Below are 57671 nucleotides of genomic sequence, written 5' to 3'. Positions count from 1 at the left end.
CAGCCAGTTCCTATCACCGAAAGTGATGCGTGATTTCCGCTTCTTCACTGTGCTGGATGACGATCGCCATAATTATCTGGAAATTTCTGCCATTCATAATGAGGAAGGTTATCGGGAGATCCGTAACCGATTATCGTCGCAATATAACTTAAGTAATCTGGAGCCGAATATTCAGATCTGGAACGTGGATTTACGCGGCGACCGTTCACTGACGCTGCGCTACATTCCGCATAACCGCGCTCCGCTGGACCGGGGGCGTAAAGAGGTGCTGAAGCATGTGCATCGCCTGTGGGGATTTGATGTGATGCTCGAACAGCAAAACGAAGACGGCAGCGTCGAGTTGCTGGAACGTTGCCCGCCAAGAATGGGTAATCTGTAAAAACAACAAAAAACCCCTCGTTTGAGGGGTTTGCTTTTTAAACGGAAGGGATTATCGCCCCTGAATGGCTAAATCACCTGGCAGATTTTTCTGCATCCGGTGCCATATCTCGCCACTCTCATGCCCATAGCGGCGCACTGTTTCGTAAACCTGATCATGCGCGCCTTCAGTGCACAATGCCGATAACTTGTGATAGAAGCCCAGTGCCAGACTGCGCGCCTCCGGATTAGCGAAATAGTGACGACCAATTCGCGTATACAGCCCTTTCATCCCGTTAAGGATCAGACCGTAAATTGGGTTACCGGAAGCAAACGCCAGACCGCGGAAAATGTTGTAATCCAGATCAGCAAAGGCGTCGGCGTGATCGGCCACTTCATTGGCGGTTGCCAACACTTCTTGCGCTTTATCAGGATGCTGACGAAACGCGGTGCGAATAAAAATGGTTGAAATATTGGTACGCACCGACAGCAAATTATCAATAAGCTGCGGCACACTTTCGTGATCCAGTCGCGCCAGCGTCTCAAGAATATTCAACCCGGAGGTTTCCCAGAAATTATTCACCTTCGTCGGTTTGCCGTGTTGAATAGTCAGCCAGCCGTCTCGCGCCAGGCGCTGCAACACTTCGCGTAACGTAGTACGCGTTACGCCAATTAATTCTGAAAGTTCACGTTCTGCGGGCAAAATAGTCCCGGGAGGGAAGCGGTTATTCCAGATACTTTCAATAATGTACTCTTCCGCGAAACCCGCCGGGCTTTGCGCCTTAATGACCATAGTGAGATTTCCATAACACAGCAAAACAAAGTTGCACTCATCATACCAGAGGGCTAATCACGCTGATAGCAGACAAAAAGAAGAAAAAAGGGATCAAGGCTTCATTTTCTGCATCTCTTTCTCCTTGATCATCAATACTTGCCTCACTCCTGCCCGACCGTTAAGCTTTGCGCTTAAACATAAAAACATCATTGATTATTACTAAGGTAAGGGAAACCATCATGGAAATCTCCTGGGGCCGCGCGTTATGGCGCAATTTTTTAGGCCAGTCACCCGACTGGTACAAACTTGCCCTCATCATTTTTTTAATTATTAACCCGCTCATTTTTCTCGTCAGTCCTTTTGTTGCTGGCTGGCTGCTGGTAGCGGAATTTATTTTCACGCTGGCAATGGCCCTGAAGTGCTATCCGCTACTGCCAGGTGGTCTGTTGGCTATCGAAGCCGTATTTATTGGCATGACCAGCGCAGGACATGTTCGGGAAGAGGTGGCTGCAAACCTTGAGGTTTTGCTGCTACTGATGTTTATGGTTGCGGGGATCTATTTTATGAAACAGCTATTGCTGTTCATTTTTACCCGCTTGCTGTTAAGCATTCGCTCCAAAATGCTGTTGTCGCTCTCTTTTTGCATTGCGGCAGCATTTCTCTCCGCGTTCCTTGATGCCTTAACCGTCGTGGCGGTGGTGATCAGCGTCGCTGTCGGTTTTTATGGTATTTATCACCGCGTAGCCTCTTCCCGCACGGAAGATACCGACCTGCAAGACGACAGCCATATCGACAAACATTACAAGGTGGTGCTGGAGCAGTTCCGTGCTTTTCTACGTAGCCTGATGATGCACGCGGGCGTCGGTACCGCATTAGGCGGCGTGATGACTATGGTAGGCGAACCGCAAAACCTGATTATCGCCAAAGCCGCTGGCTGGCATTTTGGCGATTTCTTTCTGCGCATGTCGCCGGTAACCGTTCCGGTCCTGATCGGTGGCATGTTAACCTGCCTGCTGGTGGAAAAAATGCGTTGGTTTGGCTACGGTGAAACACTGCCGGAGAAAGTCCGCGAAGTGCTGCAGCAGTTTGACGATCAAAGCCGTCAACAGCGTACCCGCCAGGATAAAGTTCGCCTGATTGTCCAGGCAGCCATCGGCGTCTGGCTGGTTATCGCGCTGGCACTACATCTGGCAGAAGTTGGCTTAATTGGTTTGTCTGTGATCATTCTGGCGACATCACTGACCGGTGTGACTGATGAACACGCTATCGGCAAAGCCTTCACCGAATCACTTCCGTTTACCGCATTGTTGACGGTCTTTTTCTCGGTAGTTGCGGTGATTATCGACCAGCAATTGTTCTCGCCAATTATTCATTTTGTCCTACAGGCATCGGAACACGCCCAGTTGTCACTGTTCTATATTTTCAACGGCCTGCTGTCATCCATTTCGGATAACGTCTTCGTGGGGACGATTTATATCAACGAAGCGAAGGCAGCTATGGAGAGTGGCGTTATCACCCTGAAGCAATACGAGCTGCTGGCGGTCGCTATTAACACCGGGACCAACCTGCCCTCCGTCGCCACGCCGAACGGCCAGGCAGCATTCTTGTTCCTGCTGACCTCCGCACTCGCGCCATTGATTCGTCTCTCTTATGGTCGCATGGTGTGGATGGCCCTGCCTTATACCCTCGTACTGACTCTCGTCGGACTGCTCTGCGTCGAGTTTACTCTTGCCCCTGTAACCGAATGGTTTATGCAAATGGGGTGGATAGCAACGCTTTGATAACAACTTACCGGGCATATTTATGCCCGGTTTGCCTTTTCGCCCGATAATTGTTCAATTACATCCTATTTTTACTCCCTCCTGGTGGCGCAACGAATGAATTGGTTTAAACTGCGCATTCGATGCATATTGCAGGGAAATTATTATGTTGCGATTTTTGAACCAATGTTCACAAGGCCGGGGGGCGTGGTTGTTAATGGCGTTAACCGCTCTGGCACTGGAACTGACGGCGCTGTGGTTCCAGCATGTGATGTTACTAAAACCTTGCGTGCTCTGTATTTATGAACGTTGTGCGTTATTTGGCGTTCTGGGCGCTGCACTCATTGGCGCCATCGCCCCGAAAACTCCGCTACGTTATGTAGCAATGATTATCTGGTTATACAGTGCGTTCCGCGGTGTACAGTTAACTTACGAACACACTATGCTTCAACTCTATCCCTCACCGTTTGCGACCTGTGATTTCATGGTTCGCTTCCCGGACTGGCTGCCGCTGGATAAATGGGTGCCACAAGTGTTTGTCGCCTCTGGCGATTGTGCCGAGCGTCAGTGGGAATTTTTAGGTCTGGAAATGCCACAGTGGTTGCTCGGTATTTTTATCGCTTACCTGATTGTCGCGGTGCTGGTGGTGATTTCCCAGCCGTTTAAAGCGAAAAAACGTGATCTGTTTGGTCGCTAATCAATTCGGCGCTCCTGCGGGAGCGTCTTTTTCCTGCCGCTATGTTTATTTGACCCGCAGTAAATCAGAACTTCGCGTTGTATAACGAGGTGAAAGCATGGCACGCTTCATCTGCCATTGTTGCTGGAGCCCCTGTCCGGCAAAATAGAGTGTTCCCCTGCCATCCTTAGCATTCAGCATATCCATTACCGCCATCAATTGTTCACTACCGGGACGCGGTGCGTTGTCATCGAACAAATTTAGCTGCGCCACTCCCTGACTGAAAAAATCGCCCAACATCACGCCCGCTTTTTGGTAGCGATGGCCCGCTTGCCAGATGGCGTCCAGAGATCGCGTAGCCGCGTTAATAATGTCTCTGCTGTCCTGGGTAGGCGTCAGCAGTTTTACCGACGCACTATTACCGTAATAGGATTCATTGAGCGCAAATGGCGACGTTTTAATAAACGTGGAGATAAACCGACAATATTGATGTTCACTGCGGAGTTTTTCTGCCGCCCGGGCGGCGTAACTACAAATGGCCTGCCGCATCGATTCATAATCCGTGATACGTTCGCCAAACGAGCGGGAACAGATAATTTCCTGCTTCGTCGGTGCAAACTCTTCCAGCTGCAAACAGGGTTCGCCGCGCAGTTCACGCACCGTTCTTTCGAGCACGACATTAAAATGTTTACGGATAAACCGGATATCAGTATCCGCCAAATCCAGAACGGTTTTGATACCCATCGCGTTCAATTTTTTGCTGATGCGCCGTCCAATTCCCCAGACTTCATCTACGGGTAAAGCGGCCATTAATTTACGCTGGCGTTCCAGATTGGATAAATCCACCACCCCACCGGTCTGCCGCTGCCATTTTTTTGCCGCATGATTGGCAAGTTTTGCCAGCGTTTTGGTCTGAGCGATACCCACCCCCACGGTGAGATGCGTTCGTTGCAGTACCGTTGCGCGAATTTCTCTGCCAAAGTCAGTGAGATCGCGGCAGTTACGTACCCCCGTCAAATCGCAGAACGCTTCATCAATACTGTAAATCTCCACGCGAGGAGATAGCTCTTCCAGCGTCGACATCACCCGATTGCTCATGTCTGCGTAAAGCTCATAATTGCTGCTAAAGCAGACAACGCCACAGCGACGAAACAGCTCTTTTTGTTTGAACCAGGGATCGCCCATTTTAACGCCCAGCGCCTTTGCCTCAGCGTTTCGGGCAATAACGCAACCGTCATTATTCGATAGCACAACCACCGGTTTACCCCATAAGTCAGGGCGAAACACCGCTTCACAACTGGCATAAAACGAGTTCACATCGCAAAGGGCAAACATCAGCGCATCGCCTTTATTACATGGACAACTACGCCAAAGACATCCAGCGTATCCTCGCTGCCGAGGATAATCGGCGAGTACGCGCTATTCATGGGAATAAGCTGTACCGTCGGGCGCAACTGCAATTTTTTCACCGTAAACTCGCCATCGACAGCAGCGATGACGAAATCACCGTGGCTGGCGGTAATAGCGCTATCGACAATCAATAAATCACCGTCACTAATCCCACCGTCAATCATGGAGTCTCCGCTCGCTTTGACGAAGTAAGTCGCGCTGGGATGCTGAATAAGCAATTGATTCAGATCGATACGCTGTTCAACGTAATCCGCTGCCGGTGAAGGAAAGCCACACTGAACAAGATCGCTAAATAGCGGAAAAGTCACAATTTCGCGGAGATCCGCAGGCTTGATAAACAACATAATAATCTGCCTGAAGCTATACTGTTTTTATATACAGTAGTCTGTTCTTGCCAGCAGATCAATACTGATTCAGGCTATCAATATCTGTCGCTGCGTAGGCTGATCCTTAAGGATTGCCGCCCCGCTGTTAACCGTCTGAACGCGGTATGGATATGTCGGTAAGCATTACCTAAAAATACGGTTAATTTTATAGTTTAAACCTTTTTTAGTTATTAGTAAGATACCTGTGCTTCCAAAAAAGCTGGGAAATTCAACGACTCTTGGAAATTTTTGGACCTTGTCCCGCGGCTACAATCCGACAGCCGCGTTTCTTTTTACTATCTAACCCACCGTAAACCTACGGACCTTGCTCTACGGCTCATCCTGTACCCGTGTGATCCTGGCCACGTAATGAATGGATAGCAGTGAGTTATCCGGTTACGACATCAACCAGTTCTTTGGTTTCATCACTTTGGACTCTGCCCACCACAATAAATCTGAGAAGATGGACAACGAGAGCAATAACATAGATCATAAATAAGCCTCAAAAAAAATAATAAAAGAAGCCATTTGTTTTATTAACAACGAGGATTTAATGATCAATAGAATTACAGATGTTTTAGTTAATGGGATATCTTCGATATTAAAATGATATAAAGAGTAGTTATTATTTTCCTGACACATTGTTCCCGGTGGCGGCCTTCAAGATGGTCATTGATAATGATCAAGTCAATAATATCTTCCGATATTTATATTTTTATCGTGAAGCGTTTTTACTATAGCCCTAAAGTTTATCGATCAGCTAAAGATACGTTACCATGGATTAACAGTATGAATAGAGTTTTTTCAGCACGGCGTGATATTAATCACGCCTGAGTTGGATAATGAAAAGCAATATGACAGACAAAAAGTTAATGCAGGACTTTTCCATGAGTGGAGGGCGTTGCGTAACGTTGGATATTTACGCTCAGGAAGATGGGTATATTTATTATGTTGAAAATCATGGGGTAGTTCAGGATCTTGCTGTGGCCTATCCTGCTCAGGCAGTAGCATTCTACGGCGAATCCATCGCCTGATGGCGCTTCTTTGTCCACTGTCATTTGCATTATTGTAGAGTAAACATAGACTGGAATTGAACAATCTCACGTAATCAGAATCACCCATTCTCAATTTCAACCGCCAGTGCATAGCGCTAAATAAAGCTAACAATATAAAATGACTTTATGAATTTTTCACATATTCTACAAGCATATTCACGAGTATTTTATATCAACCACCTGTAGCTCGGATATATAACGACGTCGTTTGATGTCCGAATTTACCGTCTTTCATTTTATACCCACCAGAACACCTGAGTAGAATAAGCATGCATGTTCAGGCAGTCTAATTAATGTGTCCATTGGTTACGACATTTAAATTATTGTCATACCGTAGATTATCTTTTTTCGCGTGCTGCAATTTACTTAGAAACAGCGATGACGCTCTCACTTTTTAGCTCGAAAATTTTTTGCAGGATTCAGGATTAATACGTCAGCCCACCAGTACAAAATATTTCATACTTCCAATATACCGCCAGCCCAAACTTCATCGTGGCACTCTGGCGACACGTCTGGGAAATCGGTTCATTTCTTCCCGGGTAGCAAATCGCTAATACACTGTGCGCCAGACCTTGTTATTGATGACCAGAAAACAGCAAGGACCATTTTCGCGGCGGTTTGACTGATGCGGATTATTGCGCCCAGTCAGGTTTATTTAAGATATGGTCCTGCCAGTCAATCACTTCCGACTCTTTCACCGCGATATGGCGCACTGAAATGCGTTCGCCATGCATGGCTGCTTTTGAACCGGTAAGTAGCGGATGCCACGCAGGTAAATCTTTACCCTCCGCCAACAAGCGATAAGCACAAGTCATCGGTAGCCATTCGAACGTGGGCAGATTTTCACGAGTTAATTTAATGCAGTCGGGTTCAAACTCGAAGCGGCGTTCGTAGTTCCGACATTGACAAGTTTTAATATTGAGCTGACGGCAGGCAACGTTAGTGAAGTAGATTTCGTCGGTGTCTTCATCCATCAGTTTATGCAGGCAGCACTGACCACAACCATCACACAACGACTCCCATTCTGCATCGCTCATTTCGTCCAGGGTTTTACTTTGCCAGAAAGGTATATCGCTCATCAGGTGTTCCACCATTACGTTAAAACGCACCTTATAACCAGTCTGGCACGGCGATGCAAGCTTTGCCGCCCCTTTCAGGCGGCAAAAGTATTACAAAACGCGAGTTGTCAAAGAATGACCGCCGAAAGTAACCGTCAATTCATCGCCACTGTGCAGCGGACCAACACCATCAGGCGTGCCTGTCAGCACAACGTCACCGGCCTTAAGGGTAAAAAACTTGCTCATATAAGCAATCAGTGGAACGATTTTGTGGATCATGTCCGCAGTCGTACCTTGTTGGCGTTGTTCGCCGTTTACACTTAGACCCAGCGACGTATTTTGTGGATCACCGCTGAACTCTACTGCAGGAATGAATCCGGAAAGTGGACACGAGTTATCAAACCCTTTGGCCTTTTCCCACGGCTGTCCGGCTTTCTTCATTTTTCCCTGAACATCACGTAATGTCAGATCGAGCGCCACACCGTAACCTGCAATAGCTTTGCGCACATGCTCTTCCGTGGCCTGACGTAGCGTCGCGCCAATCAACACCGCCAGTTCAACTTCATGATGAACCGAGCCGAAATTAGAGGGGATAGCCAGGGGCTGGCGCAGATCACACAGTGCCGTTTCAGGTTTAATAAACAACACGGGCTCTTCGGGCACTTCACTCCCCATCTCTTTAATATGTTTGGCATAGTTACTGCCAACACAGACGACCTTACTCACCGGATAATCCAGCAGCGCACCTTGCCAGTTGTGATGTTGATACATAACGTTCCTCTCACTTCATCGTGGTTCTTAAAACCCGCTCCAACGAATATGATGCCACCGCCGGATATCGGTTATTTGTCAGTACTGTCTGTATTTTTCGCCATCACAGAAAGATGTTGTTTAAGCAAATCCTCAGGTGGTGGTGGTAACTGGAGATAATAACCTTGCTCGGCTAATGCCTGTTTAACTTTCTCAATATCGGCATTTACCAGTTTTTTCCGCCCATCCAATGGCAGAATCATCGCGAGTTGAGGTTGGCCAAACCCTTTCATCAGTTCCTCTGGAACACGCGAAAAATCGTCTTTTTTTTCGACATATAAATAGGTCTGGTCACGTTTGCTACTTCGATAGATCACACAAAACATAATTTTACTCTGAATAAATGTGGGGGTGACTTGCCTCAATATAATCCAGACTATAACATGCCTGATAGTCTTCGTAATATCATCGCTCGCTGATGATGATAATTAGCTAATTGAGTAAGGCCAGGATGTCAAACACGCCAATCGAGCTTAAAGGTAGCAACTTCACCTTATCAGTGGTTCATCTGCATGAGGCAGAGCCTAAGATTATTCATCAAGCGCTGGAAGACAAAATCGCTCAGGCCCCGGCATTTTTAAAACATGCACCCGTCGTACTCAATGTCAGTGGCCTCGAAGAACGGGTCAACTGGTCAGCAATGCACAAAGCTATCTCAGCAACTGGCTTGCGGATAATTGGCGTCAGCGGTTGCAAAAATGCGAAACTGAAAGCTGAAATAGAAAAGATGGGGCTACCAATCCTGACTGAAGGAAAGGAAAAAGCGCCACGTTCAGCTCCCGTTCCCCAGGCTCCAGCGCAAAATACGATCCCGGACACAAAAACACGTTTAATAGATACTCCTGTACGTTCCGGTCAGCGCATTTATGCTCCACAATGTGATTTGATTGTTACAAGTAATGTAAGTGCAGGAGCAGAATTGATCGCAGATGGTAACATTCATATCTATGGCATGATGCGCGGTCGTGCGCTGGCCGGGGCAAGTGGTGACCGGGAAGCGCAAATATTTTGTACTAACCTGATGGCCGAACTAGTATCTATTGCTGGTGAATACTGGCTGAGTGATAAAATCCCAGTAGAATTTTATGGCAAAGCGGCACGGCTGCAATTAGTCGAAAACGCTTTGACCGTTCAATCGTTAAATTGATCCCTTTTTAACAAGGAATTTTTATGGCACGCATTATTGTTGTTACTTCGGGGAAAGGGGGCGTTGGAAAGACCACCTCCAGCGCGGCCATCGCCACTGGTTTGGCCCAGAAGGGAAAGAAAACTGTCGTGATCGATTTTGATATCGGCTTGCGTAACCTCGACCTGATTATGGGTTGTGAGCGTCGGGTCGTGTACGATTTCGTCAACGTCATTCAGGGCGATGCAACGCTAAATCAGGCGCTAATTAAGGATAAGCGTACTGATAACCTCTACATTCTCCCGGCATCGCAAACTCGCGATAAAGATGCCCTCACCCGCGAAGGGGTGGCCAAAGTTCTTGATGACCTAAAAGCGATGGACTTTGAGTTTATCGTTTGTGACTCACCGGCGGGTATTGAAACCGGTGCATTAATGGCTCTTTATTTCGCTGATGAAGCCATTATTACCACGAACCCGGAAGTCTCATCAGTTCGTGACTCTGACCGTATTTTAGGTATTCTGGCGTCGAAATCACGTCGCGCAGAAAACGGCGAAGAACCCATTAAAGAGCACCTGCTGTTAACGCGCTATAACCCTGGTCGCGTGCACAAAGGAGACATGCTGAGTATGGAAGACGTGCTGGAAATCCTGCGCATCAAACTCGTCGGTGTGATCCCAGAGGATCAATCCGTATTGCGCGCCTCTAACCAGGGTGAACCGGTCATTCTCGACATCAATGCCGATGCGGGTAAAGCCTACGCAGATACCGTAGAACGCCTGTTGGGTGAAGAACGCCCTTTCCGCTTCATTGAAGAAGAGAAGAAAGGCTTCCTCAAACGCTTGTTCGGAGGATAAGTTATGGCATTACTCGATTTCTTTCTCTCACGGAAGAAAAACACGGCCAACATTGCAAAAGAACGGCTGCAGATTATTGTTGCTGAACGTCGTCGTAGCGATGCAGAACCACACTATCTGCCGCAGTTGCGTAAAGATATTCTTGATGTCATTTGTAAATACGTACAAATTGATCCCGAGATGGTAACCGTACAACTCGAGCAAAAGGATGGCGATATTTCCATTCTTGAGCTTAACGTGACCTTACCAGAAGCAGAAGAGCTGAAATAAGCTGTATTAGCTCAAACCTGATCTGACAGTTACCGGTTGTTTATACTGGTATCTGTCAGATTGCATTTGGTCTAAATTTTGTTCTCCCCTTCTATTGTCAGCTCAAATCGCCGCTAATTCACACTATTGCCACCAGAGCGAAATTACTTATCCTGCCTTTTTTGATAAATATTTTTTACATTTAAATCACACAACAATATTGATATTTCAGATCGCATAACCTTTACAATACCATGTTAACACCTGATGACATTTCTTGAAGAAAATATTTCAAATCAATGAGTTAATCCTTATTTAAGATTATTCCCATTCAAGCATAAAACACAATTACTATTATACCATTCGCGCTCATTTTGAATTATCTGAATAATAGCGAGCGTTCTTTAGTTAAGTGAATATTAATTAAAGACGAAATTATTGTGTGTGCAACTTACTTAATACCGGACATCTAAGTTGAAGAAAAAAATACTCGCCTTCGGGCTTATCTCAGCATTGTTCTGCTCCGCACCAGCAATGGCGGATATGAATCGCACCACGAAAGGTGCGCTGTTAGGTGCAGGCGTAGGTTTACTGACTGGCAATGGCGTTAATGGTGTGCTGAAAGGCGCTGCTGTGGGCGCTGGTGTTGGTGCAGTAACTGAAAAAGGTCGTGACGGTAAAAATGCCCGCAAAGGTGCGAAAGTGGGTGCTGCCGTTGGTGCAGTCACTGGCGTGTTGACCGGCAATGGTCTGGAAGGCGCGATTAAAGGTGCTGTAGTTGGCGGCACAGGTGGTGCCATTCTGGGTAAAATGAAATAAGGAATGATGATGAAAAAATTTGCATTACTGGCTGGTCTGTTTGTTTTCGCACCAATGAGCTGGGCGCAGGACTACAATATTAAGAACGGTTTGCCAGCAGAAACCTATATTACTTGTGCTGAAGCCAACGAAATGGCAAAAACTGACAGCGCACAGGTTGCAGAAATTGTGGCTGTAATGGGTAACGCCAGCGTTACGAGCCGTGATTTAAAGATCGAGCAATCTCCGGAACTCAGTGCCAAAGTGGTAGAAAAACTGAACCAGGTTTGTGCTAAAGATCCGCAAATGCTGTTAATTACCGCCATTGATGACACCATGCGTGCCATTGGCAAAAAATAATCATTAATGCAGTACCGCGCCGATTGATTCGGCGCGTTTTTTTAGCAGGCGAAGGAATCAGAACTTATATTTCAATCCCACCATCACTGCGGTGTCATTGTAGCCATTATCACCGAGTTGAACGCCAACATTTCCCCAGACGCTGGCCGCTGAATTCAGATTGCCATTTACGCCAAGTTTAATTTCCCCCTGATTACGCGCACTGCCAGCAACTCATTTAGCCGTTTTCTGACAGTGATAACAGAAGGATTAATGCTGATCCCTATGGCTAACGAGTTTTTCCCTTAACCGATTAACCACATTGATCGCCAACCAAACCAACGCATTTAGCAAATTTATAGTAACAAGCACTTCTCCCAGCCAGGTGCTGGGTTTGGCAAAAAGGATAACCAGGAAAGTGATTAGCATAAATGCAATGGAGAAAATGATATATAAAGTAAAATAATCCAGATTATTACTCTTGTTCATGCTACTGATGGTAATCCTGTCAAAAATTTCAGACAATTATAGCAAACAAAATAATGAACAATAGTAACAAGACGAAACGAGCTAATTAGCTGTCTATAATTACGTCACCTCACGCTCAGGCGATCATTTTTCACTCAACCACCACTTTCACCTTCGGTTTTGAGAGAATAATTTTGACCAGCTCAATATATGTCACCGGTTTATAGAAATAGTATCCCTGTTGGAACGTGATGTTGTTTTGGTTCAGGTAATCGAGCTGCTCCTTCGTCTCAACACCTTCAGCGACAATACTGATAGAAAGTTTGCGCGCCAGATCCAGCACGCAGTCCAGGATCCGGGTGGAATCTGGATCTGCGTTGACCCGCCCGACGAAGCTGTGATCAATCTTAATATAATCAATATGTAGATCATGGAGATAAGAAAGCCCCGAGTATCCAGTACCAAAATCATCCAGTGCGATGACAAAACCATTTTCATGCAAAATGTTTAGTCGCTGGACCAGACTTTCATCAACATGCAAAGGCTCACGCTCAGTGACTTCAAGCACGAGATTCAAATCACGGCGCGTGAAGCTGTCCTTGTATTTCAGGCATTCTTCAACAAATGTCGGCGAAATAATATGCGAGGCGCTGAAATTTATCCCAACGTGAAAACCTTCTGGCAGTTTACTTTCGATCGCATTCATTTGTTTGGCGACCTGGCTCATCAAACTTTGGGTGAGCGGAACTATCAGCCCTGATTTTTCAGCAAGAGGAATGAAAGCCGCAGGAGCGATATATCCTCCCCGAGGGTGTTTCCAGCGGGCAAGGACTTCCACGCCGCGTAACGTCCCTTCCAGCCCATTAACCACTGGTTGATAAAAAGGCACAATTTCACCGTTATGTATTGCCCGCCGCAGGATCTCTTCCGGTGTCGCGCTTTTGTTGAAATATTTATCAAGCAGGAAGACAACGGCGCAGGAAATCAACAAAATGAATATCAAAATCCCCAGACCTTTATCGATAAGTCTGCTAAAGCTAAATAGAGGCGGCTGGTTATAAATAATACTGAAATGATATTTTGTGGAACTGACTCGCCCAGAAAAATGATTTTTACCATTGAGAGCTGTCACATCTCCCGACGGGCCAATAATGCTACCGCCAACGAGTAAAGTATATTTAGCCCCCTTCAACGGCACATTGAGCGCGCCACGAATATGTTGATCGCTAATAGTCACCAAAACTCGGGTATCTGCGAACTGATTCTGATAAAGCAAAATGGGCATTTTATTAACAGTATCGATTGCCGGAGCTAGCAGTAAATTGCTTTCAGGAATCACGGGTATACGTGATAGCAGTACGCGGTTCCCCGGCAGTGAAGTACACCAGACCGCATCTTGTTTGAGAATGATGATCGTACGCAGATGTGGCTTGAGCGCTGCTTCTGTACCTAGTTGATATTGTTCATCCAGATCACACCCTTTTCTGGCTATTTCCCGTACCGTTTGAATCGCCTGTGACGCTTCCTCAAGTATATAATTGATATTGTTTGCGGCATATCTCGCCCCTGCCAAGCTCTCCGCTTTTGCGGAATACCAGAGCTGGATGTTCAAAATAGAGACGCCGGTAATAAACAGGCAAACCGCAGCGAGGATAGGGATAAGTGTATTGCGCATCTGCGTGTCCCTGACAACAGGTTAATAGAGGGGGGTGACATTCATTCGCTCAATCTGGCGTCTACAGAGAGCATGGTCGAGAGAATCAGAAATATCCACGCATCAGATGAAATTTTGCCCAACATGCCGCAAGTCTTTCAATGACTGATGAAAAACTAATGTTCGCGCTGATCAATGGGTCTTTAAGCAGACAAGAGGCATGGGGTAATAATTCGGGAACAAAAATATAGGTTGAGCACGTTTCTGTTTAGCTTTAACCTTCGCCTTTATACATATGTGAATCAATAGGTTGAATGCATTTCTGTACCAGCAATTCCAGCTTTTTGAACGTTTATATCGCCGTTGAGTCAAGTCCATAACATTTCAATTCTTCTGCCGAATGAAATCTAACGTTGACCTGACCTCCGGGCAACTGGCGAAGGAGTACCCTGAAAGGTAAATCCAGAGCGAGGTCTGGATGTTCCAACATCAAAGGCGTTCCCTTTTCAGGATTACCAAATACCAGAACAGTCGTTGGCGGCATTACAAGACCTGCATTACTGGCAGCTTTCGCGTGGTCAAACTCGCCAAATAAAACCAGACCATTATTTGATACCGCCTTAAGAAGACGTGTTCTGGTATGCTCGAAGTCAAATGCACTATTGAATTGAATCATAACGTTTTTACCATTAACACAATAATCAATGTGAACGATGAGACAACCGTAATATAAATACAAAATATTATAACCTGAGCTTGCTCATATTTTTGAACATCAGAGAAATAACATTTTCTGATGAGTCCCTTTAATCAACCAGAATTAAAACAATCACAATATCCACCATGCTTATAAAATCATCCTATAGTAACAAGATAATGTAGACTCTGATTCCATAAAGCACTCCCTTCCTAAACCCTGTAGTTACAAATTGTAAAGATTAATTTACTCTGTTTATATTTTGACTATCTGGTTATATCTCAGTGGATATGTAAAATTAATAACAGCTGGTGATCATTCAGTAGTTGACTATAGAAAATTCACCAGCCGGTCACAGACACGCATCTTTACAGGGCGTGTCTGCATTTTTTGTTATGATGTATTGTGATGTATATAGTAGTACTGGTGAATTATGAGCAATCTGAATCCATGCCTGGCGTGTGGTGCCTGTTGTGCATTTTTCCGCGTCTCTTTTTACTGGGCCGAAGCAGATGATGCAGGCGGCACTATCCCGGCTCATCTTACTGAGCAAATATCCCCTTACCACCGATGTATGAGCGGTACTAACCAGAAGGATCCACGTTGTGTCGCCCTGGCAGGAACGCCTGGAAAAAACGCATGTTGCACCATATATAAGAATCGCTCATCGACATGTCGAGAATTCGCCATGTCTGGCGAGGATGGGAAGATTAATGAGGCATGTAATCGCGCCCGCGCAAAATATGGGCTGCCGCCAATTTAAAAAGCACTTTTCATTTTTAATGGGCGCTATAAAACTGCGTATCCATGATTATATTCTGATGTAACATGCCCATTGCCCGAGTATCAAGAATACCATGCCATATGTTCCTGGTACCGGGCAACGTTTTGGTGAAAACTGACATTTTAAAAATTCAGTTCTTGATGATCATTCTTGATATTTTACGTAACAATCAACAGGCATTAAATTCTGATATTTCGACTGTAAACCATTATGTTTTTCGCGCAATTTCCACCCATCGGATGATCCTATGCCGTTAATCATGAGATAGTTAAAATCAGTAATTTCGATTAGTCTTATTTTTTAGATGAGAGTCTTTTTATATGCTTTTAAACATTCTTTAAGAATAAGAAATCTGCCATAAAGACAGATTTCTTTAATTTATAATTAGAGATTTGCAACGTTATGATATACTTTTTGAACATCGTCGTCATCTTCGAGGGCATCAATAAGTCCTTCAAAGATTTCTAAATCTTCTGGTGAAAGCTCAACTTCTGATTGAGCAATCATTTCTAATTCTGTTGTTGAAAACTCAGTAATTCCAGCTGCTTTTAGAGCTGCAATTCCTTTGTGAAGGTCTGTAGGCTCAGTATAGATAACGATGTTTCCTTCTTCTTCGGTCACATCACGGACATCCACTTCAGCTTCAAGCAAAATTTCAAAAATACGGTCAGGGTCAGTTCCTTCAAATACAATCACGCCAGTATTCTCAAACATATAGCTGACAGAACCAGCTGCTCCGATATTCCCGCCTTTTTTATTGAAAATTGTACGAACGTTAGCAATCGTACGGTTAACGTTTGAAGTCAACGTTTCAGCGATAATCATTGAACCACTGGGTCCAAAGCCTTCATAACGTCCTTGTACGAACGTTTCGTCTCCGCCACCTTTGGCTTTATCAATAGCTTTATCAATAACGTGTTTTGGAACTTGCGCCTGCTTCGCGCGTTCAATAACGAACTTTAAAGAAGTGTTTAATTCTGGGTCTGGTTCACCTTGTTTAGCCGCAGCATAGATTTCCACACCGAATTTTGCATATACTTTAGACGTTGCCCCGTCTTTAGCCGTTTTTTTAGCTACGATATTGGCCCATTTACGTCCCACTGGAATAATCTCCTCGAAATTTATTTACATCAATAACAGGTTGATAACCTGCGATTTTCGTCATATTATATCATAACATGAAAAATTTCGTCTATGAGAATTAGAAATAAGATAAACATATAGCAGCACTTTAATTTTCCATTATTTAAAAATGTTACCAGATTATTTTTCTGATTTAGTTTTAGATTTTTGTTCTTAATAATTGAAACGCTATAATAATACCTAAGGCAAAAATAATGTGTTGATATATAAATTATTTTTTCTTATGTTAATTCATTCCAACCTGGGCTCAAGCACTCTTTCTTAACAACGAAAGGCCATAAAATGAATATCGAAGCATTTGCTTTTGGCACCACCAACTGGGGTGAAGTCGAAAAAACAGAACATCCCGGGGAAACAGGCATGGCCTACTGGCGCACACAATTTTTTGGTCACAAGCCGAACCAAATCCGTGTGCGAATGGTTGAATATACCCCAGGTTACCTGGCGGATCATTGGTGCAGTAAAGGTCATATCCTTTTATGCATGGAGGGAGAACTCGAAACACTGCTCGCAGATGGCCGCAAATTCACTTTAACTGCGGGGATGAGTTATCAGGTTGGTGATAACGCAGAGCCACATCAGTCCAGAACGGAGACAGGAGCAAAACTCTTTATTGTGGACTAACGGATTCGTCGTTGTTGCGATTGCGACGTCCGATTCTGGCACAGAATTGGAACCTGGCAGTAGAACAACCATCTGACCATCCCCCAACTACCTGGGGGTTTTGATAACTTATTTTGGTAACCGTTAGCATCCTGACAAAAATAACGGGAGCGTTACGCTCCCGTTAATGGATTTAATAAATTACCGAATTACATGTTCTTGATGATCGCATCACCAAACTCTGAACATTTCAGCAGCTTAGCGCCTTCCATCAGACGTTCGAAGTCATAGGTTACGGTCTTCGCGTTGATTGCGCCTTCCATACCTTTAACAATCAGGTCTGCGGCTTCAGTCCAGCCCATATGGCGCAGCATCATCTCAGCGGAGAGGATGATAGAGCCTGGGTTAACTTTGTCCTGACCGGCATATTTCGGCGCAGTACCGTGGGTGGCTTCAAACAGGGCGCATTCGTCACCGATGTTTGCGCCAGGGGCAATACCGATACCGCCAACCTGCGCTGCCAGGGCGTCAGAAATGTAGTCACCGTTCAGGTTCATACAGGCGATAACATCATATTCAGCCGGACGCAGCAGGATCTGTTGCAGGAATGCATCAGCAATCACGTCTTTAATGACGATCTCTTTGCCGGTATTCGGGTTTTTAACTTTCAGCCACGGGCCGCCGTCAATCAGTTCACCGCCAAACTCTTCACGCGCCAACTGGTAGCCCCAGTCTTTAAACGCGCCTTCGGTGAACTTCATGATGTTGCCTTTGTGCACCAGGGTCACAGAGTCACGATCGTTAGCAATTGCGTATTCGATCGCGGCACGAACCAGACGTTTGGTTCCTTCTTCAGAACATGGCTTAATACCGATACCGCAGTGTTCCGGGAAGCGAATTTTCTTCACGCCCATCTCTTCACGCAGGAATTTAATTACTTTCTCAGCGTCGGCAGAGTCTGCTTTCCATTCGATACCTGCATAAATGTCTTCCGAGTTTTCACGGAAGATAACCATATCGGTCAGTTCAGGGTGTTTAACTGGGCTTGGGGTGCCCTGATAGTAACGTACCGGACGCAGGCAGATGTAGAGATCAAGTTCCTGGCGCAGGGCAACGTTGAGAGAACGAATACCGCCACCAACCGGAGTGGTCAGCGGGCCTTTAATAGCAACGCGATATTCACGAATCAGATCAAGGGTTTCAGCAGGCAGCCAGACATCCTGACCATAAACCTGTGTGGATTTTTCACCGGTGTAAATTTCCATCCAGGAGATTTTACGCTCGCCTTTATAGGCTTTCTCGACTGCAGCGTCGACCACTTTCAGCATGGCTGGGGTTACATCTACACCGATTCCATCACCTTCAATGTAAGGGATAATCGGATTTTCAGGAACGTTGAGTTTGCCGTTTTGCAGGGTGATCTTCTTGCCTTGTGCCGGAACAACTACTTTACTTTCCATTCACCTCTCCTTCGAGCGCTACTGGTTTGCTCGTCTGCCACCACGTTGCATATGCGTTTGCGTCCTGCGATACGGATGCTTTAGAGCAATTTTTTGTTAATGATTTGTAATTGGCTTGTCAATACTACCCTATTGTTTGCCGTCATGAAAGATGCGCGTTATTAGGCTATAATGCGGCAATTCATAATCTCTGAAAATACCATGCAAAAAACTTCTTTTAGAAATCACCAGGTTAAGCGATTCAGCTCGCAACGCACTAACAAACGCAAACCAGAAAACCAGCCCACGCGTGTGATCCTGCTTAATAAACCTTACGATGTCCTGCCACAGTTCACCGATGAAGCTGGGCGCAAAACATTAAAAGAATTCATCCCGGTTCAGGGTGTTTATGCGGCGGGTCGTCTCGACCGCGATAGCGAAGGGTTATTGGTGCTGACCAATAATGGTGCACTACAGGCTCGTTTAACTCAGCCGGGCAAACGCACCGGGAAAATCTATTATGTGCAGGTGGAAGGCATTCCCACACAAGACGCTCTTGAAGCCTTGCGCAATGGCGTAACCTTAAATGATGGCCCTACCCTGCCCGCAGGCGTGGAGTTGGTTGAAGAACCAGAGTGGTTATGGCCACGTAATCCGCCAATTCGTGAACGTAAAAGTATTCCCACCAGCTGGCTGAAGATTACTTTATATGAAGGACGTAATCGCCAGGTGCGCCGCATGACCGCCCATGTCGGTTTCCCTACGCTGCGACTGATTCGCTATGCCATGGGCAATTACACACTGGATAATCTCGCTAACGGCGAATGGCGAGAAGCAACAGAATAAGGATGCACAATGTTTAAACCGCACGTTACCGTCGCCTGCGTGGTACACGCAGAGGGCAAATTTTTAGTTGTTGAAGAGACGATTAACGGTAAAGCGTTATGGAACCAACCGGCGGGACATCTGGAGGCGGATGAGACGCTAGTAGAAGCGGCTGCGCGTGAGCTGTGGGAAGAAACCGGCATCAGCGCGCGACCGCAACACTTCATCCGCATGCATCAGTGGATTGCGCCAGATAAAACGCCGTTTTTGCGTTTCCTGTTTGCCATTGAACTTGAGCAAATATGCCCGACCCAGCCTCATGACAGCGATATCGACTGCTGCCGTTGGGTCAGCGCCGAAGAAATTTTACAGGCGTCAAATCTACGTTCGCCACTGGTGGCGGAAAGTATTCGTTGTTATCAAAGCGGGCAACGCTATCCGCTGGAGATGATTGGCGATTTTAACTGGCCTTTTACAAAGGGTGTCATCTAAAAGGCTGCGTGATAGAATACGCCGCCTTGAAGTTCAATGTCGTGAGTAATCCAATGTCTGAAACCGCAAAAAAAGTGATCGTCGGCATGTCCGGCGGTGTCGACTCCTCCGTTTCTGCCTGGCTGTTGCAACAACAGGGATATCAGGTCGAAGGCCTGTTTATGAAGAACTGGGAAGAAGACGACGGTGAGGAATATTGCACAGCGGCAGCGGATCTGGCTGATGCCCAGGCGGTCTGCGATAAGCTCGGCATTGAACTGCACACCGTCAACTTTGCTGCCGAATACTGGGACAACGTCTTCGAACTGTTCCTTGCTGAATATAAAGCCGGTCGCACGCCGAATCCGGATATTCTGTGCAACAAAGAGATCAAATTTAAAGCCTTCCTCGAATTTGCCGCCGAAGATTTAGGTGCCGATTATATCGCTACCGGTCATTACGTGCGTCGGGCAGATGTCGATGGCAAGAGCCGCCTGCTGCGTGGTCTGGACAGCAATAAAGACCAGAGCTACTTCCTTTATACGCTCAGCCATGAGCAAATTGCGCAAAGCCTGTTCCCGGTCGGCGAACTGGAAAAACCGCAGGTGCGTAAGATTGCTGAAGATCTTGGTCTGGTCACCGCGAAGAAAAAAGACTCTACCGGCATTTGCTTCATTGGCGAACGTAAATTCCGCGAGTTCCTGGGCCGTTATCTCCCGGCGCAACCGGGCAAAATCATTACCGTCGATGGCGATGAAATTGGTGAGCACCAGGGGCTGATGTATCACACCCTCGGTCAGCGTAAAGGTCTGGGTATCGGTGGCACTAAAGAAGGCACCGAAGAACCGTGGTATGTGGTCGATAAAGACGTCGAAAACAACATTCTGATTGTTGCGCAGGGCCATGAACACCCGCGTCTGATGTCTGTCGGTCTGATTGCCCAGCAGCTACACTGGGTCGATCGCGAACCGTTCACCGGCACTATGCGTTGCACGGTAAAAACCCGCTATCGCCAGACCGACATTCCGTGCACCGTCAAGGCGCTGGACGACGATCGCATTGAAGTGATTTTCGATGAGCCCGTTGCCGCCGTGACGCCGGGCCAGTCTGCCGTCTTCTATAACGGTGAAGTGTGCCTCGGTGGCGGTATCATTGAGCAGCGTCTACCGCTGCCGGTCTGATTATTGTCTTTAATTACAACAAGGAAGCAGTGAACGTGGCAAAGAATTACTATGACATCACCCTCGCCCTGGCCGGTATTTGTCAGTCGGCACGCCTGGTGCAACAACTTGCTCACCAGGGGCATTGTGATGCCGATGCGCTACACGTCTCACTCAACAGTATTATTGATATGAACCCCAGCTCGACGCTGGCGGTTTTTGGCGGTAGCGAAGCCAACCTGCGCGTCGGGCTGGAAACCCTGCTCGGCGTGCTCAATGCCAGCAGTCGTCAGGGCTTAAACGCTGAGCTAACCCGCTACACGCTAAGCCTGATGGTGCTTGAGCGCAAACTTTCCTCAGCGAAAGGTGCGCTCGACACTCTGGGCAACCGGATCAACGGCCTGCAACGCCAACTCGAACACTTCGATTTACAGTCCGAAACGCTGATGAGCGCGATGGCCGCCATCTATGTTGATGTGATAAGCCCGCTTGGCCCGCGCATTCAGGTCACCGGCTCCCCTGCCGTACTGCAAAGCCCACAGGTGCAGGCGAAAGTTCGCGCAACCCTGCTGGCAGGCATTCGCGCCGCCGTGCTCTGGCACCAGGTTGGCGGCGGACGTCTGCAACTGATGTTTTCTCGTAATCGCCTGACCACTCAGGCAAAACAAATTCTTGCTCATTTAACCCCGGAGTTGTGATCTATGGAATTATCCTCACTGACCGCCGTTTCCCCTGTCGATGGACGCTACGGCGATAAAGTCAGCGCGCTGCGCGGGATTTTCAGCGAATACGGTTTGCTGAAATTCCGTGTACAAGTTGAAGTACGTTGGCTGCAAAAACTGGCCGCGCACGCAGCGATCAAGGAAGTTCCTGCTTTTGCTGCCGACGCAATCGGTTACCTTGATGCAATCGTCGCTAATTTCAGTGAAGAAGATGCATCGCGAATCAAAACCATCGAGCGTACCACTAACCACGACGTTAAAGCGGTTGAGTATTTCCTGAAAGAAAAAGTGGCGGAGATCCCGGAACTGCACGCGGTTTCTGAATTCATTCACTTTGCCTGTACTTCGGAAGATATCAATAACCTCTCCCACGCGTTGATGCTGAAAACTGCGCGTGATGAAGTGATCCTGCCATACTGGCGTCAACTGATTGACGGCATTAAAGATCTCGCCGTTCAGTATCGCGATATCCCGCTGCTGTCCCGTACCCACGGTCAGCCAGCCACGCCGTCAACCATCGGTAAAGAGATGGCTAACGTCGCCTACCGTATGGAGCGCCAGTACCGCCAGCTTAACCAGGTGGAGATTCTCGGCAAAATCAACGGCGCGGTCGGTAACTATAACGCCCACATCGCCGCTTACCCGGAAGTTGACTGGCATCAGTTCAGCGAAGAGTTCGTCACCTCGCTGGGTATTCAGTGGAACCCGTACACAACCCAGATCGAACCGCACGACTACATCGCCGAGCTGTTTGATTGCGTTGCGCGCTTTAACACCATTCTGATCGACTTCGACCGTGACGTCTGGGGTTATATCGCCCTTAACCACTTCAAACAAAAAACCATTGCTGGTGAGATTGGTTCTTCCACCATGCCGCATAAAGTTAACCCGATCGACTTCGAAAACTCCGAAGGCAATCTGGGGCTTTCCAACGCGGTATTGCAGCACCTGGCAAGCAAACTGCCGGTTTCCCGCTGGCAGCGTGACCTGACCGACTCCACCGTGCTGCGTAACCTCGGCGTGGGTATCGGTTATGCGCTGATTGCTTACCAGTCCACCCTGAAAGGTGTGAGCAAACTGGAAGTGAACCGTGATCATCTACTGGATGAACTGGATCACAACTGGGAAGTGTTGGCAGAACCGATCCAGACGGTAATGCGCCGTTACGGGATTGAGAAGCCATACGAGAAGCTGAAAGAGCTGACTCGCGGTAAACGCGTTGACGCCGAAGGCATGAAGCAATTTATCGATGGTCTGGCGTTGCCGGAAGAAGAAAAAGCACGCCTGAAAGCGATGACGCCGGCTAACTATATTGGCCGTGCCATCACTATGGTTGATGAGCTGAAATAAGCCTCGTATCAGTGCCGGATGGTGATGCCGTCCGGCCTGTTTATTAAGATAATCCGCTTTTCTATTTACACCTCCCTTCCCCACTGGTTTATTTAATGTTTACCCCCACAACCACATAATCGCGTTACACTATTTTTATAATTAAGACAGGGAGAAATAAAAATGCGCGTACTGGTTGTCGAAGACAATGCGTTGTTACGTCACCATCTTAAAGTTCAGATTCAGGACGCGGGTCATCAGGTCGATGACGCAGAAGATGCCAAAGAAGCCGATTATTATCTCAACGAACATTTACCGGATATTGCGATTGTCGATCTCGGTTTGCCTGACGAAGATGGTTTGTCGCTGATCCGTCGCTGGCGTAGTAATGATGTTTCACTGCCAATTCTTGTATTAACCGCCCGTGAAAGCTGGCAGGACAAAGTTGAAGTATTAAGCGCCGGTGCTGACGATTACGTGACTAAACCCTTTCATATTGAAGAAGTGATGGCACGAATGCAGGCATTAATGCGGCGTAATAGCGGCCTGGCTTCACAGGTTATTTCGCTGCCGCCGTTTCAGGTTGATCTCTCCCGTCGCGAATTATCCATTAGTGACGAAGTCATCAAACTGACCGCATTTGAATACACCATTATGGAAACCTTGATCCGTAACAACGGCAAAGTGGTCAGTAAAGATTCATTGATGTTACAGCTCTACCCGGATGCCGAACTGCGGGAAAGTCATACCATTGATGTTCTGATGGGCAGGCTGCGCAAAAAAATTCAGGCGCAATACCCGCACGAGGTGATTACCACCGTTCGCGGCCAGGGTTATCTTTTCGAATTGCGCTGATGAAAAAATTACTGCGTGTTTTTTTCCCGCTCTCGCTGCGGGTACGTTTTCTGTTGGCGACGGCCGCGGTAGTACTAGTGCTTTCACTTTCCTACGGTATGGTTGCCCTGATCGGTTATAGCGTTAGTTTCGATAAAACGACGTTTCGTCTGTTACGCGGCGAGAGCAATTTATTCTATACACTGGCGAAATGGGAAAACAATAAGCTACACGTTGAACTGCCGGAAAATATCGACAAGCAAAGTCCCACGATGTCTCTGATTTATGACGAGAACGGCAAACTATTGTGGGCGCAGCGTGACGTTCCCTGGCTGATGAAAATGATCCAGCCTGACTGGCTGAAATCCAATGGTTTTCACGAAATAGAGGCTGACGTGAACGATACCAGCCTGCTACTGAGTAACGATCTCTCTATTCAGCAGCAGTTGCAGGAAGTTCGGGAAGACGACGACGATGCAGAAATGACCCACTCGGTAGCCGTTAATGTCTATCCGGCAACGGCGCGAATGCCAAAACTCACCATTGTGGTGGTCGATACCATTCCCGTAGAGCTTAAAAGTTCCTATACGGTATGGAGCTGGTTTCTCTATGTACTCCTGGCCAACCTGTTGTTAGTGATCCCGTTACTGTGGATCGCCGCCTGGTGGAGCTTACGCCCTATTGAAGCCCTGGCGCGAGAAGTCCGCGAACTGGAAGAACACCACCGTGAACTGCTCAACCCTACAACAACGAGAGAACTGACCAGCCTGGTGGGTAACCTGAACCGACTTTTAAAAAGCGAGCGTGAGCGTTACGACAAATACCGCACTACGCTCACTGACCTGACTCACAGCCTGAAAACGCCTCTGGCGGTGCTACAAAGTACGCTACGTTCTTTGCGAAGTGAAAAGATGAACGTCAGTGAAGCGGAACCGGTGATGCTGGAACAAATTAGCCGTATCTCGCAACAAATTGGTTACTACCTACACCGAGCCAGTATGCGTGGCGGGACATTACTTAGCCGCGAACTACATCCAGTGGCCCCGTTGTTGGACAATCTCACATCGGCACTGAATAAAGTTTATCAGCGTAAAGGCGTCAATATTTCCCTCGATATCTCGCCAGAAATTAGCTTTGTCGGTGAGCAGAACGATTTTGTTGAGGTAATGGGCAATGTACTGGATAACGCCTGTAAGTATTGCCTCGAGTTTGTCGAAATCTCCGCAAGGCAAACTGACAAACATCTCTACATCGTGGTCGAAGATGATGGACCGGGGATCCCGCAAAGCAAGCGTGAGGTGATTTTCGACCGTGGTCAGCGTGTTGATACCTTACGCCCCGGGCAAGGCGTGGGGCTGGCGGTCGCTCGTGAAATTACTGAACAGTACGACGGAAGAATCATCGCCGGAGAGAGCATGCTCGGCGGTGCGCGAATGGAGGTGATTTTTGGTCGCCAGCATTCCTTGTCGAAAGATGAATAAATATGTCCTTTGTTCGCGCATTACAGTGTGCATCCGTTATAATCGGTTGCAGATACCCGCCTATGGACGCTTAACATGGAATACCAACTCACCCTTAATTGGCCCGATTTTCTTGAACGCCACTGGCAGAAACGTCCCGTGGTGCTAAAACGCGGCTTTAATAATTTTATTGACCCTATTTCTCCCGACGAGCTGGCGGGCCTGGCGATGGAAAGTGAAGTCGACAGTCGGCTGGTCAGTCATCAGGATGGCAAATGGCAGGTCAGTCACGGGCCATTCGAAAGCTACGACCATCTGGGCGAAACCAACTGGTCATTGCTGGTCCAGGCGGTTGATCACTGGCATGAACCGGCCGCCGCGCTGATGCGTCCGTTCCGTGAATTACCGGACTGGCGCATTGACGATCTAATGATCTCGTTTTCCGTGCCTGGCGGCGGCGTCGGTCCGCATCTCGATCAGTACGATGTATTTATTATTCAGGGTACAGGTCGCCGTCGCTGGCGGGTAGGTGAAAAACTGCACATGAGGCAGCACTGCCCTCACCCGGATCTGTTACAGGTTGATCCGTTTGAAGCGATTATTGATGAAGAGCTGGAGCCAGGCGATATTCTTTATATTCCGCCAGGGTTCCCGCACGAAGGCTACGCGCTGGAAAATGCGATGAACTATTCCGTTGGTTTTCGTGCGCCGAATACGCGGGAACTGATCAGCGGATTTGCCGATTACGTGCTGCAACGTGAGCTGGGCGGTAATTACTACAGCGATCCGGATGTCCCTCCTCGCGATCATCCGGCAGACGTTCTGCCGCAGGAGATGGATAAACTGCGTGAGATGATGCTTGAGTTGATCAACCAGCCAGAACACTTTAAGCAGTGGTTTGGCGAGTTTATTTCGCAGTCACGTCATGAACTGGATATCGCTCCGCCAGAGCCACCGTATCAACCGGATGAAATCTACGACGCGCTGAAACAAGGTGATGTACTGGTGCGTCTGGGTGGTCTGCGCGTCTTGCGCATTGGCGACGATGTTTATGCTAATGGTGAGAAAATTGATTCCCCGCACCGTCCGGCGCTGGAGGCACTCGCCAGCAACATTGCACTGACCGCCGAGAATTTTGGCGACGCACTGGAAGATCCGTCATTCCTCGCGATGCTCGCGGCGCTGGTCAATAGCGGGTATTGGTTCTTCGAAGGGTAAATTTGAATTGAAGCCGGATGCGGCATCATATGCCGCATCCAATTTCGCTTACTTCCGTTTCGCCGTTAACTCGGCAATACGCACAATCACTTGCACCGCTTTTTCCATTCCTTCCAGAGTGACAAACTCATGTTTACCATGATAGTTATAACCGCCGGTAAACAGATTCGGACACGGTAATCCCATAAACGACAACTGCGCACCGTCAGTACCACCACGGATCGGTTTCAGGTCTGGTTCAATATCGCAATCGCGCATCGCCTGCTGGGCAATATCAAGAATATGCGGATGCTCAACGACTTTCTCGCGCATGTTGTAGTAACTGTCTTCAATCACCAGTTCAATGTAGCAATCCGGGTGTAACCCTTTGCCCACTTTCTTGGCAATTTCCATCATTTTACGTTTACGCGCTTCAAACTGTTTACGGTCGAAATCACGGATGATGTAGTGCATATCGGCGCGCTCAACAGTGCCTTTCATGCTTGTCAGGTGATAGAAGCCTTCATAACCTTCCGTAGCTTCCGGGCTTTCATCTGCCGGTACTTCCGCATGAATGCGTGCCGCCAGCGACAGCGCATTCACCATCACACCTTTTGCCGTACCCGGGTGAACATTGTTGCCGACGATTTTGATATTCACCGAAGCAGCGTTGAAGTTTTCAAACTCCAGTTCACCTACGCCACCACCATCTACGGTGTAAGCCCAGCGGGCATCAAAGGCTTCAACATCAAAATATTTCGCCCCTTTACCCACTTCTTCATCAGGCGTAAAGGCAACACGAATATCGCCATGCGGAATATTTTTCTGCTGCAATACCGCCAGCGCGGTCATGATTTCTGCAATACCTGCTTTGTCGTCAGCACCCAACAATGTTTTACCGTCAGTGGTGATCAGCGTCTGTCCCAGCAGTTGATGCAGTACCGGGAACATGACCGGTGACAGGACTTCGTCGCCGACGCCCAACGCAATGTCGCCGCCACGATAGTTTTCAACAATCTGCGGATTCACATTTTTACCGCTGCAATCCGGTGAGGTATCCACATGAGAAATAAAACCAATCGCCGGAATATCGCCAGGAACGTTAGCCGGTAGCGTCGCCATCAACGTTCCTTTCTCACTTAAGGTCACATTGATAAGACCCATTTCTTCCAGCTGATCTTTCAGCAGATGCAATAATTTCCACTGGCCTTCCGTGCTGGGAACTTGTCTCACCCCCGCTTTTGATTGGGTATCGAGAGACACGTAGTTCAAAAAACGCTCAAGTAGTTTATCCATGTAGTCACCCTCACTTTTCGTGACAACATTATTAAGAAGCAGGAAAAGACAAATATTGCGTCAGGTCACTTTTACCCCTGCAATCGGGAATATTTATCAACATTACCTTAATGAATATAAAGCTAAGCCAGTAATTCACAACAAGGATTGGCGATCCAAGTAGTTTGCCGTAGAATTACGGCCCTCTTTAAGAGTCACCAAGGTGGTTAACCACAAACCCCGCTTCGGTAAGCCATCCGTTGCGTTTACATGGGACAGAGTAAAAAATTGAATAAACAACCGAGTTCGCTTTCACCGCTGGTGCAATTGGCGGGAATTCGCAAATGCTTTGATGGTAAAGAGGTCATTCCCCAGCTGGATCTGACTATCAACAATGGCGAGTTCCTCACGCTGCTTGGCCCTTCTGGCTGCGGTAAAACAACCGTTCTTCGCCTGATTGCGGGTCTGGAAACTGTTGATTCTGGACGCATCATGCTGGATAACGAGGACATCACCCACGTTCCGGCGGAAAACCGCTATGTGAACACCGTTTTCCAAAGCTACGCGCTATTCCCCCACATGACCGTATTCGAAAATGTGGCCTTTGGTTTGCGTATGCAAAAAACCCCTGCTGCTGAAATTACGCCTCGCGTGATGGAAGCTTTGCGGATGGTGCAACTGGAAAGCTTCGCTCAACGCAAACCGCATCAGCTCTCAGGCGGTCAACAGCAACGCGTCGCCATTGCCCGCGCGGTGGTTAACAAGCCTCGCCTGCTGCTGCTTGATGAGTCGCTCTCGGCGCTGGATTACAAACTGCGCAAGCAAATGCAGAACGAGTTGAAAGCGTTACAGCGTAAGCTTGGCATTACCTTCGTCTTTGTCACTCACGATCAGGAAGAAGCACTCACCATGTCAGACAGGATTGTGGTGATGCGCGAGGGTCGTATTGAGCAAGACGGTACACCGCGCGAAATTTACGAAGAGCCGAAGAATTTATTTGTTGCCGGATTCATTGGCGAAATCAATATGTTCAACGCCACTGTCATCGAACGTCTCGACGAGCAGCGCGTGCGGGCTAACGTTGAAGGTCGCGAGTGTAATATCTACGTTAACTTCGCCGTTGAACCGGGGCAAAAACTGCATGTTCTGCTGCGCCCGGAAGACTTACGTGTTGAAGAGATTAACGACGACAACCATGCTGAAGGGCTGATTGGATACGTTCGTGAGCGTAACTACAAAGGCATGACGCTGGAGTCGGTTGTTGAACTGGAAAATGGCAAGATGGTGATGGTCAGCGAATTCTTCAATGAAGACGATCCTGACTTTGACCACTCTCTCGACCAAAAAATGGCCATTAATTGGGTAGAAAGCTGGGAGGTCGTACTGGCTGATGAAGAACACAAGTAAGTTCCAGAATGTAGTGATTGTCACTATTGTCGGTTGGCTTGTGTTGTTTGTCTTTCTGCCCAACCTGATGATCATTGGCACCAGCTTTTTGACCCGCGACGACGCCAGTTTCGTCAAAATGGTCTTTACGCTGGAAAACTACGCACGTCTGCTCGATCCGCTCTATTTTGAAGTGCTATTGCACTCGCTGAATATGGCGCTGATCGCCACCCTCGCCTGCCTGGTTCTGGGCTATCCGTTTGCCTGGTTTCTGGCGAAGCTGCCGCACAAGGTGCGTCCGCTGCTGCTGTTTCTGCTGATTGTTCCCTTCTGGACCAACTCACTGATTCGCATCTACGGGCTGAAAATTTTCCTCAGCACCAAAGGCTATCTCAACGAGTTTTTGCTCTGGCTGGGCGTTATCGACACACCAATTCGTATCATGTTCACGCCCAGTGCGGTGATTATCGGTCTGGTTTACATTCTGCTGCCGTTTATGGTGATGCCGCTGTACTCCAGTATCGAAAAACTGGATAAGCCGTTGCTGGAGGCGGCGCGCGATCTCGGTGCCAGCAAGTTGCAGACTTTTATCCGCATCATTATTCCACTGACGATGCCGGGGATTATTGCCGGATGTCTGCTGGTGATGCTGCCAGCGATGGGCCTGTTCTATGTGTCCGACCTGATGGGCGGTGCGAAAAACCTGCTGATCGGTAACGTCATCAAGGTCCAGTTCCTTAATATTCGTGACTGGCCGTTTGGTGCAGCCACCAGCATTACGCTGACTATCGTAATGGGCCTGATGTTGCTGGTTTACTGGCGCGCTTCTCGTTTGCTGAATAAGAAGGTGGAACTCGAATGATCGGTCGACTGCTTCGCGGCGGTTTTATGACCGCTATCTACGCGTACCTGTATATCCCAATCATTATTTTGATTGTGAACTCCTTCAACAGCTCGCGCTTTGGCATCAACTGGCAGGGTTTTACCACCAAATGGTATAGCCTGCTGATGAACAACGACAGTCTGTTACAGGCAGCGCAGCATTCACTGACGATGGCGGTGTTTTCGGCGACGTTTGCCACGCTTATCGGTTCACTGACGGCCGTTGCGCTGTACCGCTATCGCTTTCGCGGTAAGCCGTTCGTTAGCGGAATGCTGTTTGTGGTGATGATGTCGCCAGATATCGTGATGGCAATTTCTCTGCTGGTGCTGTTTATGCTGCTGGGTATTCAGCTTGGCTTCTGGTCGCTGCTGTTCTCGCATATCACCTTCTGCCTACCGTTTGTGGTGGTGACGGTGTATTCGCGCCTGAAAGGTTTTGACGTGCGAATGCTGGAAGCGGCGAAAGATCTCGGTGCCAGTGAATTTACCATTCTGCGGAAAATCATCCTGCCACTGGCAATGCCAGCGGTGGCGGCGGGCTGGGTGTTAAGCTTTACCCTGTCGATGGACGATGTGGTAGTTTCTTCGTTCGTCACCGGCCCAAGCTATGAAATTCTGCCGTTAAAAATTTATTCGATGGTCAAAGTCGGCGTATCGCCGGAAGTTAACGCGCTGGCAACCATATTACTGGTGCTGTCGCTGGTGATGGTTATTGCCAGCCAGCTTATTGCTCGTGATAAAACGAAAGGTAACACAGGGGACGTTAAATGAAAAAATGGTCACGCCACCTGCTCGCGGCGGGTGCTCTGGCACTGGGCATGAGCGCCGCTCACGCTGATGACAACAACACACTGTATTTCTACAACTGGACCGAGTACGTGCCGCCTGGACTGCTCGAACAGTTCACCAAAGAAACCGGTATTAAGGTTATCTATTCGACTTACGAGTCGAACGAAACCATGTACGCCAAGCTGAAAACGTACAAAGACGGTGCCTATGACCTGGTGGTTCCTTCAACCTATTACGTTGATAAAATGCGTAAAGAAGGGATGATCCAGAAGATCGACAAGTCGAAGTTAACAAACTTTGGCAACCTCGACCCAGAAATGCTCAACAAGCCGTTTGATCCGAATAACGACTACTCCATTCCGTATATCTGGGGTGCGACGGCGATTGGCGTTAACGGTGATGCGGTGGATCCGAAATCTGTCACCAGCTGGGCCGATCTGTGGAAGCCTGAGTACAAAGGCAGCCTGCTGCTGACCGACGATGCCCGTGAAGTGTTCCAGATGGCGCTGCGTAAGCTGGGCTACTCCGGTAACACCACCGATCCGAAAGAGATTGAAGCTGCGTATAACGAGCTGAAAAAACTGATGCCAAACGTCGCGGCGTTTAACTCCGATAACCCGGCAAACCCGTACATGGAAGGCGAAGTTAACCTCGGCATGATCTGGAACGGCTCTGCTTTCGTTGCTCGCCAGGCGGGTACGCCAATTGACGTGGTGTGGCCGAAAGAAGGCGGCATTTTCTGGATGGACAGCCTGGCGATTCCGGCAAATGCCAAAAACAAAGAAGGCGCGCTGAAACTGATCAACTTCCTGCTGCGCCCGGATGTGGCAAAACAGGTTGCCGAAACTATCGGTTATCCAACGCCAAACCTCGCCGCGCGCAAACTGTTAAGCCCGGAAATAGCAAACGACAAGACGCTCTACCCGGATGCTGAAACCATTAAAAATGGCGAATGGCAGAGTGACGTTGGCCCAGCCAGTAGCATTTATGAAGAGTATTATCAGAAGCTGAAAGCAGGACGTTAATTCAGCAAGCGGGCGGTGGTATTACCGCCCGTTTTTTATTTAGCAAGGAAGTAACTAATGAGTCAGGAATAATGTATCGCTGCTATAGACGAGTTAAAGGAAAAGAGGCCGGAAAAGTGCGCGTGTATTATGCCAAATGCGGCGAGAAAGCCTTATCCGGCCTACAAGCCCCACAAATTCAATTAATTGTGGTCTGTTCGTAGGCCTGATAAGCGTAGCGCATCAGGCAATTACTCCTGATTTATAATCCCTTCAGCAACTTCTCAACAAACTCTGGTACCACCTGGCTTGCCGGGCCGTAATATTTCTCGGCAAATTCATTACCGACCTGACTCGGTTCGAGATTGAGTTCAACCGTATGCGCGCCATGCAGCTTCGCTTCGTGAACAAACCCAGCCGCCGGATAAACATGCCCGGATGTGCCAATAGCAATGAAAATGTCGGCCATCGACAACGCCATATAAATTTCATCCATGCCGAGTGGCATTTCGCCAAACCACACTACGTGTGGGCGCAGCGGAGCCGGGAACTGGCAGCAATGACATTTGTCTTCTGGCGTGACGTCTCCGGTCCAGTCGAGAACCTGACCGCTTTGCGAACAACGTACTTTCAGCAATTCCCCATGCATATGAATCACATTGGTATTACCTGCGCGTTCATGCAGATTATCGATATTCTGCGTCACCAGCAAAAAGCGATCGCCGAGGGCGTCTTGCAGTTTAGCCAGAGCAAGATGCGCAGCGTTAGGCTGAATTTCTGGCTGCTGTAGTTGACGGCGACGGGCGTTATAAAACGCTTGCACCAGTTCAGGATCGCGATCAAAACCTTCCGGTGTAGCCACATCTTCAACCCGATGTTCTTCCCACAGGCCATCTGCTGCGCGAAAGGTACGAATACCTGATTCCGCAGAAATTCCTGCCCCTGTCAGTACGAGTACTCTTGGTTTTTCCATTGCTTCCGGCACCACTTTATCTCTGAAAAAAATACGCTGACGCAAACGCTCGTGCAGGCGGCGTTTATTTTTACGAAAACGACTTAACCGATGACCCCGACGCGACAACATAGTAACCTCTGTTGATTAATCGGTTAGATGTAGGAAGGCCGCACCACGCATTCCTCCTGCATCCCCGTGACGCGCGCGTTCAATGCGCGGAACACGAGCTACAGGTAAGAGATGACGAGGCAGCCTGTCCGCCAGTTGCGTTGTGATTGCCGGGAAATTCGATAAGCCACCGCCAATGACCAGCAAATCAGGGTCAACAATGGTCAGGATATTTCCCAGACAAACCGCTAATAAATCCAGATAACGCTCAACGTGCGCCCTTGCCTGCTCATCGCCTTGCTCATAAAGCGCAATAATTTCGGGAGCCTGCAACGGTTGATGATAATAGTGTTGATACAGCCACGCAAAACCGCGACCAGACAGATAATTTTCAATGCAACCGTGCTGACCACAGCCGCAGCGACGTAACGGGAAATCCAGCCCCATCATGGTTAATGCATCGACGGGAAGGCGCATATGCCCAAATTCACCCGTAATATAGCTTTTACCCGTTACCGGTTTACCGTTGAATACCAGTCCACCGCCAACGCCAGTCCCCAGGATCAGTCCCATCACCAGTGGATATTGGGTAAATTCATCGTCCCAGGCTTCAGAAAGGGCAAAGCAGTTGGCGTCGTTATTAAGGCGCACATCGCGTTCAAGGCGGGCGCTCAGATCGGCACGCAACGGTTTACCACTGGCGGCGGGGACATTGGCGGCATACAGCGTGCCATCTTCTGTTTCCGGCATTCCCGGAATACCGATGCCGACAGAACCTTTACAGCCAAAACGCTGATCGGCTTCGGCCACCAGTTCGCACACTGCATCTAAAAATGCGTCATAGCTATCACGCGGTGTCGGCACCCGCTTTTCCCACTGCAACTGCCGACCGCTATCAAACACGCCTAGCGCAATTTTCGTTCCACCAATATCAAACCCGTAATACATTGCCGCTCCTTGTTTTAATGTACTGCCTTTACTGGCCGCTAAGGACTCGCGCAGGGTCAATATTACTGGCGCGTCGCGCCGGATACCAACTTGCCAAAAGACTCAGCAACAATGCTGTGACCAGTACGTAGAAGACGTCCAGCCAGTGCAATTCCGATGGCAGGAAGTCAATAAAATAGATATCGCTGGAGAGGAACTGATGACCAATCAGCTTTTCAATCCACTCAATAATCGGGGTAAGTTGCAGTGAAACCACTACGCCGATAATCACACCACAGAGGCTGCCGAACAGCCCTGCCAGCAATCCATACCAGACAAAGATGGCGCGAATTAAACCGTCTTTCGCCCCCAGCGTTCTTAAAACTGCGATATCGCCACTCTTGTCTTTCACCGCCATCACTAAGGTGGAGACGATGTTGAAACAGGCCACGCCAATCACCAGTACCATCGCCAGATACATAATGGCGCGGATCATCTGGATATCGCGATACATATAGCCGTAAGTACCAATCCAGCTTTTAATATAAACATAGCTGTTGGTTACTTCACCCGCGTCACGTACCAGTTTGTTAGCGTTAAAAACATCCGTCATTTTAAGGGCAATGCCTGACACACTGGAACCCATATCAAGATATTGTTGGGCATCCGCCAGCGGGATCATGGCAAAACTGTGATCGAGTTGGCCACTCAACTGCAAAATACCCGCAACGTGCAAACGCACACGTTTCGGCTGCATCAGCTTATGCTCGGGATTCGAGTTTGGGATCATAATCGACACCCAATCGCCCTGCTTCACTTTCAGCGCATCCGCCACGCCTTTGCCGATGATAATTTGCTGTTCGCCCGCTTTAAAATTGTTCCAGGCATCGCCCTGGACAAATGATGGCAGCGCGCTCAGACGCTGTTCCTGTTGCGGATCAACGCCTTTAACCTGCAGAGCGCGCAGATTCGCGCCGCTCTCCACCAGCCCGGTGAAATTGATATACGGCGCAGCGGCGGCAATACCCGGCACTTTCTGCACTTTATCCAGTGCTTCCTGCCAGTTAGTCCACGGCTGATCTACCGCCTCAATTTCACCGTGCGGTACCACAGCAAGAATGCGGTTGTTCAGTTCGCGTTCAAAGCCATTCATCGCGCTTAAGCCGACGATCAATACCGCCACGCCAAGTGCAATGCCAATGGTAGAAATGACGGAGATCAGCGACACCATGCCGCCGCGCCGCCGTCCGCGACTAAAACGCAGGCCAATTAATAACGATAAAGGCATCGCCATTACTCCGCCCCCATCAGGCTTAGTTCCGCCGTCAGACGACCATCACGCATCTCCAGTTGGCGGCTCATACGTTTCGCCAGTTGCAGGTCGTGAGTGACCACCAGGAAGGCGGTGCCCTGCAAGCGATTCAACTCCCCAAGCAACTGGAAGATGCTGTCTGCGTTACGCGCGTCAAGGTTACCGGTAGGTTCATCCGCCAGTACCAGGCGCGGGTTATTGACCAGCGCACGGGCAATCGCCACACGCTGGCGCTCACCACCGGAAAGCTCTGACGGGCGGTGATTCGCACGATGCTCCAGCCCCACCGCTTTTAACATTTCCAACGCTCGACTGTTGATTTCAGCGGGCTTTTTCTTGCCAATCAGCAGCGGCATAGCCACGTTTTCCAGGGCGGTAAAATCCGGCAGCAAGTGGTGAAACTGATAAATAAAGCCCAGCTTCTGGTTGCGCAGTTCTGCTTTCGCCGCCGAAGACAGTTTGCTCATTGGCTGACCATTAAAAATCACATCGCCGGAGGTTGGCGTATCCAGCCCGCCTAACAGGTGCAGCAAGGTACTTTTACCAGAACCAGAGCTACCGACGATCGCCATCATTTCACCTTCGCCCACGCTGAAACTGACATTGTGCAGCACATCGGTTTGCACACTGCCTTCCTGATAGCGTTTGCACAGGTTGTCGCATTGCAACAGGATCTTATTCATAACGTAAAGCCTCAGCGGGTTGAGTGGCGGCAGCGCGCCAGGAAGGGTAAAGCGTAGACAACAGCGCGATAGCCATCGCCACCAGCGCAATAACAATGACCTGTAAAGGTTCGATAGCCACCGGCAGCGCTGCGCCATCAAGCAGGACGCCGATTATCGGCATCAGATTATTCAACTGGCTGGCAAGCAGTGCGCCAAGCGCTGCTCCGAGGATTGCGCCGATAATCCCGGCGCTGGCCCCTTGCACCATAAAGACCATCATGATTTGTCGCGGAGTTAAGCCTTGCGTTTGCAGGATCGCTACTTCGCCCTGCTTCTCCATCACCATTAGCCCCAGCGAGGTAATAATGTTAAACGCCGCAACGGCGACAATCAGGCTCAGCAGCAAGCCCATCATATTTTTTTCCATGCGTACGGCCTGGAACAGCTCGCCTTTACGGTCACGCCAGTCCTGCCATTTGCTGCCTTCAGGCAGTTTTTGCTGACTTAATGAGTCGACTTTCAGCGGCTCATCCAGCCACAAACGCCAGCCGGTAATATTGCCTGCCGGGTAACGCATCAGACGCGAGGCATCCTCAATATTCACCAGCATTTCATAGCCATCGACTTCACTGTTGGCGGCGAAAGTGCCAATCACATTGAACAGGCGCTGGCTTGGAATACGCCCCATTGGCGTGAACTGGCTGGCAGATGGCACCATCACGCGGATTTGATCACCGCGATTAACGCCCAACTGTGAGGCCAGCTGTTCACCGAGGATGACATTATATTTCCCCGGCTCGAGGTCAGTTTGTTTCACATTGACCAGATACGGCGTTAGTGGATCTTTTTGCGCCGGGTCGATACCCAGCATCACCCCGACCGCCACGCTGCGCGCGCTTTGCAGTACCACATCACCGGTAGTGATAGGTGCGACGCGATTAACGCCGTCCAGTTTGACTGCCGTTTCCGGGAGTTGCTGCGGGTTAAGAGAGCCATGCTCAGAAGAGAGAATTGCCTGTGGCATCAGGCCAAGGATGTTGTTTTGCAGCTCGCGCTCAAAGCCGTTCATCACTGACAATACTGTGACCAGCGCCATCACCCCGAGGGTAATGCCGATGGTAGAAAGCCAGGAGACGAAACGACCGAAGCGATCCGCTGCACGCCCACGCATGTAACGCAGGCCAATAAATAGAGCGACAGGTTGGTACATGAAATCCGTCTGGTTGCTGTTAGCAAAGACACGAGTATATAAGCGAAAGCGGGATGGGTAAACGTCTGAACTGTAAGTGATCGTCAGGGCTAATCTGAAAAGTACCAGCAAATCAATCGGCTAAAGGGCCTCATTTTCTCATCGGCCTTGTGGCCTGATCTTTATCTGAAAAATAACCAAATACAGACAGATACGCATTACACCACGCGACTCGCCCCGCAGGATCAACAGCATGTTAAATAAAAAGAGCGTGTTGTCCTGATGAAACAAAAAGAGCTATGGATTAACCAGATCAAAGGGTTATGTATTTGTCTGGTGGTGATTTATCACTCGGTCATTACCTTTTATCCGCATCTGACCACTTTCCAGCATCCGTTATCGGAAGTCCTGAGCAAATGCTGGATCTATTTCAATCTTTACCTTGCGCCCTTTCGTATGCCGGTTTTTTTCTTTATTTCCGGCTACTTGATTCGCCGCTATATCGACAGCGTACCCTGGGGAAATTGTCTCGATAAACGCATCTGGAATATCTTCTGGGTGCTGGCGCTTTGGGGCGTGGTGCAGTGGATGGCGTTAAGTGCGCTGAACCCGTGGCTGGCGCCTGAGCGCGATTTAAGCAATGCCTCCAATGCCGCGTATGCCGATTCCACCGGTGAGTTCCTGCACGGGATGATCACCGCCAGCACCAGCTTGTGGTATCTGTATGCTTTAATTGTCTATTTCGTGATATGTAAAATTTTTAACCACCTGGCACTGCCGTTATTCGTTCTGTTTGTGCTGATGAGTGTGGCGGTTAATTTCGTTCCCACGCCATGGTGGGGAATGAACAGTGTGATCCGCAATTTGCCTTATTACAGCCTTGGTGCATGGTTTGGCGCAACATTAATGACCTGTGTTAAAGAGGTGCCGTTGCGCCGCCATCTGCTGATGGCTTCTTTGCTGGCTGTTCTGGCGGTTGCTGCCTGGTTGTTTAATATCTCGCTGCTGTTGTCGCTGGTATCGATTGTAGTGATCATGAAACTGTTTTATCAGTACGAGCAGCGTTTCGGTATGCGTTCCTCCAGCCTGCTGAATGTGATTGGTTCTAACACCATTGCCATCTACACCACCCATCGCATTCTGGTAGAGATATTCAGCTTAAGTCTGATTCCGCAAATGAATGCAGCCCGCTGGTCGCCGCAACTCGAACTGACGCTCCTGCTGGTTTATCCCTTTGTCAGTTTGTTGATTTGTACTGTTGCTGGATTACTGGTGCGAAAATTTTCACAACGCGCATTCAGCGACCTGTTGTTCTCCCCGCCTTCTCTGCCTGCCACCAGTTACTCTCGTTAAGCCATCGCCCCAGCCGGGGCGATTCAATTTGCTAAACCATCTCGATTACGGATAATGAACAGCATTGCTTATCAGAGATAGGCCCCCATATGTTGGGGCATATCCTAACGAGACTCTGACAACCGTTATGCCTGAACAATATCGTTATACGCTGCCCGTCAAAGCGGGTGAGCAGCGTCTGCTGGGCGAGTTAACTGGCGCTGCCTGCGCGACGCTGGTGGCGGAAATTGCCGAACGTCACGCCGGTCCGGTGGTACTCATTGCACCAGATATGCAAAATGCTCTGCGTTTGCATGATGAAATCAGCCAGTTCACCGATCAGATGGTGATGAATCTGGCGGACTGGGAAACACTCCCTTACGACAGTTTTTCGCCTCATCAGGACATCATCTCCTCGCGCCTTTCCACCCTTTACCAGCTACCGACGATGCAGCGTGGCGTACTGATTGTTCCGGTGAATACGCTTATGCAGCGCGTTTGCCCGCACAGTTTTCTCCACGGTCATGCGCTGGTGATGAAAAAAGGTCAGCGCCTGTCACGAGATGCATTACGAACCCAATTGGACAGCGCAGGTTATCGCCATGTTGATCAGGTGATGGAGCACGGCGAATACGCCACGCGCGGCGCGTTGTTGGATCTCTTCCCTATGGGCAGCGAACTGCCTTATCGTCTTGATTTCTTTGATGATGAAATCGACAGCCTGCGTGTATTTGACGTCGATAGCCAGCGCACGCTGGAAGAAGTTGAAGCCATCAACCTGCTGCCCGCACACGAATTCCCGACCGATAAAGCGGCAATTGAACTGTTCCGCAGCCAGTGGCGCGATACCTTCGAAGTGAAGCGCGATCCGGAACATATTTACCAGCAAGTGAGTAAAGGCACATTGCCTGCCGGGATCGAGTACTGGCAGCCGCTATTCTTCAGCGAACCGCTGCCGCCACTGTTCAGTTATTTCCCTGCCAATACATTGCTGGTGAATACTGGCGATCTGGAAAACAGTGCTGAACGTTTCCAGGCTGACACGCTGGCGCGTTTTGAAAGCCGTGGCGTCGATCCAATGCGACCGCTGTTGCCGCCACAATCGCTCTGGCTGCGGGTGGACGAGCTCTTCTCAGAGCTGAAAAACTGGCCCCGCGTGCAGCTAAAAGCAGAACATTTACCGACAAAAGCAGCGAATGCCAATTTAGGCTTCGAGAAGCTGCCAGACCTGGCCGTTCAGGCGCAACAAAAAGCGCCGCTGGATGCGCTGCGTAAGTTCCTCGAGTCTTTCGACGGTCCGGTGGTGTTCTCGGTAGAAAGTGAAGGTCGCCGTGAAGCGCTGGGTGAACTGCTCGCGCGAATTAAAATTGCCCCGCAACGCATTATGCGTCTTGATGAAGCCAGCGACCGTGGGCGTTATTTGATGATTGGCGCTGCCGAACATGGTTTTGTCGATACGGTGCGTAATCTGGCGCTGATCTGCGAAAGTGATCTGCTCGGTGAACGTGTTGCCCGCCGTCGTCAGGATTCACGGCGAGCCATCAACCCCGATACACTGATCCGTAACCTCGCTGAGCTGCACATTGGTCAGCCGGTGGTCCATCTGGAGCACGGCGTCGGGCGCTATGCCGGAATGACCACGCTGGAAGCTGGCGGCATTACTGGCGAGTATTTGATGCTCACCTATGCCAACGATGCCAAACTGTATGTTCCGGTGTCGTCACTGCATCTGATTAGCCGTTACGCGGGTGGCGCGGAAGAAAACGCCCCGCTGCATAAACTTGGCGGCGATGCATGGTCACGCGCGCGGCAGAAAGCGGCGGAAAAAGTGCGTGATGTGGCGGCGGAATTGCTGGATATCTACGCGCAACGCGCCGCCAAAGAGGGCTTCGCGTTTAAGCACGATCGTGAGCAATATCAATTGTTCTGCGACAGCTTCCCGTTTGAAACCACGCCGGATCAGGCGCAAGCCATTAATGCTGTGCTTAGCGACATGTGTCAGCCGCTGGCAATGGATCGTCTGGTGTGCGGCGATGTTGGCTTTGGTAAAACAGAAGTCGCGATGCGCGCCGCTTTCCTGGCGGTAGAGAATCACAAGCAGGTGGCGGTGTTGGTGCCAACCACCCTTCTCGCGCAACAGCATTACGACAACTTCCGCGACCGTTTCGCCAACTGGCCGGTACGCATCGAAATGATCTCCCGTTTCCGCAGCGCCAAAGAGCAGACGCAAATCCTTGCGGAAGTGGCGGAAGGGAAAATCGATATTCTGATCGGTACGCACAAACTGCTGCAAAATGACGTCAAGTTTAAAGATTTAGGCTTGCTGATTGTCGATGAAGAACACCGCTTCGGGGTGCGTCATAAAGAGCGCATTAAAGCGATGCGGGCGAACGTGGATATTCTGACGCTTACCGCTACGCCAATCCCACGTACGCTGAATATGGCGATGAGCGGAATGCGTGACCTGTCGATTATCGCCACGCCACCCGCCCGTCGTCTGGCTGTTAAAACGTTTGTCCGCGAGTATGACAGTCTGGTGGTCAGAGAGGCGATTCTGCGTGAAATTTTGCGCGGGGGGCAGGTTTATTATCTCTACAATGATGTGGAAAACATCCAGAAAGCCGCCGAACGGCTGGCGGAACTGGTGCCTGAAGCGCGGATTGCCATCGGTCACGGGCAGATGCGTGAGCGTGAACTGGAACGGGTGATGAATGATTTCCATCATCAACGTTTCAACGTGCTGGTTTGTACCACCATCATCGAAACCGGAATCGACATCCCGACTGCCAACACCATTATCATTGAACGCGCGGATCACTTCGGTCTGGCGCAGCTACACCAGTTGCGCGGTCGCGTCGGACGTTCGCATCATCAGGCATATGCATGGCTGCTGACGCCGCATCCGAAAGCGATGACTACCGATGCGCAAAAACGTCTTGAAGCGATTGCCTCGCTGGAAGATCTCGGGGCAGGCTTTGCGCTGGCAACGCACGATCTGGAGATCCGCGGCGCGGGTGAATTGCTTGGCGAAGAACAGAGCGGCTCGATGGAAACCATCGGTTTCTCGCTGTATATGGAGTTGCTGGAAAACGCCGTCGATGCACTGAAAGCCGGACGCGAGCCGTCGCTGGAAGATCTCACCAGCCAGCAAACAGAAGTCGAGCTGCGGATGCCGTCGCTATTGCCAGATGATTTCATCCCTGACGTGAATACGCGTTTGTCGTTCTATAAACGTATTGCCAGCGCCAAAACGGAAAACGAACTGGAAGAGATCAAAGTCGAGCTTATCGATCGCTTCGGCCTGCTGCCGGATCCGGCGCGTACCCTGCTGGATATTGCCCGTCTGCGCCAGCAAGCGCAGAAACTGGGGATCAGGAAGCTGGAAGGTAATGAGAAAGGCGGCGTGATCGAATTTGCCGAGAAGAATCACGTGAATCCAGCCTGGCTGATTGGTTTGCTGCAAAAACAGCCGCAGCATTATCGCCTTGATGGCCCGACGCGCCTGAAGTTTATTCAGGATTTGAGCGAGCGGAAAACGCGTATCGAATGGGTTCGCCAGTTTATGCGTGAACTGGAAGAGAACGCGATCGCTTAATGGTGATATCGGGGGCGTTTCTGCGCCCCCATCTGTAACATTTACAAATTCTTTGCACTTCCCTGCACTATCCGACACTGTCACCATCCATAATTCAGGCTTATCTTTTTATTACAATAACCTTATATTTATTATGGACTTTTGGTGATGATCAAAACGCGTTTTTCTCGCTGGCTAACGTTTTTTACGTTCGCCGCTGCCGTGGCGCTGACGCTACCGGCAAAAGCCAACACCTGGCCGCTGCCGCCAGCGGGCAGTCGTCTGGTTGGCGAAAATAAATTTCATGTGGTGGAAAATGACGGTGGTTCGCTGGAAGCCATCGCCAAAAAATATAACGTCGGCTTTCTCGCTCTGTTACAGGCTAACCCCGGCGTTGATCCTTACGTGCCACGCGCGGGTAGCGTGTTAACGATTCCGTTGCAAACTCTACTACCAGACGCGCCGCGCGAAGGCATTGTGATCAACATTGCGGAGCTGCGTCTCTATTACTACCCGCCGGGTAAAAATTCGGTAACCGTGTATCCAATAGGTATTGGTCAGTTAGGTGGTGACACGCTGACACCGACAATGGTGACCACCGTTTCAGACAAACGTGCAAACCCAACCTGGACGCCTACAGCGAATATTCGCGCCCGTTATAAAGCACAGGGAATTGAGTTGCCTGCGGTAGTTCCTGCTGGACCAGATAACCCAATGGGCCATCATGCGATTCGTCTGGCGGCCTATGGCGGCGTTTATTTGCTTCACGGTACGAACGCCGATTTCGGTATTGGCATGCGGGTAAGTTCTGGCTGTATTCGTCTGCGTGATGACGATATCAAAACACTCTTTAGCCAGGTTACCCCAGGCACCAAAGTGAATATCATCAACACGCCGATAAAAGTCTCTGCCGAACCAAACGGTGCGCGTCTGGTTGAAGTGCATCAGCCGCTGTCAGAGAAGATTGATGACGATCCGCAGCTATTGCCGATTACGCTGAATAGCGCAATGCAATCATTTAAAGATGCAGCACAAACTGATGCTGAAGTGATGCAGCATGTGATGGATGTCCGTTCCGGAATGCCGGTAGATGTGCGCCGCCATCAACTGAGCCCACAATCGCTGTAACTCCCGGATAAAAAAATCCCCGCGGCACAGTATGTCGCGGGGAAAAAAGCAGCAATAGCGGGCATTAATGAGGGTTAATGCTTATTTATAAATGACTGCCGTTCCGTGGAGGGTATTCGGACCGGTTACAAAAGTAATACGGAAAGATTTTGCGCCCATCTCATCCGCTTTTTGTGCCAGCTGTTCTTCCAGCGATCCCAGATTTGTCCCCGCGTTAGCACTAATTGTACCCACTTTTTGTTGGCCTTCTGGTGTTGCCTGAACTTCGACAGCAGCAAAGCTGGCAAATGACATGGAACTTAAAATCGCCGCAGCGATGAGGGTTTTTACGTTTTTCATAATAGTGGCCTTATGCAGGTGAATGGCGTCGCAAGAAATTACTTAACGATCGATAACTAAATGATAGATGTGATCTGGATCACATACAAGAAGTTTTTTATAACAATCATTAATTAAATTAAAAAACTTTAAATTTCAGTTAAATAGAGAGTTTTTATTTTTCTATTTTCTGGACTGGTGAAGGGAGGTGATTATTTTTATAATAACCATTCATTCACAGCCACCAGGTACAATGGCATCATGGCAACAGACTCAACACATTGTGTAAAAAAAAGCCGTGGCCGCCCAAAAGTGTTCGACAGGGACGCCGCGCTTGATAAGGCCATGAAATTGTTCTGGCAGCACGGTTATGAAGCGACTTCCCTTGCGGACCTCGTTGAAGCGACCGGAGCCAAAGCGCCAACGCTCTACGCGGAATTTACCAACAAAGAGGGGTTATTTCGCGCCGTACTCGACCGTTATATCGATCGCTTTGCCGCTAAGCATGAAGCGCAGTTGTTTTGTGAAGAAAAAAGCGTGGAGTCTGCACTGGCGGACTATTTCGCTGCCGTCGCCAGCTGCTTTACCAGCAAAGACACCCCCGCGGGTTGCTTTATGATTAACAACTGCACCACGCTTTCAGCGGATTCGGGCGATATTGCTCATACGGTGAAATCACGTCACGCAATGCAAGAACGCACCTTGCAGCAGTTTTTAAGTCAACGCCAGGCACGCGGGGAAATTCCCGCCCACTGTGACGTAACGCATCTTGCGGAATTTCTTAATTGTATTATTCAGGGGATGTCGATAAGCGCCCGTGAAGGCGCATCGCTGGAAAAACTGATGCTGATTGCCCGGACAACGCTGCGTTTATGGCCTGAACTGGTGAAGTAAGACGCAAAAAAAGCCCCTCAGCCTGAGCGAATGAGGGGCTAAATTGCAGAGTACAGCCTTGTTATACTTTGTTATTCAGAACCAGTTGCCCATTGTTATCTAATGGGATTTGCGTACCCGGATCGCTGTTCATCCGAATTTTGCCCTGCTGATCGCCAATCTTATAGGTCACATCATAACCGAGCATTTTTTCTGACTTGTCATACACCGTTTTACAACGCTGCTGCGTGGTAGTGTAAGTATCGCTTTCCTGGAGAGAGCCCTGGATCTGGTTACCGGCATATCCACCGCCCAGCGCCCCCACAACAGTGGCGACATCTTTACCGCGACCACCACCAAACTGATGCCCTATCACCCCGCCAGCGACGGCCCCGAGGACCGAACCAGCAATGCGGTTTTCATCCTGTACCGGTCGGCGATGGGTCACCGTGACATTGCGGCACTCCTGACGCGGTGTTTTAACCGTTTCCTTGATTGGGGTTGCAGAAACAACCTGAGCGTATTGCGGGCCACGTTCAAACACGTTCAGGCTGGCCACTGCCGCTACGCCAAGCGCAGCCGCTACACCAATCCCGATACCCGCCAACATTGATTTATTCACGGGAACACCTCCTTCTTTGCAGTTATGACAATCATGCAAGCGAAGGGGAAAAGCAGCTATCAGACAGAAGATGAAAAGCGTGGGAATGGCTGGAAATACTTAAGGATTCGGAGGAGTCTGAAGGAATGCCTGATGCGACGCTTAACGCGTCTTATCAGGCCTACCGCTCGTACCATTTGTCCAGGGCGGATGAGGCGTTTACGCCACATCCGCCAGTGTACGCCGATTAATGCAACTTCAAACGCGGACGGATAACGCGGTTGATACTGCCCACCAGCATCATTAATCCGGTTTTAAAGTAGCCATGCAGCGCAATCTGATGCATTCGGTATAGCGAGATGTACACAAAGCGCGCAATTCGTCCTTCAATCATCATTGAACCGCGCGTCAGGTTACCCATCAGGCTACCGACGGTGGAGAAGTTGGACAGCGATACCAACGAACCGTGATCCTTATACTGATAATTTTTCAGCGGTTTACCGTTCATCTGCGCCAGAATGTTGTTCATTGCGCAGGTCGCCATCTGATGTGCGGCCTGAGCACGCGGCGGTACAAAGCCCCCTTCCGGACGCGGGCATGACGCACAGTCACCAATAGCGTAAATGTCTGGATCGCGCGTGGTTTGCAGCGTCGGTTCCACCACCAGTTGATTGATACGGTTGGTTTCAAGACCACCAATATCTTTCAGGAAATCTGGTGCTTTTATCCCGGCAGCCCACACCATCAGATCGGCCTGAATATATTCACCATCTTTAGTGTGCAAACCGCCTTCATCGGCACTGGTAACCATAGTTTGCGTCAGCACGCGAACGCCCAGTTTCGTTAACTCATTGTGAGCCGCAGCAGAGATACGCGGCGGTAACGCTGGCAAAATTCGCTCTCCCGCTTCCACCAGAGTAACGTTCAGGGCTTCGTTGGTCAGCCCTTTGTAACCGTAACTGTGCAGTTGTTTCACGGCATTGTGCAATTCGGCAGAGAGCTCTACGCCGGTCGCGCCGCCGCCAACAATCGCAATATTCACTTTGCCATTGGCGCCCAGGTTAGCAGAAAACTTCAGGAACAGATTCAGCATCTCCTGATGGAAACGACGTGCCTGATGCGGGTTATCAAGGAAAATGCAGTTCTCTTTTACGCCCGGCGTGTTGAAATCGTTAGAGGTGCTACCCAGCGCCATCACCAGCGTGTCGTAAGCAATTTTCCGCTCTGGAACTAACAATTCACCTTTTTCGTCGCGCAGTTCAGCAATGGTGATTGTTTTCGCTTCACGATCGATATCAACCACAGACCCCAGCTGAAACTGGAAACCATGATTACGCGCATGGGCCAGATAGCTCAGCGCATCAACGCCTTCATCGAGCGATCCGGTCGCCACTTCGTGCAGCAACGGTTTCCACAGGTGGCTGTGGTTACGATCGACCAACGTAATTTTGGCTTTTTTCTTGCGCCCCAGCTTATCTCCAAGCTGTGTTGCCATTTCCAGCCCACCAGCACCGCCGCCGACAATCACAATTTTTTTCAATGGCGTAGTCAACGTGACCCCCTTAAATTTATTAACCAATTGTTAACTAATGGTTATTAACATAGCTCTTAATTAACAACAGGTTACAGCAATGAAAATGTTCTTCGCTATTGAGAATAACATGAATGGTGCATTGGTCATACCAAAATTGATGTTAATCAAGTTTTGTTGCTGAAAAGATAGGCGGTTTTACCTGTTGAGATCAAAAAACAGAGTTTATTGTTTATTATTCGAGCTAATTCAGGAGAGTGATGCGTATATGGAGGGCGTTTGGTAGGCCTGATAAGACGCGAACGGCGTCGCATCAGGCACATTGCCAGTGTCGGATGCGGCGTGAACGCCTTATCCGACCTACAGAATCCGGGGCCGCATCAGGTACCGGCCAGGTTACCTGATGCGACGATGCCAATTAACCGAGGGTTTTGAATGCTTTAATGCGCTGCAAATGCGGAGAGATATTTTTGAATTTGTGTGTCTGCTCTTCGTCCCAGACAATCTCGTAATAATGATGCAACTCTTCAGATGTCCGCTGACTGTTAAGCGCTTCATCGTGACGCGACAAAATCACCAGGCAACGATCGCGATTCTTCTCACGGAAGTTGGTCACACACTTGGTGGCAATATCGGCATACTCTTCCGGGCGATCAATCTTCCCTTCCATGTTCTCATAAGGGAACAAATTGGGATTGAAGATCACCTGGCGAATATCACAGAGAAAACCAATCCGCTCTGCCCAATAACCGCCCAGACCAACACCACAAATGAGCGGGCGCTCGTCGACGTTCAGTTGCAGCATTTTGTCCACTTCTTTGAGCAAATGCTGCATATCATGTTTCGGATGCCGCGTACTGTAGCTTATTAGCCGTACATCCGGGTCAATAAACTGCAATTGTAAGACTTTCTCGTGGTTACCCGGACTGTTAGAGTCAAAACCGTGCAAATAGATAATCATCGCTTCCTCACATAAGCCAGGGTTAATGACCTGCCTTCTCTTCCTGCCAGCGTTCATGCAACTGATTCAGACGGGCGCTGATCTCTTTCCAGCGAGCCGAGTCCATCAGTTCCTGTCGCGAAAATGAACCTTTATGATACAAACGTGTAACACGTTCTGCCTTGATCGGTGACAGATTATCTAACACGCTGACGGCCCCTTTACGATTATTGCAGACCAGGATCATATCGCAACCTGCATCCAGTGATGCCTGTCCACGCTCGGCATAACTGCCCATAATCGCGGCACCTTCCATCGATAAATCGTCAGAGAAAATCACGCCGTCAAACCCCAGCTCCTGACGTAAAACAGTTTTCAGCCAGTGGGGAGAACCGCTCGCCGGACGCGGATCAACATCGCTGTAGATCACATGCGCGGGCATAATGGCATCGAGTTTATTTTCGCAAATTAACGTACTGAAAACCGACATATCTTTGGCACGAATTTCCGCTTGCGGGCGGGGGTCGCACGGCGTCTCTTTGTGTGAATCTGCAGTTACGGCACCGTGACCAGGAAAATGTTTACCGGTGGTTTTCATTCCGGCTTCATGCATCCCATCAATAAACCGACTGGCGATTGCCAGGGCTTTTTCTGGGTCGGCATGATAAGAACGTTCACCAATCGCCGCGCTGATATGTCCTACGTCCAGCACTGGCGCAAAGCTGATATCAATATCCATAGCTATCATTTCGCTGGCCATCAGCCAACCTGCCTCTTGCGCCAGTTTGCCCCCCTCTTCCATTCCTAACAGCGCAGCGAATGATTGCGCTGCCGGTAAGCGGGTAAAACCGTCACGAAAACGCTGCACACGTCCACCTTCCTGATCCACCGCCACCACCAGGTGATTGCGTGAAGCTGCGCGGATCTGGCGTACCAGTTCGCGCAACTGTGCTGGATCATGATAGTTACGTGTAAAGAGAATCAGCCCTCCCACCAGCGGATGCGCTAGTATTTCGCGCTCTTCCGCGTCCAGTTCATAACCTTCAACATCCAACATTACTGGACCCACACTGCTCTCCTTATTGTTTTATTGATAGCTGCCGCCAGGTGTCATTGGCCAGCCTGATAAATTGTTGATCGCCGGTTTGTTGCCAGCGGTACTCAAACCACCCTGCTTTCAGCATCAGTAACCAGGGAAACCAGCGCCTGACCTGATGCCACAAATGCGCCGAATTAATATTCGCCCGCACGGCATAGTCATTAACTAATTGCCGGTGCTGCTCACTATTTTCCACCCACACCGCCGCCAGTTCCAGAGCGATATCGCCATCACCGGCATACTCCCAGTCGATGAGTTTTAGCCCTGACGAGGTATAGACTAAGTTCCCTGCATGAACATCCATATGCAACGGACTTAATCGTAACGGTTGTGGTTCGCGCGCTTTACGCAGACGTTTTAACAGTCGCAACCATCCCGCTGTTCGCCGCGCCGGATCGCTTCGCTGCCAGTACCGTTCCAGTAACGGCAGCAGGGTTATTCGCCAGCCAAAACGCGGTTGTTGATGCAGATAATACAGCAAGCCTGCCAGTTCGTCGGTATCCGGCAATTGCGTTTTTACCTCGCCGGGCAAATAGTCGACCGCCATCCAGCCACGGAGATAGAGACGTGGCTTCGGTGCAAGGTATGCCGGTAATCTTGATAACGCCCGGTACTGGCGCAGAAACACGGACTGCGGCGCATCAGGATCGTGAGTCTGACGCACAACAAAACGCTGATCCTGATGTTCAATGAGAAAACTCCCGCCGCTAAGTCCACTGTTAAACGTCGCGACGGGGTGATACTGCGGGAAATAGCGCGACAATAACTCGTCGCGCGTGATGGGATTATTGTTGCTGAACGGCACCTTTACCTGACCAGATAATTTCGCCCGTCTGCACCAGCATCAACTGCATTTGCAGGGTCGGAGCGTTAACGTTGCCAGAGGCGCTGGAGTACAGCACGTAATGAGCCCCCACGTTGCGAGCAATACCAATGGCTTTACTACGGGTGCCTAAGCTATCCTGCGGCGACAAACCTAACTGCTGCTTGGCCATCGAAAGCTGCTGGGCGGAAACGAGGGTAAATTTACCGTTATTAGCCAGTGCATTGCGCAGCGTTTCTGTCGCTTCCCCGGTATTCAAAGAACCATTGGTGCGGTTATTGACGCTATCAACCAGCAAGACGCTGCCTGCGGTCACGCCATCGGCCCCAAGCATCTTACCGACCATCGGCTGCATTGCGCCATTCCAGTCATAATGACGAATATGCGGCGCAGGCGGTGCGGTTTGGTCTTCGTGCTCAATTGGCCCTGGCTGCTCCGGGATCGTCGGCACTGATGGCACTGTGGGTACTGGCTGTTGCGGCTCAGCCGGTTGCTCCGGCGCAGGTTTTACCTCTTCTACCGGTGCGGGTTCACGTGGCCCCACACACCCGGCGAGAAACATCGCCAGCGCGGTGATTAAGGCGTAGCGACTCATTTTTGTCATCAAGATTCACCCCTTACAAATAAAGATAAAGTCTGACTTTGTGCGCTCCAAGAAAATTGGCGCTGCCGTACAGAGTCACCGCTGAACGTGCGGGAATGGTGACGCTGCGCGGCGTTTCCAGAGGGTGCATCTCAAGCCCCCTGGCGTCATACCAGTAAAAACGATAATGAACGGTAACGGGTTCTTGCCTTTCGTTATAAAGCGTCGAGGATGCTGAAGGCTGAATATCAGACGTTGAAAGAACGGGCTTTTCTGCGCTAATGCCCGCTGCCAGCAAAGATGACTCCATCACCAGTGACTGTTCATCATTCACCGGGATTTCCGGATGTGAACGACAACCGACCAGCAATAGCAACGCCAAAGACGCCAGTCCAAAGCATCCTTTTCTCATCGTTACAGGCCTTTATGCGCCAGCATTGGCCCCAACGGACGGCCACCCAGCAGGTGCATATGAATGTGATAGACCTCTTGTCCGCCATGACGGTTGGTGTTCATGATCAAACGATAGCCGTCTTCGGCAATACCCTCTTGCTCGGCGATTTTTGCCGCTACGGTGATCATACGCCCCAACGCCTGCTCATGCTCGGCAGACACGTCGTTCACGGTAGGGATAAGGATATTTGGAATGATCAGAATATGCGTTGGCGCTTGCGGCGAAATATCGCGAAACGCCGTTACCAGCTCATCCTGGTAGACGATATCGGAGGGGATCTCACGACGAATAATTTTGCTGAAAATAGTTTCTTCTGCCACGACATTTTCCTTTTTCAAATTGCCATGCGTTGCGCCATGCTACGCCGCGCTACACTGCGAGTATAGAGTATGGTCGAGTTAAACCTGCTCTTTCAACCTTAAGCCACGATTTATAAGCAAAAAATCGTTTTACTGCCGTATACATCGCCATTATTCCCATTTTTGCCTATGAATGGGCCGAAAACACCTTTTCTCTTTGGTTTAGATAATAACAGGGATATCGGCGACAAGGCCCTTCCTGCTACCACCAGCATTGCTTTGACAGTTTCCTTCCACTGCCGGGCAAAATTGCTATGCGCAAGTGGAACTGTTCGCCTGTTATCAGGCAACCCCAAACGTCTCATTGCTGGAAATAATCTGCTCGACAAAACCTACGATATCAACGTGAAAGGAACTATCGCCCCGGGCGCAACACGCAATTTAATGATGACCGGTCTGATTAGCGGCTGTAAAAAAGGCAGCCATTCGGCTGCCTCAGTCTCCCCAACGTCTTACGGATTAGTTGTTGCGGATGTACTCATCCATTTCGGTTTTCAGGTTATCGGATTTCGTACCGAAAATCGCCTGAACACCGGAACCAGCAACCACTACGCCCGCTGCGCCCAGTTTCTTCAGGCCAGCCTGATCCACTTTGGACACATCAGCGACGCTAACACGCAGACGGGTAATACATGCGTCAAGGTTAGTGATGTTTTCTTTACCACCAAATGCAGCAACCAGAGCCGGTGCCATTTCGCTGGTGCCGGTAGCTTTCGCATCTTCAGTTGCGTCTTCACGGCCCGGGGTTTTCAGATCCAGAGCTTTAATCAGCACGCGGAAGATGGTGTAGTAAACAATCGCATAACCGATACCGACAATCGGGAACAGCCACAGCTTGCTGCTGTTACCAGACAGGACGATGAAGTCGATCAGACCGTGCGAGAACGATGTACCATCGCGCATACCCAGCAGGATACAGATCGGGAATGCCAGACCTGCCAGAATCGCGTGGATGATGTACAGGATCGGCGCTACGAACATGAAGGAGAACTCGATTGGCTCGGTAATACCGGTCAGGAACGAGGTCAACGCCGCGGAGATCATGATACCGCCCACTTTAGCGCGGTTTTCTGGTTTAGCAGAGTGCCAGATAGCAATCGCGGCAGCCGGCAGACCGTACATTTTGAACAGGAAGCCGCCAGACAGTTTACCCGCAGTCGGGTCACCCGCCATATAACGCGGAATGTCACCGTGGAATACCTGACCTGCGGCGTTGGTGTATTCACCAATCTGCATCTGGAAAGGTACGTTCCAGATGTGGTGCAGACCAAACGGTACCAGGCAGCGTTCGATGAAGCCGTAGATACCAAACGCAACTACCGGGTTCTGGTAAGCAGCCCACTGGGAGAAGGTCTGAATGGCGGAACCAATTGGCGGCCAAATAAAGGACAGCACAACGCCAGTAAAGATGGCAGCCAGGCCAGAAATGATCGGCACAAAGCGTTTACCGGCAAAGAAGCCAAGATACTCAGGCAGCTTAATACGGTAGAAACGGTTAAACATGTACGCTGCGATCGCACCGGAGATGATCCCCCCGAGTACGCCCGTATCCGCCAGGTGTTTAGCGGCAATTTCTTCAGCAGGTAAATGCAGTACCAGCGGCGCAACCACGGCCATGGTTTTTACCATGATGCCGTAGGCAACAACTGCGGCCAGCGCGGATACGCCATCGTTATTGGTAAAGCCGAGGGCGACACCAATTGCAAAAATCAGTGGCATGTTTGCAAAAACGGAACCGCCCGCTTCTGCCATAACATGCGATACAACGGCGGGCAGCCAGCTGAAATTCGCGGAACCGACGCCAAGCAGAATACCTGCGATAGGCAGTACGGATACCGGCAGCATCAGCGATTTACCGACCTTTTGCAGGTTAGCAAATGCATTCTTAAACATAATTGAGAGTGCTCCTGAGTATGGGTGCTTTTAACGTTCTCACGCGTGGCAAGGGGGGGAGAACCTTGCCGTGTACAGGGCGTCTAAGCGCCCTTTATTTATTACACAGAGTAAAATAATTCATTATCGATTTGTTTGACGGCTATCACGTTTCAACTTCGGACCTTTAGCGAAGTTGCACATATTGACAAAATAAATGCCATAATGCATCAAACATGGTTATTCACCGCCCAATTTGCGGCGGTGAACTTTACTCGTTTTAGTAATTAATTACGAGCCTTAAAATAAATTCATTTAACGGATGGATTGAAGGCGGGAAGCGTCGATGTGAAACAGGCGGGCGAAGTTATCGGTGGTTACCTGCGCCAGCTCTTCAACGGCAACACCTTTCAACACAGCCATGTATTCAGCAACATCACGAACCATTGCAGGTTGATTCTCTTTTCCTCGATGCGGCACAGGTGCCAGATAAGGCGCGTCAGTTTCGACCAGTAACCGGTCGAGCGGCACATAACGCGCGGCATCACGTAGTTGTTCTGCATTACGGAAGGTCACAATGCCGGAGAAGGAGATGTAAAATCCAAGATCCAGTAATTTGCCTGCCGTTTCTCTGTCCTCTGTAAAACAGTGTAGTACGCCACCGCAATCCGTCACCTTTTCTTCGCGCAGAATTGCCAGCGTATCGGCGCGGGCGTCACGCGTATGGACGATAACCGGCTTGTTCAGTTCACGACCAATCTGGATATGGTGGATGAAAGACTCTTGCTGACGCACTTTAGTTTCCGGCGTGTAATAATAATCCAGCCCGGTTTCCCCGAGAGCAACAACGCCCTCTTCCGCCGCCAGGCGGCGCAAATCTTCCACATCATAGGGATCGTTCTGGTTGAGCGGATGCACGCCGCAAGAAAATACGACATTGTCTCGTTCGCCTACCAGATCCCGCATATGCAGATAACCCGGTAATGTCGTGGCGACCGCCAGACAAAATTTCACATCGCGCGCAGCGGCTTTCGCCAGAACGTCATCCACGTCCTTATGCAAAGATTCATAATCCAGACCATCGAGATGGCAGTGTGAGTCGACTAAAAACATGATGTCTCTCTTAAAGATGAGGAACCGGTAGCACAACGCCCGGTTGCAGGTAATGCTCAATACGCAGTAAAAGATCGGTGATGAGAAGCTCGCGGTTTACGCCAGTGACAGAAATTAACTGCTCACGGGTGTGACAAACATCCCCCAGTATAGCCTGCAGGCGCGCGGGAGAAAGCTGGTTTGCCAGCGCAGCAACAACGCCCGGCACATCAACATTGGTAACCTGCGAAGCGCCATACTTGCGCTTGAGCGCGTCCATCATCAGGGTTGCCAGCCAGTGCAGACGCGCCGGAGCTTGTTCATGATTAAGTGTCGGCAACAGGGAATACCAGTCGCCAGATTGCACACTGTGAGCCAACGCCTGGCAAAGTGTTTCGCGGGCCTGCCAGGTATCTCCCTGAAACAACGCCAACGCCGCGCCTGGCGAACCGGCGCTTAAGCGCAGTGCGGCAAGTAACGCGTCCTGTGACATTGTCACTTCACGTGAAAGCCAGGTCACGGCGTACTGTTCTGGCGGTGGTGCGAGGTAATGTAGCCGACAACGACTACGTAATGTCGCCAGTAAACGTTCAAGCTCCCGGGTAGCAAGGAAAAACCAGGTTTCTGCCGGCGGCTCTTCCAGTGTTTTTAGCAAAGCGTTCGCCGCAGCGTCGGTCAGCAAGGCGGCATCGGTAATCCAGACAACCTTAGCACCACCTAAACGCGCGTGCTCATTCAGTTTTTCGGTGACTTCACGCACCGCATCAATGCCCAGCGCGTTCTTCCCTTTTTCGGGAGCAAGGGTGTAATAGTCGGGATGCGTTCCCGCCTGCATCAACTGACATCCACGACAGTGGCCGCAGCTTTTATGCCCCTCTGGTTGTTGGCACAAGAGATAACGGCTTAAAGCGTAGATTAAGGCATCATCGCCCATGCCTGGTAACGCCTGAATGAGTAGCGCATGGTGACCCCTTCCGGCCTGATAGCTGGCTACCAGTTTCTCGAAATCGGGTCTTAACCACGGATACCATCTCATGCGTTATGTTCCTTAACCCAGTGAGTCACGGTGGTGCGAATCGCCTCCATCACTGATTCCAGTGGCTGAGTGGCATCAATGGTGTAAATGCTTTTATCCTGTGCCGCCAGTTCAAGATAGCGCGCGCGAGTACGATTAAAGAAATCGAATGACTCTTGCTCAATGCGATCCAGTTCGCCACGCGCACGGGCGCGTTTTAGCCCCACTTCTGGGGTCACATCAAGATAAAGCGTCAAGTCAGGGCGAAAATCCCCCAGAACAGCATCACGCAGCGTTGCCAGCATATGCTGGTCAATCCCACGACCGCCGCCCTGATACGCCTGAGTGGAAAGATCGTGCCGATCGCCAATCACCCAGGTGCCTTTCGCCAGCGCCGGTTTGATGACAGTTTCCACCAGCTGAACGCGCGCGGCATAAAACATCAGTACTTCGGCTTTATCGGTAATGACTTCATCGCCTACCGATTTGATATCCAGCACCAGGCTTCTTAATTTTTCCGCCAGCTGCGTACCGCCGGGTTCTCGAGTAAAAACCATGTCGCGGATCCCCAGTTGCTCAAGCGTCTCAACCACCACGTTTCGCGCGGTGGTTTTGCCTGCGCCTTCCAGCCCTTCAATGACGATATACTTACTGCGCATTTTTTTCCTTAAGCACTTTCAGGTAATCCTGCACAGACTTGTTATGACTGGCAAGATTGGTATTAAACGTGTGACCGCCTTTACCATCGGCCACAAAATAGAGATACGGCGTTTTCGCCGGATGCGCAGCAGCCTTCAGCGAATCCGCCCCCGGCGTAGCAATCGCGCCTGGCGGCAGACCAGTAATGGTGTAGGTGTTATACGCTGTCGGCGTTTCCAGATCTGCACGAGAAAGTTTGCCATTATAACTCTCTCCCATCCCGTAAATCACCGTCGGGTCGGTTTGCAGGCGCATGCCGATACGTAAACGGTTGATAAATACTGAGGCAACCTGATCGCGCTCACTGGCAACGGCGGTTTCTTTTTCGATTATCGACGCCATCGTTACCAACTGGTTTTTATCTTTATACGGCAGACCATCCGCTCGCTCATCCCAGGCGCTATCGACCGCTTTCACCATTTTCTTGTGCGCTCGTTTGAGTAACGCGACATCAGTGGTATTAGCGGTATACATCCAGGTGTCTGGCCAAAACCAGCCTTCAATCCACTCTGGATTTTCAAGTTCCAGGGCCTGCGCCACGGTAGCGTATTTATCGTCGCTTAACGTGTGCGTGATATAGGGTGCCTCACGCAATTGTTTGAGGTAGTCGCTCAGACGCATCCCTTCTACCAGGCGTAGCGGAAACTGCGCTTCTTTCCCGCTTTTCAGCAATTGCAGCATTTCGCGCACGGTCATCTGCGGCGTAAAGCGATAAGTCCCGGCTTTGAAATGGGAAAGGTCCGGCTCAATACGCAGCAACCACTGAAAGACGCGGGGGCGATTGATGATTTTATCGGCATACAATTGTTCACCGAGAGCCATTCTTCCGGTTCCAGGTTTCAGGGTGAATATCGTCTCTTCTTTAATAAGTAATTTGCTGTCGGCAAGATGGTGAACCTTCCAGACGCCCACACCAGCGGCGATACCCAGTACCATCAGCAATAACAGGATAATCAAAAACACTTTTTTCATGACTAATTCGGGTGCTCACAAAGTGGGGCTAAATATTCATATAGCGTTGTTGACGAAAAGAAGACATCATCACAGGCACGCACAGGTATAACTGGCATCAGCGCATTACAAACCATCACTTCATCTGCCTGCATCACGTCTTCCAACGAGGCTTGCACTTCGGCAATCTGATAGGAGGATTGTGCCAGTAAACGGATACAGAATTGTCGCATAATACCGTTAACTCCAGCCTGATCCAGACGCGGCGTGTAGACCACGTTGCCTTTACGCCAGAACAAATTAGCTGCACAGCATTCCGTAACCCACCCTTCACTGTCAAGAACCAGCGCCTCGTCGGCGTTTGTCTGCTCAAGATGAGAGCGAATCAACACTTGCTCAAGACGATTAAGATGTTTAATTCCCGCAAGATGAGGATTGCGTCCCAGGCGTACCGGGCTTAGTGCCAGCAGCATTCCCTCTTTGCGTAAGCGGTCGTAATGCGTTGGGTAAGCCATAACTGAGAGCATGCGCGTTGCCGGTCCGCTGTTTAACGTACTGTAACCTCGCCCACCACTGCCACGACTGATCACCACTTTCAGCACGCCATTTTGCTGCTCTGCCGCCAGAGTCGCCATCTCGTGCTCAAGCTGCGTCCAGAAGTCACAAACGATCATTAATCGCTGACAGGCTTCCTGTAGTCGCGTCATGTGCGCGGATAATAAGCTGACTTTACCGTCGATAATTCTGGCTGTCGTGAAACAGCCATCGCCAAACTGTATGGCCCGATCGTTTGCTGCCAGCGAATCCTGTTTATGACCGTTAATTAAGAACATACCGGCTCCTTATAATAGGATTGTAAGTGTGGCAGCATGTTCACTGCGGAACAAGTCTGAATAAAATCTAAGAAAAAAGGCCCGCAAGCGGACCTTTTATGTAGGTGGAAAATGGCGACTTAGATCTTTTTGAAGATCAAAGAACCATTGGTGCCACCAAAGCCGAAGGAGTTACACAGGGTGTATTCCATTCCGCTGACCTGACGCGCTTCATGCGGCACAAAATCCAGATCGCAACCTTCATCCGGGTTATCCAGGTTGATGGTCGGCGGAACAGCCTGATCGCGCAGCGCCAGGATGGAGTAGATGGACTCTACTGCACCTGCTGCACCTAACAGGTGACCGGTCATGGATTTCGTGGAGCTTACCAGCACACGGCTTGCAGCTTCACCGAAGATAGTTTTCACGGCCTGCGCTTCAGCTTTATCGCCAGCTGGCGTAGAAGTACCGTGCGCGTTCACGTAGCCAATCTGGCCAGGCTCAATTCCTGCGTCACGCAGAGCATTTGCCATCGCCAGAGCTGCGCCTGCGCCGTTTTCCGGCGGCGACGTCATATGGTAGGCATCGCTGCTCATACCAAAGCCGACGAGTTCAGCGTAAATTTTCGCACCGCGTTTTTTCGCGTGTTCGTACTCTTCAAGTACCAGCATACCGGCGCCATCGCCCAGTACGAAACCATCA

General features: G+C 49.6%; 60 protein-coding genes and 1 pseudogene (2 of these 61 only partly in view). 27 read left to right on the top strand and 34 right to left on the bottom strand.

The genetic code is table 11. The features are described from left to right. Window positions 1-379, top strand: the final stretch of a protein-coding gene (locus FEK50_RS17870; protein ID WP_130205627.1) for a SpoVR family protein. 1154 nt of this gene lie to the left of the window's left edge; the window shows 379 of its 1533 coding nt (coding positions 1155-1533); the start codon falls outside the window, past its left edge; the stop codon is at window positions 377-379. Window positions 380-430: 51 nt separating this feature from the next. Here the strand turns inward: FEK50_RS17870 and fadR are convergent, their stop codons facing one another. Further along, the gene (gene fadR, locus FEK50_RS17865) at window positions 431-1150 is read right to left on the bottom strand and encodes a fatty acid metabolism transcriptional regulator FadR (protein ID WP_130215962.1); all 720 of its coding nucleotides are present in this window, start codon (window positions 1148-1150) and stop codon (window positions 431-433) included. Between the two features lie 221 nt (window positions 1151-1371). Here fadR and nhaB point away from each other — a divergent pair, with 221 nt between their 5' ends. Together nhaB and dsbB are read left to right on the top strand one after the other, a co-directional pair. Beyond that, on the top strand, window positions 1372-2913 hold the full coding sequence (gene nhaB, locus FEK50_RS17860; RefSeq protein ID WP_130259690.1) for a Na(+)/H(+) antiporter NhaB: 1542 nt from the start codon (window positions 1372-1374) through the stop codon (window positions 2911-2913). Window positions 2914-3058: 145 nt separating this feature from the next. Next, window positions 3059-3589 (top strand): disulfide bond formation protein DsbB, encoded by a 531-nt coding sequence (gene dsbB / locus FEK50_RS17855; protein WP_130205621.1) that lies wholly within the window; start codon window positions 3059-3061, stop codon window positions 3587-3589. A 45-nt stretch (window positions 3590-3634) separates the two neighbouring features. Here the strand turns inward: dsbB and umuC are convergent, their stop codons facing one another. Both umuC and FEK50_RS17845 read right to left on the bottom strand, forming a co-directional pair. Further along, complete coding sequence (umuC, locus tag FEK50_RS17850) at window positions 3635-4903, bottom strand: DNA polymerase V catalytic protein (RefSeq protein WP_131162229.1); 1269 nt, start codon at window positions 4901-4903, stop codon at window positions 3635-3637. Further along, window positions 4903-5322, bottom strand: coding sequence for a translesion error-prone DNA polymerase V autoproteolytic subunit (locus tag FEK50_RS17845; protein WP_131162230.1), 420 nt, complete (start codon window positions 5320-5322; stop codon window positions 4903-4905). Before FEK50_RS17845 ends, umuC begins: the two co-directional genes overlap by 1 nt. Window positions 5323-6185: 863 nt before the next feature. On the opposite strand from FEK50_RS17845, the gene FEK50_RS24560 reads away from it, so the two are divergent. Continuing rightward, window positions 6186-6377, top strand: a complete 192-nt coding sequence (locus FEK50_RS24560) for a hypothetical protein (RefSeq protein WP_135406425.1) — start codon at window positions 6186-6188, stop codon at window positions 6375-6377. A gap of 653 nt (window positions 6378-7030) precedes the next feature. Here FEK50_RS24560 and FEK50_RS17835 read toward each other — a convergent pair. From FEK50_RS17835 to FEK50_RS17825, 3 genes are all read right to left on the bottom strand, one after another. Then, a complete protein-coding gene (locus FEK50_RS17835) occupies window positions 7031-7477 on the bottom strand; it encodes a YcgN family cysteine cluster protein (protein WP_205712811.1) in 447 nt (148 codons plus the stop codon). A gap of 90 nt (window positions 7478-7567) precedes the next feature. Next, the gene (locus tag FEK50_RS17830) at window positions 7568-8227 is read right to left on the bottom strand and encodes a fumarylacetoacetate hydrolase family protein (protein WP_131162231.1); all 660 of its coding nucleotides are present in this window, start codon (window positions 8225-8227) and stop codon (window positions 7568-7570) included. A 71-nt stretch (window positions 8228-8298) separates the two neighbouring features. Next, the gene (locus tag FEK50_RS17825; RefSeq protein ID WP_130205736.1) at window positions 8299-8592 is read right to left on the bottom strand and encodes a YcgL domain-containing protein; all 294 of its coding nucleotides are present in this window, start codon (window positions 8590-8592) and stop codon (window positions 8299-8301) included. 125 nt (window positions 8593-8717) lie between these two features. Here FEK50_RS17825 and minC point away from each other — a divergent pair, with 125 nt between their 5' ends. The 5 genes from minC to FEK50_RS17800 all read left to right on the top strand — a co-directional run bounded on the left by minC (window position 8718) and on the right by FEK50_RS17800 (window position 11656). Then, the gene (gene minC / locus FEK50_RS17820) at window positions 8718-9413 is read left to right on the top strand and encodes a septum site-determining protein MinC (RefSeq protein WP_130205612.1); all 696 of its coding nucleotides are present in this window, start codon (window positions 8718-8720) and stop codon (window positions 9411-9413) included. Between the two features lie 23 nt (window positions 9414-9436). Continuing rightward, window positions 9437-10249, top strand: coding sequence for a septum site-determining protein MinD (gene minD, locus FEK50_RS17815; RefSeq protein ID WP_000101043.1), 813 nt, complete (start codon window positions 9437-9439; stop codon window positions 10247-10249). Between the two features lie 3 nt (window positions 10250-10252). Further along, complete coding sequence (gene minE / locus FEK50_RS17810) at window positions 10253-10519, top strand: cell division topological specificity factor MinE (protein ID WP_001185664.1); 267 nt, start codon at window positions 10253-10255, stop codon at window positions 10517-10519. 453 nt (window positions 10520-10972) lie between these two features. Continuing rightward, a complete protein-coding gene (locus tag FEK50_RS17805) occupies window positions 10973-11317 on the top strand; it encodes a YMGG-like glycine zipper-containing protein (protein ID WP_130205610.1) in 345 nt (114 codons plus the stop codon). Window positions 11318-11320: 3 nt separating this feature from the next. After that, window positions 11321-11656 carry a YmgD family protein gene (locus FEK50_RS17800; RefSeq protein ID WP_074399524.1) on the top strand — a complete coding sequence of 112 codons (336 nt, stop codon included), beginning with the start codon at window positions 11321-11323 and terminating at the stop codon, window positions 11654-11656. 57 nt (window positions 11657-11713) lie between these two features. Here FEK50_RS17800 and FEK50_RS17795 read toward each other — a convergent pair. The 4 genes and pseudogenes from FEK50_RS17795 to FEK50_RS17780 form a co-directional block, all read right to left on the bottom strand. Next, window positions 11714-11857 (bottom strand): annotated as a pseudogene (locus FEK50_RS17795) (autotransporter outer membrane beta-barrel domain-containing protein); the annotation flags it as partial. A 48-nt stretch (window positions 11858-11905) separates the two neighbouring features. Then, window positions 11906-12124, bottom strand: a complete 219-nt coding sequence (ymgF, locus tag FEK50_RS17790; protein ID WP_130205608.1) for a cell division-associated protein YmgF — start codon at window positions 12122-12124, stop codon at window positions 11906-11908. A gap of 130 nt (window positions 12125-12254) precedes the next feature. Continuing rightward, the gene (locus FEK50_RS17785) at window positions 12255-13778 is read right to left on the bottom strand and encodes a cyclic diguanylate phosphodiesterase (RefSeq protein ID WP_131162232.1); all 1524 of its coding nucleotides are present in this window, start codon (window positions 13776-13778) and stop codon (window positions 12255-12257) included. Between the two features lie 331 nt (window positions 13779-14109). After that, window positions 14110-14433, bottom strand: coding sequence for a DUF302 domain-containing protein (locus FEK50_RS17780; RefSeq protein ID WP_131162233.1), 324 nt, complete (start codon window positions 14431-14433; stop codon window positions 14110-14112). A 454-nt stretch (window positions 14434-14887) separates the two neighbouring features. On the opposite strand from FEK50_RS17780, the gene FEK50_RS17775 reads away from it, so the two are divergent. Beyond that, window positions 14888-15217 carry a YkgJ family cysteine cluster protein gene (locus FEK50_RS17775; RefSeq protein ID WP_130205601.1) on the top strand — a complete coding sequence of 110 codons (330 nt, stop codon included), beginning with the start codon at window positions 14888-14890 and terminating at the stop codon, window positions 15215-15217. Window positions 15218-15622: 405 nt separating this feature from the next. Here FEK50_RS17775 and FEK50_RS17770 read toward each other — a convergent pair whose 3' ends face one another. Continuing rightward, window positions 15623-16339, bottom strand: coding sequence for a YebC/PmpR family DNA-binding transcriptional regulator (locus FEK50_RS17770; protein ID WP_131162234.1), 717 nt, complete (start codon window positions 16337-16339; stop codon window positions 15623-15625). A gap of 324 nt (window positions 16340-16663) precedes the next feature. Between FEK50_RS17770 and FEK50_RS17765 the strand changes: the two genes are divergently transcribed. After that, complete coding sequence (locus FEK50_RS17765) at window positions 16664-17005, top strand: DHCW motif cupin fold protein (protein ID WP_131162235.1); 342 nt, start codon at window positions 16664-16666, stop codon at window positions 17003-17005. A 188-nt stretch (window positions 17006-17193) separates the two neighbouring features. Here FEK50_RS17765 and icd read toward each other — a convergent pair whose 3' ends face one another. Then, complete coding sequence (gene icd / locus FEK50_RS17760) at window positions 17194-18444, bottom strand: NADP-dependent isocitrate dehydrogenase (protein ID WP_000444487.1); 1251 nt, start codon at window positions 18442-18444, stop codon at window positions 17194-17196. A gap of 171 nt (window positions 18445-18615) precedes the next feature. On the opposite strand from icd, the gene rluE reads away from it, so the two are divergent. The 8 genes from rluE to roxA all read left to right on the top strand — a co-directional run bounded on the left by rluE (window position 18616) and on the right by roxA (window position 26442). After that, window positions 18616-19269 carry a 23S rRNA pseudouridine(2457) synthase RluE gene (gene rluE, locus FEK50_RS17755; protein WP_131162236.1) on the top strand — a complete coding sequence of 218 codons (654 nt, stop codon included), beginning with the start codon at window positions 18616-18618 and terminating at the stop codon, window positions 19267-19269. Between the two features lie 9 nt (window positions 19270-19278). Then, entirely contained in the window at window positions 19279-19740 is a 462-nt protein-coding gene (gene nudJ / locus FEK50_RS17750; protein WP_022296361.1) for a phosphatase NudJ, read from the top strand. A 53-nt stretch (window positions 19741-19793) separates the two neighbouring features. Beyond that, window positions 19794-20900, top strand: a complete 1107-nt coding sequence (mnmA, locus tag FEK50_RS17745; RefSeq protein ID WP_001353282.1) for a tRNA 2-thiouridine(34) synthase MnmA — start codon at window positions 19794-19796, stop codon at window positions 20898-20900. 35 nt (window positions 20901-20935) lie between these two features. Next, window positions 20936-21577: a high frequency lysogenization protein HflD gene (hflD, locus tag FEK50_RS17740; RefSeq protein ID WP_001297479.1), complete on the top strand. Its 642-nt coding sequence runs from the start codon at window positions 20936-20938 to the stop codon at window positions 21575-21577. A 3-nt stretch (window positions 21578-21580) separates the two neighbouring features. Continuing rightward, on the top strand, window positions 21581-22951 hold the full coding sequence (gene purB, locus FEK50_RS17735) for an adenylosuccinate lyase (RefSeq protein ID WP_131162237.1): 1371 nt from the start codon (window positions 21581-21583) through the stop codon (window positions 22949-22951). A gap of 162 nt (window positions 22952-23113) precedes the next feature. Continuing rightward, window positions 23114-23785: a two-component system response regulator PhoP gene (phoP, locus tag FEK50_RS17730; RefSeq protein WP_130205589.1), complete on the top strand. Its 672-nt coding sequence runs from the start codon at window positions 23114-23116 to the stop codon at window positions 23783-23785. Further along, complete coding sequence (gene phoQ / locus FEK50_RS17725; protein ID WP_130259682.1) at window positions 23785-25245, top strand: two-component system sensor histidine kinase PhoQ; 1461 nt, start codon at window positions 23785-23787, stop codon at window positions 25243-25245. Before phoP ends, phoQ begins: the two co-directional genes overlap by 1 nt. A 75-nt stretch (window positions 25246-25320) precedes the next feature. Further along, entirely contained in the window at window positions 25321-26442 is a 1122-nt protein-coding gene (gene roxA / locus FEK50_RS17720) for a [50S ribosomal protein L16]-arginine 3-hydroxylase (RefSeq protein ID WP_130205585.1), read from the top strand. A 48-nt stretch (window positions 26443-26490) separates the two neighbouring features. Here the strand turns inward: roxA and pepT are convergent, their stop codons facing one another. Then, entirely contained in the window at window positions 26491-27717 is a 1227-nt protein-coding gene (pepT, locus tag FEK50_RS17715; RefSeq protein WP_131162238.1) for a peptidase T, read from the bottom strand. 249 nt (window positions 27718-27966) lie between these two features. Here pepT and potA point away from each other — a divergent pair, with 249 nt between their 5' ends. From potA to potD, 4 genes are read left to right on the top strand one after another with little or no spacing between them, the layout of a single operon-like run. Beyond that, window positions 27967-29103 carry a spermidine/putrescine ABC transporter ATP-binding protein PotA gene (gene potA / locus FEK50_RS17710; protein WP_130205581.1) on the top strand — a complete coding sequence of 379 codons (1137 nt, stop codon included), beginning with the start codon at window positions 27967-27969 and terminating at the stop codon, window positions 29101-29103. Next, window positions 29087-29944 (top strand): spermidine/putrescine ABC transporter permease PotB, encoded by an 858-nt coding sequence (gene potB / locus FEK50_RS17705; protein WP_060773672.1) that lies wholly within the window; start codon window positions 29087-29089, stop codon window positions 29942-29944. The genes potA and potB overlap by 17 nt, the downstream gene beginning before the upstream one ends. Next, on the top strand, window positions 29941-30735 hold the full coding sequence (potC, locus tag FEK50_RS17700) for a spermidine/putrescine ABC transporter permease PotC (protein ID WP_000580316.1): 795 nt from the start codon (window positions 29941-29943) through the stop codon (window positions 30733-30735). The genes potB and potC overlap by 4 nt, the downstream gene beginning before the upstream one ends. Beyond that, the gene (potD, locus tag FEK50_RS17695) at window positions 30732-31778 is read left to right on the top strand and encodes a spermidine/putrescine ABC transporter substrate-binding protein PotD (RefSeq protein ID WP_130205579.1); all 1047 of its coding nucleotides are present in this window, start codon (window positions 30732-30734) and stop codon (window positions 31776-31778) included. The genes potC and potD overlap by 4 nt, the downstream gene beginning before the upstream one ends. A 241-nt stretch (window positions 31779-32019) precedes the next feature. Here the strand turns inward: potD and cobB are convergent, their stop codons facing one another. The 5 genes from cobB to lolC are packed head-to-tail and all read right to left on the bottom strand — an operon-like array spanning window position 32020 to window position 36934. Further along, window positions 32020-32841 carry a Sir2 family NAD+-dependent deacetylase gene (gene cobB, locus FEK50_RS17690; protein ID WP_096938882.1) on the bottom strand — a complete coding sequence of 274 codons (822 nt, stop codon included), beginning with the start codon at window positions 32839-32841 and terminating at the stop codon, window positions 32020-32022. Between the two features lie 15 nt (window positions 32842-32856). Next, a complete protein-coding gene (gene nagK / locus FEK50_RS17685; RefSeq protein WP_130205577.1) occupies window positions 32857-33768 on the bottom strand; it encodes an N-acetylglucosamine kinase in 912 nt (303 codons plus the stop codon). 28 nt (window positions 33769-33796) lie between these two features. Further along, on the bottom strand, window positions 33797-35041 hold the full coding sequence (gene lolE, locus FEK50_RS17680; protein ID WP_042003467.1) for a lipoprotein-releasing ABC transporter permease subunit LolE: 1245 nt from the start codon (window positions 35039-35041) through the stop codon (window positions 33797-33799). After that, entirely contained in the window at window positions 35041-35742 is a 702-nt protein-coding gene (lolD, locus tag FEK50_RS17675) for a lipoprotein-releasing ABC transporter ATP-binding protein LolD (RefSeq protein WP_001033695.1), read from the bottom strand. The genes lolE and lolD overlap by 1 nt, the downstream gene beginning before the upstream one ends. Continuing rightward, window positions 35735-36934, bottom strand: a complete 1200-nt coding sequence (lolC, locus tag FEK50_RS17670) for a lipoprotein-releasing ABC transporter permease subunit LolC (protein WP_000284714.1) — start codon at window positions 36932-36934, stop codon at window positions 35735-35737. The genes lolD and lolC overlap by 8 nt, the downstream gene beginning before the upstream one ends. Before the next feature lie 261 nt (window positions 36935-37195). On the opposite strand from lolC, the gene FEK50_RS17665 reads away from it, so the two are divergent. The 3 genes from FEK50_RS17665 to ldtC all read left to right on the top strand — a co-directional run bounded on the left by FEK50_RS17665 (window position 37196) and on the right by ldtC (window position 42947). After that, window positions 37196-38266 (top strand): acyltransferase family protein, encoded by a 1071-nt coding sequence (locus FEK50_RS17665; protein ID WP_131162239.1) that lies wholly within the window; start codon window positions 37196-37198, stop codon window positions 38264-38266. Window positions 38267-38393: 127 nt separating this feature from the next. After that, window positions 38394-41840, top strand: a complete 3447-nt coding sequence (gene mfd, locus FEK50_RS17660; protein WP_131162240.1) for a transcription-repair coupling factor — start codon at window positions 38394-38396, stop codon at window positions 41838-41840. 144 nt (window positions 41841-41984) lie between these two features. Further along, complete coding sequence (ldtC, locus tag FEK50_RS17655; protein ID WP_165383267.1) at window positions 41985-42947, top strand: L,D-transpeptidase LdtC; 963 nt, start codon at window positions 41985-41987, stop codon at window positions 42945-42947. 81 nt (window positions 42948-43028) lie between these two features. Here the strand turns inward: ldtC and bhsA are convergent, their stop codons facing one another. Beyond that, window positions 43029-43286 carry a multiple stress resistance protein BhsA gene (gene bhsA / locus FEK50_RS17650; protein ID WP_131162241.1) on the bottom strand — a complete coding sequence of 86 codons (258 nt, stop codon included), beginning with the start codon at window positions 43284-43286 and terminating at the stop codon, window positions 43029-43031. Between the two features lie 240 nt (window positions 43287-43526). Between bhsA and comR the strand changes: the two genes are divergently transcribed. Continuing rightward, the gene (comR, locus tag FEK50_RS17645) at window positions 43527-44159 is read left to right on the top strand and encodes a TetR family copper-responsive transcriptional repressor ComR (RefSeq protein WP_130205569.1); all 633 of its coding nucleotides are present in this window, start codon (window positions 43527-43529) and stop codon (window positions 44157-44159) included. Between the two features lie 61 nt (window positions 44160-44220). Here comR and FEK50_RS17640 read toward each other — a convergent pair whose 3' ends face one another. From FEK50_RS17640 to fabF, 15 genes are all read right to left on the bottom strand, one after another. After that, a complete protein-coding gene (locus FEK50_RS17640; protein WP_064528599.1) occupies window positions 44221-44760 on the bottom strand; it encodes a glycine zipper 2TM domain-containing protein in 540 nt (179 codons plus the stop codon). A 226-nt stretch (window positions 44761-44986) separates the two neighbouring features. Next, window positions 44987-46291: an NADH-quinone dehydrogenase gene (gene ndh, locus FEK50_RS17635; protein ID WP_064528597.1), complete on the bottom strand. Its 1305-nt coding sequence runs from the start codon at window positions 46289-46291 to the stop codon at window positions 44987-44989. A 397-nt stretch (window positions 46292-46688) separates the two neighbouring features. Beyond that, window positions 46689-47231 (bottom strand): alpha/beta hydrolase YcfP, encoded by a 543-nt coding sequence (gene ycfP / locus FEK50_RS17630; RefSeq protein ID WP_075331716.1) that lies wholly within the window; start codon window positions 47229-47231, stop codon window positions 46689-46691. 22 nt (window positions 47232-47253) lie between these two features. After that, window positions 47254-48279 (bottom strand): beta-N-acetylhexosaminidase, encoded by a 1026-nt coding sequence (gene nagZ / locus FEK50_RS17625; protein ID WP_130205563.1) that lies wholly within the window; start codon window positions 48277-48279, stop codon window positions 47254-47256. Window positions 48280-48289: 10 nt separating this feature from the next. Further along, window positions 48290-49114 carry a thiamine kinase gene (gene thiK / locus FEK50_RS17620; protein ID WP_130205561.1) on the bottom strand — a complete coding sequence of 275 codons (825 nt, stop codon included), beginning with the start codon at window positions 49112-49114 and terminating at the stop codon, window positions 48290-48292. Then, window positions 49095-49736, bottom strand: a complete 642-nt coding sequence (gene lpoB, locus FEK50_RS17615; RefSeq protein ID WP_130205559.1) for a penicillin-binding protein activator LpoB — start codon at window positions 49734-49736, stop codon at window positions 49095-49097. The genes thiK and lpoB overlap by 20 nt, the downstream gene beginning before the upstream one ends. 13 nt (window positions 49737-49749) lie before the next feature. After that, window positions 49750-50127, bottom strand: a complete 378-nt coding sequence (locus tag FEK50_RS17610; protein ID WP_130205557.1) for a YcfL family protein — start codon at window positions 50125-50127, stop codon at window positions 49750-49752. A gap of 2 nt (window positions 50128-50129) precedes the next feature. Further along, window positions 50130-50489 carry a purine nucleoside phosphoramidase gene (gene hinT / locus FEK50_RS17605; RefSeq protein WP_054445830.1) on the bottom strand — a complete coding sequence of 120 codons (360 nt, stop codon included), beginning with the start codon at window positions 50487-50489 and terminating at the stop codon, window positions 50130-50132. A 498-nt stretch (window positions 50490-50987) separates the two neighbouring features. After that, window positions 50988-52421, bottom strand: coding sequence for a PTS glucose transporter subunit IIBC (gene ptsG, locus FEK50_RS17600; RefSeq protein ID WP_000475698.1), 1434 nt, complete (start codon window positions 52419-52421; stop codon window positions 50988-50990). A 294-nt stretch (window positions 52422-52715) separates the two neighbouring features. After that, window positions 52716-53513: a metal-dependent hydrolase gene (locus tag FEK50_RS17595; protein ID WP_130205555.1), complete on the bottom strand. Its 798-nt coding sequence runs from the start codon at window positions 53511-53513 to the stop codon at window positions 52716-52718. A 10-nt stretch (window positions 53514-53523) separates the two neighbouring features. Next, entirely contained in the window at window positions 53524-54528 is a 1005-nt protein-coding gene (gene holB, locus FEK50_RS17590; RefSeq protein WP_130259677.1) for a DNA polymerase III subunit delta', read from the bottom strand. Then, window positions 54525-55166, bottom strand: a complete 642-nt coding sequence (gene tmk / locus FEK50_RS17585; protein WP_130205551.1) for a dTMP kinase — start codon at window positions 55164-55166, stop codon at window positions 54525-54527. The genes holB and tmk overlap by 4 nt, the downstream gene beginning before the upstream one ends. After that, on the bottom strand, window positions 55156-56178 hold the full coding sequence (yceG, locus tag FEK50_RS17580; RefSeq protein ID WP_131162242.1) for a cell division protein YceG: 1023 nt from the start codon (window positions 56176-56178) through the stop codon (window positions 55156-55158). Before yceG ends, tmk begins: the two co-directional genes overlap by 11 nt. A gap of 2 nt (window positions 56179-56180) precedes the next feature. After that, window positions 56181-56990, bottom strand: coding sequence for an aminodeoxychorismate lyase (gene pabC / locus FEK50_RS17575; protein WP_130205547.1), 810 nt, complete (start codon window positions 56988-56990; stop codon window positions 56181-56183). Window positions 56991-57109: 119 nt separating this feature from the next. Next, window positions 57110-57671: the 3' end of a beta-ketoacyl-ACP synthase II gene (gene fabF / locus FEK50_RS17570; RefSeq protein WP_130205545.1), read on the bottom strand. It continues 680 nt past the right edge of the window; only the last 562 of its 1242 coding nucleotides appear in the window; the start codon falls outside the window, past its right edge — the gene reads right to left on this strand; its stop codon occupies window positions 57110-57112.

The organism is Escherichia sp. E2586, from assembly GCF_005781105.1.
GTDB lineage: Bacteria > Pseudomonadota > Gammaproteobacteria > Enterobacterales > Enterobacteriaceae > Escherichia.
This window is presented reverse-complemented; position numbering and strand designations above follow the sequence as displayed.

Excerpts from the sequence above, each read along its gene's own strand:
- fadR (WP_130215962.1), bottom strand. The coding sequence starts at position 1,150 with ATGGTCATTAAGGCGCAAAGCCCGGCGGGTTTCGCGGAAGAGTACATT.
- nhaB (WP_130259690.1), top strand. The coding sequence starts at position 1,372 with ATGGAAATCTCCTGGGGCCGCGCGTTATGGCGCAATTTTTTAGGCCAG.
- dsbB (WP_130205621.1), top strand. The coding sequence starts at position 3,059 with ATGTTGCGATTTTTGAACCAATGTTCACAAGGCCGGGGGGCGTGGTTG.
- umuC (WP_131162229.1), bottom strand. The coding sequence starts at position 4,903 with ATGTTTGCCCTTTGCGATGTGAACTCGTTTTATGCCAGTTGTGAAGCG.
- FEK50_RS17845 (WP_131162230.1), bottom strand. The coding sequence starts at position 5,322 with ATGTTGTTTATCAAGCCTGCGGATCTCCGCGAAATTGTGACTTTTCCG.
- FEK50_RS24560 (WP_135406425.1), top strand. The coding sequence starts at position 6,186 with ATGAAAAGCAATATGACAGACAAAAAGTTAATGCAGGACTTTTCCATG.
- FEK50_RS17835 (WP_205712811.1), bottom strand. The coding sequence starts at position 7,477 with ATGAGCGATATACCTTTCTGGCAAAGTAAAACCCTGGACGAAATGAGC.
- FEK50_RS17830 (WP_131162231.1), bottom strand. The coding sequence starts at position 8,227 with ATGTATCAACATCACAACTGGCAAGGTGCGCTGCTGGATTATCCGGTG.
- FEK50_RS17825 (WP_130205736.1), bottom strand. The coding sequence starts at position 8,592 with ATGTTTTGTGTGATCTATCGAAGTAGCAAACGTGACCAGACCTATTTA.
- minC (WP_130205612.1), top strand. The coding sequence starts at position 8,718 with ATGTCAAACACGCCAATCGAGCTTAAAGGTAGCAACTTCACCTTATCA.
- minD (WP_000101043.1), top strand. The coding sequence starts at position 9,437 with ATGGCACGCATTATTGTTGTTACTTCGGGGAAAGGGGGCGTTGGAAAG.
- minE (WP_001185664.1), top strand. The coding sequence starts at position 10,253 with ATGGCATTACTCGATTTCTTTCTCTCACGGAAGAAAAACACGGCCAAC.
- FEK50_RS17800 (WP_074399524.1), top strand. The coding sequence starts at position 11,321 with ATGATGATGAAAAAATTTGCATTACTGGCTGGTCTGTTTGTTTTCGCA.
- ymgF (WP_130205608.1), bottom strand. The coding sequence starts at position 12,124 with ATGAACAAGAGTAATAATCTGGATTATTTTACTTTATATATCATTTTC.
- FEK50_RS17785 (WP_131162232.1), bottom strand. The coding sequence starts at position 13,778 with ATGCGCAATACACTTATCCCTATCCTCGCTGCGGTTTGCCTGTTTATT.
- FEK50_RS17780 (WP_131162233.1), bottom strand. The coding sequence starts at position 14,433 with ATGATTCAATTCAATAGTGCATTTGACTTCGAGCATACCAGAACACGT.
- FEK50_RS17775 (WP_130205601.1), top strand. The coding sequence starts at position 14,888 with ATGAGCAATCTGAATCCATGCCTGGCGTGTGGTGCCTGTTGTGCATTT.
- FEK50_RS17765 (WP_131162235.1), top strand. The coding sequence starts at position 16,664 with ATGAATATCGAAGCATTTGCTTTTGGCACCACCAACTGGGGTGAAGTC.
- icd (WP_000444487.1), bottom strand. The coding sequence starts at position 18,444 with ATGGAAAGTAAAGTAGTTGTTCCGGCACAAGGCAAGAAGATCACCCTG.
- rluE (WP_131162236.1), top strand. The coding sequence starts at position 18,616 with ATGCGGCAATTCATAATCTCTGAAAATACCATGCAAAAAACTTCTTTT.
- nudJ (WP_022296361.1), top strand. The coding sequence starts at position 19,279 with ATGTTTAAACCGCACGTTACCGTCGCCTGCGTGGTACACGCAGAGGGC.
- mnmA (WP_001353282.1), top strand. The coding sequence starts at position 19,794 with ATGTCTGAAACCGCAAAAAAAGTGATCGTCGGCATGTCCGGCGGTGTC.
- purB (WP_131162237.1), top strand. The coding sequence starts at position 21,581 with ATGGAATTATCCTCACTGACCGCCGTTTCCCCTGTCGATGGACGCTAC.
- phoP (WP_130205589.1), top strand. The coding sequence starts at position 23,114 with ATGCGCGTACTGGTTGTCGAAGACAATGCGTTGTTACGTCACCATCTT.
- phoQ (WP_130259682.1), top strand. The coding sequence starts at position 23,785 with ATGAAAAAATTACTGCGTGTTTTTTTCCCGCTCTCGCTGCGGGTACGT.
- roxA (WP_130205585.1), top strand. The coding sequence starts at position 25,321 with ATGGAATACCAACTCACCCTTAATTGGCCCGATTTTCTTGAACGCCAC.
- pepT (WP_131162238.1), bottom strand. The coding sequence starts at position 27,717 with ATGGATAAACTACTTGAGCGTTTTTTGAACTACGTGTCTCTCGATACC.
- potA (WP_130205581.1), top strand. The coding sequence starts at position 27,967 with ATGGGACAGAGTAAAAAATTGAATAAACAACCGAGTTCGCTTTCACCG.
- potB (WP_060773672.1), top strand. The coding sequence starts at position 29,087 with ATGAAGAACACAAGTAAGTTCCAGAATGTAGTGATTGTCACTATTGTC.
- potC (WP_000580316.1), top strand. The coding sequence starts at position 29,941 with ATGATCGGTCGACTGCTTCGCGGCGGTTTTATGACCGCTATCTACGCG.
- potD (WP_130205579.1), top strand. The coding sequence starts at position 30,732 with ATGAAAAAATGGTCACGCCACCTGCTCGCGGCGGGTGCTCTGGCACTG.
- cobB (WP_096938882.1), bottom strand. The coding sequence starts at position 32,841 with ATGTTGTCGCGTCGGGGTCATCGGTTAAGTCGTTTTCGTAAAAATAAA.
- nagK (WP_130205577.1), bottom strand. The coding sequence starts at position 33,768 with ATGTATTACGGGTTTGATATTGGTGGAACGAAAATTGCGCTAGGCGTG.
- lolE (WP_042003467.1), bottom strand. The coding sequence starts at position 35,041 with ATGGCGATGCCTTTATCGTTATTAATTGGCCTGCGTTTTAGTCGCGGA.
- lolD (WP_001033695.1), bottom strand. The coding sequence starts at position 35,742 with ATGAATAAGATCCTGTTGCAATGCGACAACCTGTGCAAACGCTATCAG.
- lolC (WP_000284714.1), bottom strand. The coding sequence starts at position 36,934 with ATGTACCAACCTGTCGCTCTATTTATTGGCCTGCGTTACATGCGTGGG.
- FEK50_RS17665 (WP_131162239.1), top strand. The coding sequence starts at position 37,196 with ATGAAACAAAAAGAGCTATGGATTAACCAGATCAAAGGGTTATGTATT.
- mfd (WP_131162240.1), top strand. The coding sequence starts at position 38,394 with ATGCCTGAACAATATCGTTATACGCTGCCCGTCAAAGCGGGTGAGCAG.
- bhsA (WP_131162241.1), bottom strand. The coding sequence starts at position 43,286 with ATGAAAAACGTAAAAACCCTCATCGCTGCGGCGATTTTAAGTTCCATG.
- comR (WP_130205569.1), top strand. The coding sequence starts at position 43,527 with ATGGCAACAGACTCAACACATTGTGTAAAAAAAAGCCGTGGCCGCCCA.
- ycfP (WP_075331716.1), bottom strand. The coding sequence starts at position 47,231 with ATGATTATCTATTTGCACGGTTTTGACTCTAACAGTCCGGGTAACCAC.
- lpoB (WP_130205559.1), bottom strand. The coding sequence starts at position 49,736 with ATGACAAAAATGAGTCGCTACGCCTTAATCACCGCGCTGGCGATGTTT.
- FEK50_RS17610 (WP_130205557.1), bottom strand. The coding sequence starts at position 50,127 with ATGAGAAAAGGATGCTTTGGACTGGCGTCTTTGGCGTTGCTATTGCTG.
- ptsG (WP_000475698.1), bottom strand. The coding sequence starts at position 52,421 with ATGTTTAAGAATGCATTTGCTAACCTGCAAAAGGTCGGTAAATCGCTG.
- FEK50_RS17595 (WP_130205555.1), bottom strand. The coding sequence starts at position 53,513 with ATGTTTTTAGTCGACTCACACTGCCATCTCGATGGTCTGGATTATGAA.
- holB (WP_130259677.1), bottom strand. The coding sequence starts at position 54,528 with ATGAGATGGTATCCGTGGTTAAGACCCGATTTCGAGAAACTGGTAGCC.
- tmk (WP_130205551.1), bottom strand. The coding sequence starts at position 55,166 with ATGCGCAGTAAGTATATCGTCATTGAAGGGCTGGAAGGCGCAGGCAAA.
- yceG (WP_131162242.1), bottom strand. The coding sequence starts at position 56,178 with ATGAAAAAAGTGTTTTTGATTATCCTGTTATTGCTGATGGTACTGGGT.
- pabC (WP_130205547.1), bottom strand. The coding sequence starts at position 56,990 with ATGTTCTTAATTAACGGTCATAAACAGGATTCGCTGGCAGCAAACGAT.